This window comes from Enterobacter sp. RHBSTW-00175 (genome assembly GCF_013927005.1).
In the GTDB taxonomy this organism is placed as follows: Bacteria; Pseudomonadota; Gammaproteobacteria; order Enterobacterales; family Enterobacteriaceae; genus Enterobacter.
Map to the genome: position 1 here is coordinate 4023066 of NZ_CP055930.1, position 55933 is coordinate 4078998.

The window sequence follows — 55933 nt, forward strand, 5'->3', positions numbered from 1 at the left end:
CCGATGAGGGGTTATTCAGCAGCGGCAGCAACGCCTGAATCAAAAAGAACGGGCCTTTAAGGTTGATGCGCATCAGCCGGTCCCAGGCTTCTTCCTGCCACTCTTCCAGCAGGCCGTGGGTGACATCTCCGGCGTTGATAAACACCGCGTCCAGCTGTGGCCAGCGGGATGCGAGCGTCTCCGCCAGCGCTTTTTGTGCCGTGATATCACCGGCATCGGCAGGAATAACCCATGCGCTATCCCCGAGAATGCGTTGGGCTTCGGCCAGGGTTTCCGGGTTGCGCCCGGTGACGGCCACCTGCGCCCCTTCGGCAATAAATTCCTGTGCGGTAGCCAGCCCAATGCCGCTGGTTCCGCCTGTAATCAAGGTGTATTTACCTGCTAAACGTCCCATGAATGCCTCCTGAATTCGCTCTGGAGAAAGCACTATAGAAACGTTAGTATCGAAAGGAAACCAGGTACCATTTGGATACTAAAGAGGCAAGAGGTGTGCTATGGCGGAAATACTCACTGAACCCTGCGAAAAAAAATCTGCGGTCCACGCCTGCCCGATGACGCGGTTTGTGAATCTGATTGCGGGCAAATGGGCAATCCCGATCCTGTACCGGCTGATTGTGCTTAACACCCCGGTGCGCTTTGGTGATCTGCTGCGTGCCGTTGCGCCCATTACGCAAAAAGAGCTGACTAAACAGCTGCGTTTGTTCGAACAGCGCGGGCTGGTGTCACGCACCGTCTACCCGGAAATCCCGCCGCGCGTGGAGTATCAGATAACCGAACTGGGGCTGACGCTTCAGAATGCGCTTTCCCCGCTGGCCGCCTGGATGAACGAGTATGGCGACCAGCTGGAGCGCTAAATCAGTGGCTTAAATAGCGCGGGGCCGGTTCACCAGTACGCGCACTGGCAAACAGCTCCAGACGCGCGGCCTCGAAACGTTCCCATAACCGGGTATCGTGCATGGGCGGGATGGTGATCAGCTCGCCCTGATCCAGCCCGGCAAGTGCGGCATCCACCAGGTTGTCGGTGGTCATGACCGAGCCTTCAGGCAGGTCGGTAATGGAGACGCCGGACAGATCCCAAATCTCCGTTGCCGTGGCGGCAGGCAATACCGCCTGAATGCGCACGCCACTCTCTGCAAACTCTTCCTGCAACCCGCGGGTGAAATTGAACACCCAGGCTTTGGTGGCGCTGTAAAGTGCGCTACCGGCGCGGGCGTGAAGGGAAAGCACAGAGGCAATGTTGATCACCGTACCGCTGTTGTTCTGCGCCAGACGCGGAAGAATGGCGTAGGTTAAGCGCATCAGCGCGGTGGTATTCAGGGTGTTAATGGCCTGATGCTGGTCAACGTCGCCGGATAAAAAGGGGGCCATCTGCGCCGTTCCGGCATTGTTCACCAGCGTATCAATACGGGTGTCGTTTCTCAGCGTCTCTTCAACAGCGCGAATGCCGTTTTCATCGCTCAGATCGGCGGTCAGGATCTGCACATCGACCCCGTAGCGTCCAGAAAGGTCTGCCGCCAGCGCCTGAAGGCGGGCTTCACGACGGGCAACCAGTACCAGGTTGTAGCCGCGTGCGGCAAGACGATCGGCATAAACGGCACCGATCCCCGAAGAAGCTCCCGTGATTAAAGCGGTTGAATGTTGCGTGGTCATGGCGTGTTACCTCAAAGCAAAGTGGTTAATTGGTTTCATGTTGAAACTGAATTCACTGTGAGATATTTGGTTTTATAATGCAACCATTTTGCGCGGTATTTTTTATTCCTGCCGTCAGAAACGGGGCTAATCTGACTTTAATGAACTGAAATTACGGGAGTTTAAGCGCAATATCTTCGGGCGCTAATTCACGGCCATCGTTGGCAACCAGCGCCAGTTTACGCAGCGGCTGTTGGTTTTTGACATCGACCAACACGCTGCCCGGCTGGTTCTGGCTAAACAGGAATTCATTCCCCCATTGCGACAGCGCAACCAGCACCGTTTGCAGGGCGCGACCTTTGTCGGTGAGCACATATTCCTGCCAGGCGCTGCCGTCAGAGGCGGGCTGGAGTGTCAGAATGCCTTCCTCGACCAGCAGTTTAAGGCGCGTGGTCAGCATGTTTTTGGCGATGCCGAGGCTTTTCTGGAACTCGCCGAAGCGTTTCACGCCGCGCAGCGCATCACGAACAATCAGTAACGACCACCAGTCGCCGATGATGTCCAGCGAACGGGCGACAGGGCAGGTGCTCTCTTCAAGGCGGGTACGTTTCACAGCGGATCCTCCGGGTAGTATGGTTTTATTATAAAACTAATCTGCGGCGCGGTTAAGAGCGTTATTTATCAGTTTGAGAAATGCTTCCCGGAAAAATGTCATAAATCTGTCACACTTAAGCGACATTAAAACCGAGTGAGGAATTAGGGATGAGAAAAGCACTACTCGCTGTTGCAGTGGCAGGTTCCATATCAATGACGTTCGGCGCTCAGGCGCAGGACGCGCCGGAAGGATACCAGTTAGAGCAAGTTTTAATCATGAGCCGCCATAATCTGCGCGCGCCGCTGGCCAATAACGGCAGCGTGCTGGAACAATCCACGCCGAATAAGTGGCCGGAATGGGAAGTGCCCGGCGGACAGCTCACCACCAAAGGTGGCGTTCTTGAAGTGTATATGGGGCACTATATGCGCGAATGGCTGGCCGGGCAGGGGCTGGTCACTACCGGGGAATGCCCGCCTGCAAACACTGTTTATGCCTACGCCAATAGCCTGCAACGCACCGTGGCGACCGCGCAATTCTTTATCACCGGGGCTTTCCCGGGGTGTGACGTGCCGGTGCATCACCAGCCAGAAATGGGAACGATGGACCCTACCTTTAACCCGGTCATCACCAACAACTCACCGGAATTCCGCGATAAAGCGCTGAGCGCAATGGCGTCAGAGCGGCAGAAAATGCGGCTTGATGAAAGCTACAAACTGCTGGAACAGATGACGAACTACGCCGAATCCCCGTCCTGCAAAGAGAAAAAAGTCTGCTCGCTGACCGAGGCCAAAGACACCTTCAGTGCCGATTACGAAAAAGAGCCGGGCGTATCCGGGCCGCTGAAGGTGGGGAACTCCTTAGTGGATGCGTTCACCTTGCAGTATTACGAAGGTTTCCCCGCCGATCAGGTGGCGTGGGGCGAGATCAAAACCGATCAGCAGTGGCGGGTGCTGTCGAAGCTGAAAAATGGCTATCAGGATTCGTTATTCACCTCGGGTGAAGTGGCGCGCAATGTGGCGAAACCGCTGGTGAAATACATCGATAACGCCCTGGTGACTGAGCAGGGGAAAGCCGCAAAGATAACGCTGCTGGTGGGACACGATTCCAACATCGCCTCGCTGCTGACAGCGCTCGACTTCAAACCTTATCAGCTGCACGACCAGTACGAACGCACCCCGATTGGCGGCAAAATTGTCTTCCAGCGCTGGCATGACAAGAACGCGAACCGGGAGCTGATGAAAATCGAGTATGTCTATCAAAGCACTACGCAGTTGCGTAACGCTGAGGTCCTGTCGCTGAAATCACCCGCGCAGCGTGTCACGCTGGCGCTTTCAGGGTGTCCGGTGGATGAGAACGGTTTCTGCCCGGTAGAGAAGTTTAATACGGTGTTGAACAACGCGGCGAAATAAGAATAACCCCCCGCGATGGCGGGGGGAAACGTTCAGACGTTTTTACGTTCGATGGTTTGCTCACCCCAGAAGAGTGAGTCTTTGTCCGTTTTATCGAAGGCACGCATCAGTACCTCATCACTGCCTTCTTCCCAAATCTGCTCGGCCAGCTTTTCGTCATATTTCGCAACTTCAAAAATGGCTTCGGCGATTTCTGGCGAGGTATTACGTAAACTTGCCCATTCGCCCACGTGGTGAGCTTTGGATTCTTGAGTTGGCATGATTGTCCTCCTGTTGGGTTAGCCGTTCAGTTTTTTGGCAAGACCCGCGACATGTTCACCCTGGTAACGGGCGATGGTCAGCTCTTCATTCGTTGGCTGGCGTGATCCATCGCCACCGGCAATGGTGGTTGCGCCATAGGGTGTACCACCACGAACCTGAGACACATCAAACAACTCCTGAGCGCCATAACCGATTGGCACAATCACCATTCCGTGATGCGCAAGAGTGGTCCAGGTTGAGGTAATGGTCTGTTCCTGGCCGCCGCCTGTACCTGTAGAGCTGAATACGCTGGCGAGCTTGCCGTATAACGCACCAGATGCCCAAAGTCCCCCGGTCTGGTCGAGGAAGGTTCGCATCTGCCCTGACATATTGCCGAAACGGGTTGGGGTGCCAAAGATGATGGCATCGTAGTCAGCCAGTTCTTGCGGGGTGGCCTGCGGGGCATTTTGTGTTTTTCCCCCGGCTTTGGCGAAGGCCTCGGCGTGCATGGTTTCCGGTACGCGTTTCACCACAACCTCTACGCCATCCACTCGGTTTGCACCTTCTGCAACTGCGTGAGCCATGGTTTCAATATGTCCATACATGGAATAATAGAGCACCAGAACTTTAGCCATTTTGCATCACTCCTCGTTTGTTTTTTCTGGCAGCGGATCGCTGCGTTCATTTAAAGATAAGTCGTGCTGGCCAGACTGCAACTCTGAGCACCATTTCTTTGATTTATAACAAGTTATTTAACGTCTGGTGCTGTAGCAAAATGAAACACATTTACGAAAACAAAATTCCGGAATGATAAGAAAGGCTTATTGATAACCGCGCCGCCCGTCCTGGCGAATGCGGAGGATCATGTTGCAGAATATTACCGTTTAGGCTCGCGACAGAGGCTTTCCACTAAGCTTAGTGTCACGCGACGTAAAAAGTGGCACGGCCATTCGTCGTCAGGTGAAAGAATCCTCTTTTACTGAATGCAGTATGATGTTGAATGTTTCACACCCTGGAGGTTAGAGATGGCAAACCATCGTGGTGGTTCAGGTAATTTCGCTGAAGACCGTGAAAGAGCATCAGAAGCAGGTCGTAAAGGTGGCCAACACAGTGGGGGTAACTTTAAAAATGACCCTCAGCGTGCATCTGAAGCAGGTAAAAAAGGGGGTAAAAACAGCCACGGCAGCAGCAATAAGTAATACGCCGGGTTGATCCTCTGCCGCCGGGGCTCCCGGCGGTTTTTTTATTTCTTCAACATTGAACTGTAACCAAAGGCAACGCACACTACAGGATTGACCTTTATTGCTGGTGCACCATGTCGTCTTCTCGTTTCAAATTCTCCGTAAAACCGCAGGAAGCCATCCTCATTCTGATCACCATGTTCTGGGGCGGGACGTTTCTTGCCGTTCAGTATGCGGTCACCCTGAGCGATCCTTTCTTCTTTGTCGGCCTGCGTTTTGCCACCGCGGCGATTGCCGTGGCGCTGATTTCACTGAAAACCTTACGGGGGTTGACGCTTAAAGAGCTGAAGGCCGGTGTGGCGATAGGTATTGCCATTGCGATGGGCTACAGCCTGCAAACCTGGGGCTTGCAGTCTATCTCCAGCAGTAAGTCGGCGTTTATCACCGCGATGTACGTGCCGCTGGTGCCGCTGCTGCAATGGCTGTGTCTGGGCAGAATGCCGGGGCTGATGTCCTGTATTGGCATTGTGCTGGCGTTTATCGGCCTGATCCTGCTGGCTGGGCCCGGCGATAACCTGCTGGCGTTGGGGCCGGGCGAGATGATTACCCTGGTGGGCGCGGTGGCGATTGCTGCGGAAATTATTCTGATCAGCGCCTGGGCCGGGAAGGTGGACGTGAAGCGGGTGACTGTTGTGCAACTGGCGACCGCATCGCTGGTGGCGTTTGTCGCCATGGTACCGGCGGGGGAATCTGTGCCGCCGATGTCCACCGGGCTTGTGGTGGTTGCTCTGGGGCTTGGGATCTTCAGCGCCATTATTCAGGTGACGATGAACTGGGCGCAGCGCAGCGTTTCCCCGACGCGGGCAACGGTTATCTACACCGGTGAGCCGGTCTGGGCGGGCGTGTTCGGGCGCATTGCCGGGGAGCGTTTACCGCTGCTGGCGCTGGTGGGTGCGGCCTTTATTGTTGCCGGGGTACTGGTGAGTGAGTTAAAGCTAAAAAAACGACGTAAGGCAATAGCCGGGTTGGGCGCTGAACAAGGGGCAGATAGCTAACAACGCTCATGCTGCCCGTTTTGCCCGGCGGCGCTTCGCTTGCGCGGGCCTACATGCCCATTGTAGGCCGGGTAAGCGTAGCGTCACCCGGCAATAAAGCGGCACTTATTTCAGGTTGAGGGGGTGATGGCTTCCGCTTGCGCTTCATCCACTTTCCCGCGGCTTAGCAGGGCGTTTAACAAAATAGCGCCAAACGTCGCCGTACCAATCCCGCCAATGGTAAACCCGCCCAGCGTCAGGGCAAAATCACCCGCGCCGAGCACCAGCGTTACCGCCACCATAATCAGGTTGCTGTTCAGGCTAAGATCGACCCGGTGTTGTACCCAGATACGCGCCCCGGCTACGGCTATCAACCCAAACACCACAATGGATGCCCCGCCAATCACCGGTGCCGGAATGGTGTGGATCAGCGCGCCAAATTTCGGTGAAAAACCTAACAGCATGGCAATCACGGCCGCCGCGACAAAAACCAGCGTAGAGTAGACTTTGGTTACCGCCATCACGCCGATGTTTTCGGCATAGGTTGTGACACCGCTGCCGCCAACAGAGCCAGAGAGCATGGTCGCCAGCCCGTCACCGACAAACGCACGCCCCATGTACGGGTCCATATTGCGCCCGGTCATCCCGGCAACCGCTTTCAGGTGGCCTAAGTTTTCAGCCACCAGGATCACCGCCACGGGGGCGATCAGCATCATTGCCTGTCCACTGAACACCGGAGAGGTAACCTGCGGCAGGCCGAACCAGGCGGCGTTGTGGATCAGGGTAAAATCAACCGGTTTGCCAAAGCCGAACACGTTCGCCAGCAGGGCATAAACCAGACACGCCACAATCAGCCCGACCAGGATCAGCAGACGCTGGATCATGCCGCGCGTGAACACCGCCACCAGGCCGATGCACAGCACGGTGATCACCGCCATCCAGCTTTCAAACGGTGAACCAGAGACGCTTTTGACCGCAATCGGAGCGAGGTTCAGGCCGATGGCCATCACCACCGCGCCCGTCACTACCGGCGGCATCATTCGCTCAATCCAGCGCGTGCCGGTTTTCATCACCACCAGGCCAATCAGGGTATAAACCAGCCCACAGGCAATAATGCCGCCGAGGGCCACGCTCAGGTTCGGGTTGATCCCCTGGCCGTTAAACCCGGTGGTGGCAATCACCACGCCCACAAAAGCGGCGCTGGAGCCAAGATAGCTGGGCACGCGCCCGCCAGTGACAAAAAAGAACAGCAGGGTACCAATACCCGACATCAGAATGGACAGGTTGGGATCAAGCCCCATTAGCATGGGCATCAGCACCGTGGCGCCAAACATGGCCACCGCGTGCTGCACGCCCATCACCAGGGTTTGTGCTACAGGGAGTCTCTCATCCGGCGCGACCACGCCGCGTTCTGAAGAGGTCGATTTCAACTGCCAGTGGGGAAATCCGAACATTGCCATGAGCTGTCTCCTTAAGGAGGATTAACAGGCGGGTCGCAGGAGCGCGTGATAGCCGCGGTCAAACCACACCAACCCCTGCGGCGCGGGGTGGCGAACTATCGAAACAATGTCGCAAAACAGGATGTCGTGCGTACCCACGCTGACCACCTGGCTGATGCGACAGTCAAACGAGGCCAGCGCATCTTCAAGACGCGGGCAGCCTGTTTCACCGGTCTGCCAGCGGGCGGCGGCGAAGCGCTCTTCCATCGGCGTTTTGCCGCCGAACAGGTTAGAGAGCGGCTCTTGCCCGGCGCTGAGCGTGTTGACGCACAGGGTGCGATTCTCGCTAAACGTCGGCCAGACGGATGCCCCGCGATTCAGGCACACCAGCAGCGTGGGCGGTGAGTCGGTGACGCTGCACACGGCGCTGGCAGTGAACCCGGCCATGCCGGCAGGGCCATCGGTGGTGATGATATTGACCGCCGCACCCACGCAGGCCATCGCATCGCGAAAGGTTTGTTTATCCGGTGTGTTCATCCTCACTCCTTATGCCAGACCACAGGCATCTTCAAAGGCCAGACGCGGCAGGCGCCCGTACAGTTTGCTGCTGTCGCCATAGCCGATGTTGATCAGCAGATTGCTTTTCAGGGCGGTGCCGGTGAAAAAGGCATCGTCCACTTTTTGCCGGTCGAAGCCGGACATCGGCCCGGTATCCAGCCCCAGCGCACGACAGGCAAAAATCAGGTACGCCGCCTGCATGGCGCTATTGCGAAAGGCCGTCTCTTCGGCAAGGGCCGGGCTTGAGGTAAACCAGCTCCGGGCATCGCCGTGCGGGAACAGGGTGGGCAGGCGCTCGTAAAATTCTCCGTCCCAGGCCACGATGGCGGTGACCGGTGCGGTAAGGGTTTTCTCCAGATTGCCGCTGGAGAGCGCCGGGCGAAGCTTCTCTTTTCCTTCGGCGCTTCTGACAAACACAATCCGGGCTGGTGAACAGTTGGCGGAGGTGGGACCCCATTTCATCAGGTCGTACACTTCCCGCAGCAGCGCATCGCTGACCGGAAGATCCTGCCAGCCGTTATGGGTGCGCGCCCCGGTGAATAACGTATCCAGCGCAGTGGGGGTAATGGCTTCGCTCATTGTGGCTCCTTACAAAGCGGGTTCAGGGCTGTGCAACAGGCTGGCAAGCCCGTTCAGCAACAGGGTGTTAAAGGTGTCGGGTTCGGTCACGTTGCAGGCGTGCCCGCCCTGGCGCATCACCACCTTCTGGCTGCCGGGAAGTGCCGCCTGCAATTCTGATGAACAGACCGAGGGAACCAGCAGGTCGTCCGCAGAACAGATGATGTGCACCGGGCAGCGAATGCGCGCCGCGTGGCGGCTAAAGTTGGCCTGTTTCAGCGCGGTTAAGCGGCGCAGCAGGTTGTGTTTGCCCTGAAAATGGGCCAGCGCCAGAGACTCTTCGGCTTCCATGCGCGGCGCGCGGGCGGCCATCCAGTCTGCCGGATAGAGAAACAGCGGCTGCGCTTCCACCCACGCCTGCGCGCCCCCGGCGTGGAGCAGACGTTCGCGGATCTGAAAACAGCGACGGGTATGGGCATTCAGCGACAGCCAGCCGTTGACGCACACCAGGGCGGTGACGGCATCGGGGTTATCCAGCGCCAGTTGCAGGCCAATCAGCGCCCCCAGCGCGTGGCCCACCACGCAATAGCGTGAGATCCCCGCGCTGGCCAGCGCCTGTGCAAGCTCCTGCGCCATCTCGGCCATGCAATACCCTTCGGGCAGGGTGTCCGGGTTATTGCCCGTGCCCCGCTGGTCGTAGCACACCACCTGGTACTCCTGTTCCAGCCGCGCAAGCTGCGGCAGCCAGTAGCTACCGCCGCCGCCCAGCCCGGCTATCAGTACCACGGCGGGCGCGCCGTCATACGGGGGCGCTGATACAGAGAGTTTCATGGCAGCCTCACTTCGCAATGTGCGCGACAGTGGCGATTTCAACCAGCGCGTCGGGTTTCACCAGCCCGCACTGGATGCAGAACCGCGCCGGTTTATCACCCGGGAAGAACTCGGCGTAGATTTCGTTAATCGCGGCGTAGTTTTTCCAGTCGGTGATAAAGATGCTGTTGAAGGTCACGTCCTCCATCGTGCCACCTGCGGTTTCGATCACGCGTTTGATCGTTTCCAGCACGTGACGCGTTTGCGCCTTTGGGTCGTTGATAAACACCACGTTGTTGTCTTTATCAAACGGCAGCGTACCGGAGACATACACCACGCCATCGGCAAGCGTGCCGGGCACGAACGGGGCGATAGGGGTGCTGGTGCCCGGTGGAATAATCACGGATTTTGGCATTGTGGCGCTCCTCAGGCGATACGGGCTAATGACGGCGGATTAAGGGCATCGCAGAAATCGGCGACGTTACTCACCCAGCCAAAAAAGGTTTCGATATTGAACAGGGCCGCTTTCTGGGCGAATTCCGGCCCGGCCTGGTGGGTGGCGTCTTCCAGCACCACGCCGAAATATTCGAGGAAAAAGCCATCGCGCAACGTGGACTCCACGCAGACGTTAGTGGCAATACCGGTAAAGACCAGATGGCGGATGCCCCGGCTGCGCAGCAGGCTGTCGAGCGGGGTGTTGAAAAAGCCGCTGTAGCGCGGTTTAGGCAGCACGATATCGCCTGTCGCAGGAACCAGTTCATCGACCAGCTGATAATCCCAGCCGCCTTTCGCCAGCAGCTTGCCCTGTAATTCGGGCTGCTTGCGCATGGTTTTCAGGGCGTTGGATTTGTGGAAATTAGGTGAGCCGGGGCCGCCGGCTTCCACGTACTGATCGTCCCAGCCGTTCTGGAACCAGATAATCAACATGCCCGCCGCGCGTGCGGCAGCCACGGCGGTTTTAATGTTCTCAATCACCGGCTTTGTGGCGGAAACATCAAACCCGGCCAGATCCAGATAACCGCCCTGGCTTGCGTAAGCGTTTTGCATATCCACCACAATCAGCGCACTGCGCTGGGCGTCAAAGGTGATGGCTTCCGGGCGAGCGTCAAGCGTGGTCATTACGCAACCTCCTTCGTAATAGCGGGAATGTGGGCGCGGCACTGCATCAGCGGCTGAATACGTTCGCCGAAGGTTTCAACGCCCATCAGGAAATCGTCAAAGGTGAGCAGGACGCCTTCAGCGCCAGGCACCGCGGCCACTTCATCCAGCATTCTGGCGACATTTGCATACGAGCCAACCAGCGTGCCCATGTTGATGTTCACGGCGGAGGTCGGGTCAGCCATCTGGCGGACGTTGGTATCTGAGCCGGAGCGGGTATCTTTCTGGCTCTGTTCGGTGAGCCAGCTCAGCGCTTCTTCGTCGGCCCCGGCTTTATACAGTTCCCATTTGGCGCGTGCGGCGTCGTCGGTTTCATCGGCTATCACCATAAACAGCACGTAGGAGCCGACATCGCGCCCGGTTTTGTCGGCGGCTTCTTTCATGCGTGCCGCCGTGGGGGCAAAGGCCGCCGGGGTGTTAACCCCTTTGCCAAAGCAGAAGTTGAAATCAGCGTATTTCGCGGAGAACTCCATGCCCGCATCGCTTTGCCCGGCGCAGATCACTTTCATTGGCACGGACGGCTGCGGGCTGACGCGACAGTCGTTCATGGTGAAGTAGTCGCCTTTAAAATCGCTTTTACCGGTGCCCCACAGGTCGCGCAGCACCTGCACGTACTCGGTGAGGTACTCATAGCGGCGCGAGAAATATTCGTCGCCCGGCCAGATGCCCATCTGGTCGTATTCCGGTTTTTGCCAGCCGGTGACCAGGTTGACGCCAAAGCGACCACCGGAGATGGAATCGATGGTGGAGGCCATTCGCGCCACAATCGCCGGGGGCAGGGTGAGGGTGGCTGCGGTGGCGTAAATCTGGATGCGGGACGTGACTGCCGCCAGCCCGGCCATCAGGGTGAAGGACTCCAGGTTGTGATCCCAGAATTCCGTCTTACCGCCAAAACCACGCAGCTTGATCATCGAGAGCGCAAAATCGAAATGGTAGTGCTCCGCTTTTTGCACGATAGCCTTATTCAGCTCGAAGGTCGGCTTGTACTGCGGGGCGGTGGTCGAGATTAGCCAGCCGTTGTTACCGATAGGGACAAATACGCCAATTTTCATCACGAACCTCTCTTCATCTCTGTGTGGGGTGAAAGTCAGACGTGGCGCTGCATCCTGCATATCCTGTTCAGCCTCGTGAAAAGGGTTTAGCAAAGGGGATGCCAGTTTTTAAAATGGCTTTGTTATTAAGGTGTTAACGCTAGGTTGGCGAATTGAGTGCAAATAAAGTGGACTAAATGGTCAAAAGAAATGCACACAAAGCAGGCAACGGTGCGCGATGGCGGTGCAGGGGCGGGGAAGGAATGCAGCACGATCCCGGTGCGGGCCGGGATCGCAGGTTAGCGTTTATTGTGGCTTCACAGCCCCGTTCATGTGTTTCGGCTCCGGCAGATCGCCCGTATCATTCAGCGCCCCCGGGAACGTCGACAGCCACGCTTTCACCTTCTGTTTATTGGTATGCACTGCGCTTAACCCTTCTAAACATCCCCACAGCTCGCGGCTATTCTGCGGGGTGATCACAATACAATCCGGCATCACGCGGATTTTAACCGCGCGGCCATACGCAAACCCGGCGCGGGACAACCAGTCACCAGACAGCGGCAGATAGTTATGCTCCATGCGCGTATACAGCTCACCACATGATGCACCCACTTCATCCCGCGCATGAACACGCCCGGAATGGGTTGGCTCCCCGTGCAAGTCCCGCGGGTTCTTTTTGCGTACCTGCTCGCGAATTTCTTCACCATTTTCAAATACTGCATTTTCCGTTTGGGCAACAGCCCGCTCTGGCATAAAATTCTTTGCAGCCATATTCAACTCCCTAATAGTTGTTTGTGGTTAGCGGTATATAGATGTTCCACCATCTTTATACCGCGATCTTGTTTATTTACTTTTCTGTGTATTACTCACTGTTTGTGTTGGGTGACTTCACTGCGCTCATTATACTCTTATGGATAAAAACACAGGGGTAAAAATGTCGGGGAAATAGTGAAAATGCGAGGCGGCTCGAGGAAAGGTGGGGGGAGTAGGGGGATCCCTTGAAGGACAAGATGCCGTGAATTACTGAGAATTCTGTAAATGTAATGCTATTATTACTCTGGTTATTTATAAAGTTGGATGCCGGGGGAATAATCATCATTATTAATAAGCTAAAGGAATTCTAAGTGAACAGTAACGGTGTATTACGTTATATTAATATTACTTACACTATAGACTTCGTTGTTGCGCCAAATGAAAACATCGATAAGCTGTTCAAAACAGAGATGTATAATGGTAGTATAATATATAAAGTCGGGAAATGACTTTTTTTCATATTTTAGATCTCGTATGATTTAACGGTAAAGCATTGCTTAGAGGTGCAAGTATAAATCAGTGTCAAAATGGTCATAACTGTTGTTAAGGGATTTCAAATTATGTATAAATAATCAGCAATCATCAAAAAAGATGAATAGTCTAAGGCAAATTGATAAACATATACTGTACGGTTAAATCATGAAGAAGGAGTAACATTATGAAATTAGCTTACATATGGATAAGTGAGCATAAAGTACTTAAAAACATACAGTTAAGCATTGATTCATCTTGCTATTGTGATTTTAAAGATGGTAATCTCACAATTCGGAAAAATGAATCGGCAAAAAGCTATTATAATAATGTGTCAATAAGTGCGATCATCGGAAAAAATGGTACGGGTAAATCAACGGTTCTTGAATTTTTAGAAGATTCAGTTTCGGGTGGTAACTCTTCAGGGATTATTGTATGGTATGATGATTCGGGGAGTGTATTTGTATGCCCAGTAAATTTCTATATCAAAAGCACAGATGTCTTAACAACTGAAAATTTCAGTGTAATTGATGACTATCAGGATTTTTTGAGTGCAAATTATATCTCACTGATAAAGTCAAGTAATTTGACAGATGCGAACAGATTAGAAGTCATAAAAAAAAATAAATCAAAGTTAATTTATGACTTATCATTATCTGATTATCAGAAGCAAAGTTTAAGTTTTATTCGTGAAAGATTTTCACGTCTGATGTCTTATTTAAGACATTATTCAGTATCAAATGATTTACAGAAATCAACAATTAAGTATACGTTTAAATTCTCACCGTCATCAACAGCTTTCCTTAGATCAGTTTTAGATAAATTCATAGATAAAAATATTGGTTTCTTTGAAGAAAAAGATATGGAACTTCTGCACGCTCAATTTATGGAATATCATAATAACAATATTAGTATAGAGTCTCAGTTAATAAAATTTAATATCTCATTAATTTGTCAAGAGGCGTCAAGGAAAATAAAAAAAGAAAGATCTATTCAAGATTTTTTATATTTAATATTAATGATTAGCTATTGTCGAGATAATTATCACTTTAGCTCATCGTTCATCTCTGAATTATTGAATAAATATAGCCAAAGTATAAAAGAACAAAATGATTATGTTCTTGCACAAAAATATATATATGAGGAATATGATATTCAGAAGATAATTAGCTATATAGGAGATGAGATTGGATATATAATAAATTTTTCTCATGAAATCGACCGTCTAATTAATGGTGAGAAGGTGTTACTCACCTGGAATGAAAAGGTTGAAGGGTTTTATCTGGAGACCAGCGATGTCAATACTATATTTAACTTATCAGAGTTAATAGGTCATCTTTCAACCAATATAGCCAAAAATATACCTTATGGCTGGGAGGGATTTAGTACGGGGGAATTCGCCAAGTTAAATCTTTTCTCTGAATTATATTATTTTATCAATAATCCGAAAAGAAATACAAAAGAAAGTTATTTCATTTTTATGGATGAAGTTGATCTGTATTTACACCCTGATTGGCAACGTAATTTCTTAAGTGATCTGCTTCAATTCATATCAAAAGAATTTCCAATTAACCGGACACAGATATTAATGACATCTCATTCTCCTATCATTATAGGAGATTTTTTGCCGGAGAATATTATTACCTTAATTAAAAACGATAATGGAATCGTTAGTATTGGTGAGTCTCATGGTTTTGGAACACAAATAACAGATTTATATATTAATGGATTACATATAGAATCAACTTTTGGGGTGCACTCGAAAATGTATATCGAAGGAATATTACGCCGAAGAGACAACGGGAACTTAACAGAGTATGATCACTGGTTAATATCTAAGATTAAAAGCGAAAATATCAGAAAAATGCTCGGTGGTATGCAATGATATCGACATCTGCTATTTTTGATAATAAGTTTATTGGCATGTATAAGTCAATGATCATTGTACGTGAAGTAATTCCATCACTGGCACAACTACGTCGAAAAGTCAGTTCAAAATATGTAAGTGCTTTTGATCTCTGTTTTTCAGAAAAAAGAGTAATCAGTATAATTTTGTCTCCAGCTGATAAACTAGAAGAGCATATACAATTTATAGAAGATAATTTTTCGATATTGATCGAACGTTTTAATTCTAGCAGATATCTAAAAAATATACCGTTTGATGATAATGTCGATAATTTAATTGCCGTGCAAGATGGAAGGAAAATTAATGAAATAAAAAGAACATTGATAGTGGATTTAACTATTAATCAAAAGAACGATTATTTTTTAAAGAAAAACTTATTATCACAATTGCAAAAAGCTAAAACAACTAGGCAAACACTTAATGTATTGAAGGAAATAAGTAATATAATTAAAGGAAAATCAAAAAAACAGAAGAAATACTATACGGAAAACTATCCAGAGTGGTTAAACGAACTTCCAGATTCATTTAATTATAAATCTGTCAGTAATGTTTATGGTTTTGATATTGTCAGTAAGTTTGATTTGCGATTTTGCCCCTATTGTAATGATGAGCCTATTCCTACGATCTTTGGAGCTAAAAGAAATTATAGAACGGCTATAGATCATTTCTATCCAAAAGCAAGATACCCATTTCTCGCAGTATCATTATCCAATTTTATACCAGCAGGGACTCGATGCAACTCAGGTTTTAAGTCTGAGACTGATATGGTTGGATATTTCAATCCTAGCATCCATAAACTTAAGGATGAAGCTTTATTTGCTTTTATTTTTAGCCATGATAATAAAATTCAATATAATGCTTTGGCAGTTTCTTTAAATAGAAATGATGACTTTCTTAATAAAAATATTTCCTTATTTGAATTGGAAGGTGTTTATAATAATGATGAATGTAAGCTAGAGATTGAAAAAATACATGAAAGGATTTTACATCATCGCGCATTAGGTGATGAAAACATAGAGAGGATACTAGCTAGTGAACAATTAATTAGGCGGGAATTTAATGTGGATTTATCTATTCCAGCAAAGCGTGTACGCTGGCAAAAATATCTTGTAGATTTTTTAAATCAAATTTGCAACAAAAACTATACAATTAAAGTAATGTAATATCTTGATGAGTCAACACGAAGAGATCATCAGACGATATGTGAGACATCAGGAGATAACGGAACAAACATACGAACAGCAGATGGAATTGCCAGAGTGTAAACTGGAAAGTAAAAAAAACCTCACAAGTGGTTATTCTAGAGACCACCTTCTAAGAAGGTGGTCTTCTACTGTAAGGAAAATTCACAGTTAATGTAAAGAAAATAAGCAGTATCGTCAGAAAGGCATACTGAAATTCAACGGACTGGCGCTTGTAACTCTGTTTCGAAAATGGCATCAATGCTCTTAATTTCTTTATAGCATCTCAACGCTGCCCAACAGTGCATACCCGACACAAATAAAGATAGTGTTAAAAAAACAACTATAACTAAGTTGGAGCCATCATAATAGTCAAGCCCAATGTGGTTATCACCATCCATGAATCTGTTTTTGATTACTGGATAATATCCAATCAATGTTGCTGAAACGATTGAAATAAATGGCAACCACATGGAAAGTGCACGAATTTGCTTGGCGAATCTGTTTCCGCCGATCTCTGAGTAAGTTAGGAAAACAGTATTTAGCTGTGCAACTTTGATAACATTGATATCACTATGAAGGCGAAGCAATGAAAGAGCGGCATGAATACCACGAAGATTTAACCAGATGCCAATAACAATAAACATAGACAAAATCGCCATTATTATGACAAAGTCATTTGCCGGAATGTTCATGTTTAAAAGTGGTATCGTTCGCGTTGGTAACATTTCATTTTCAAGGGTGTGTTCATTAGATTGAATTTCATATTCCAGACTGGAGTATCTTTTAATAATATCCATTAACGAGCTTGATAACAATAGAGCACGTACTTTTCTTGATAGCACAAGGCAGTCAGGAGATGTGTTAATTACGTTGACTTTTCTCTTTTCACGATCTGACTCATTAATATCTGGGTATTTCACAAGTTCCAAAAATATTGTTCCTTGGCATTGCCTGTAATTTACTATTTGATGCACGAATCTATTATACATTATTCCTTTTAATTGTTGATCTTGAAGGCTAAAGTTTGCTAAGTAGATATGTACCATTATTAATGCCGATATAAGTACGGCACTATTAACAAGCCAACGCATTCGTGTGGTTGCTGCTTTAAAAAAAATCAACTCCTCAGATACTATATCTATAGCCATAATATACATCCGTCAAGTTATCGAGTTGTTTTATGTTTGCCTGCAAAACTTATGCACATAATATATAATTTATAGTGAAAAACAAAAATACATGTAAAACATTAGTTGTATTTTAGAAAAATAGAATAGTAATTTATGATGAGCGAATAATCTCGGAACTTTCAGTTCATTAGTTAACCCATAGTTACATTTGAAATGTTCGTTTCTGGCACGAAGCGAACTGTTGAAAGGACCGTGGAGCCCGTTATAACGAGTGCTAGTAACATTCGCTCCCGATCAGTCCCACAAAGCTCTTTCCCTTCTTTGCATCAGCACAACCCCCGCCCCCCAAAATGTCGAGACAACCCCCCGCATTTGCTATGCTATGGCAAACCAATAAGGAGAGCGCAGATGACACAAGGTGCAGTGAAAACACCAGGTAAACGTTCGCAGGCGGTGAGTGCGAAAAAGCAGGCCATTCTGGGCGCGGCGCTGGATACGTTTTCGCAGTTTGGCATCCACGGCACGCGGCTGGAGCAGGTGGCAGAGCGGGCAGGGGTGTCAAAAACCAATCTGCTGTACTACTACCCGTCAAAAGAGGTGCTCTACGTTGCGGTGCTGCAACAGATCCTCGATATCTGGCTGGCGCCGCTCAAGGCGTTTCGTGAAGAGTTCACCCCGCCGGTGGCGATTAAAGAGTACATCCGCCTCAAGCTTGAGGTATCCCGCGACTACCCGCAGGCATCACGCCTGTTCTGCCTTGAGATGTTGCAGGGCGCGCCGTTGCTGAAAACCGAGCTGACAGGGGATTTAAAACAGCTGGTGGACGATAAATCGGCGATCATTGCCGGGTGGGTGGCCAGCGGCAAGCTGGCACCGGTAGAGCCACATCATCTGATCTTTATGATTTGGGCCTCCACTCAGCACTATGCTGACTTTTCGGCCCAGGTCGAAGCGGTGACCGGCAAAACACTTCAGGATGAAACCTTCTTCCAGAACACGCTGGAAAACGTGCAGCGGATGATTATCGAAGGGATCCGCGTACGCTAGTTCCCCTCACCCTAACCCTCTCCCACAGGGCTGAGGGTTCCCCAGTAATTTTTGTCTTTATTCAGCGATGACATTACGCCATTGAAATAAAAGGCTTACAGCGGTGTCATGGTCCGGCTGAAAATCGCCGAAGCGTTTACGGAAGGCCGGGGCGACGCGCATGGATGCACGGCGAGGGCGGCTTTACAGGGACGTTTCATCCGCCCGTCCCCGATTAGCCTGGAGCAAACGCTGAGGACAAAATTGCCGGGAGCAATTTTGGACAGCGCTTGCGCTGGCCCCGAAGGGGTAAGCCCCAGGGATGGGGCGAACAATTCGCGAAGCGGCGATTTTCTTGCCGGGAGCCCGGGTCGCCAGGGTAGCGGCGGTGAGCTACCCTGGCACGTTCACCAGTATTGTGGCGACAGAGTAGCAAGGAACATAAAGTGAACGGAATGACCACCTGAGCTGTATGTTCCCCTCACCCCAGCCCTCTCCCAGGGGGAGAGGGAGTTGTCCGTGCTCGTATTTTTGTGGGGATCCCTCGCCCCTATTGGGAGAGGGCCGGGGGAAGAGGGCAGCTCAAATCGCCTTCTTCACACTGCATCATGGAAGCAAGATACGCTTCGCGCTCGACGGTTTTCTCCGTCATACACTGGTTGATGATCATGGGCTGCACGCTGCCGCCCTCAGTACCCGACCCGACAAAAGTACAATCCGCATCACGCAGGGCTATCCACGCCAGCTGTGCCTTCTTTAACAGATCGCGCTGTGGCGCTGCCGCACGTTTCATGGCGGCCTGGTAAGTCTGGTTGAGCTTCTTGTCTGCCGCCTGGTATTGCGATCCCGTGCAGGTGTTCAGCTCAAGCTGCGTGCTGGCGTTGCCGCACTCATCCGCCAGTGCGCTGGTGCTCAGCAGTAACGCGCCTGCGGCAATCAGTAATCGTTTCATCATTTGCTCCCTGTAAAAAAGCCGGATGCGCTGCGCTTATCCGGCCTGTGGTGACAGATGTCGCCCCGGTAAGCTTAGCGCCACCGGGGGATTTTACACGATTAACCGATGGTCATCAGGCTGGCGTTACCGCCTGCGGCCGCGGTATTGACGCTGAGTGAACGCTCAACGTACAGGCGCTCCAGCAGCAGGTTGGTTTCGCCACGGGCAAAGCCCTGCACCGACACAATCGGCCCACGACGCGCCGCCACCTGTTCGCACAGTTCGCGCAGCTGGTCGGAATCACCGTGGTAGATAACCGCTTCGAAGTCCTGGCTGAGCAGTTCATCGGCTTTCGCAAAGTGGATACGCGCAGACACCGCTTTCGGCAACTGCTTCGCCAGGTCGCGGTGCAGCCCATCTTCCGGCCACAGCACTTCACAACCCGTTGCCGCTGCGGCAGCCAACTGAACCAGTGCATCCTGCTCGTTATCCGCCACGCACAGCACACGCTCACGCGGCATCAGCGTCCAGGTGTTGCGCTCGCCGGTTGGCCCCGGCAGCAGACGCTGCGTACCCGCCTGCGCCAGCTCGCCGTACTGCTGAGCGATAGCACGCAGTTCAGGACGTTTTTCCGCCCAGGTAATCAGGGCTTCCAGCGGCTGGGTCAGCACGGCTTTCAGCTGTGCATCCACAGGGCGTTCCGCATCCTGACGCGCCAGCGTTACGCCCAGCGCATTTTCCGGGCGGTTGGCCAGCAGGCGATACAGGTACAGCGGGCCACCAGCTTTCGGACCGGTCCCGGATAACCCTTCGCCGCCGAACGGCTGCACGCCGACCACGGCACCTACCATGTTACGGTTCACGTACAGGTTGCCCACTTTGGCGCTGCCGGTTACCTGGGCAATGGTTTCGTCGATACGTGTATGCACGCCAAGGGTCAGGCCGTAGCCGGAGGCGTTGATCTGCTCGATCAGCTGATCCAGGTTGTTACGGTTGTAACGCACCACGTGCAGCACCGGGCCAAAGACCTCTTTTTTCAGTTCATCGAAGCTTGCCAGTTCAATCAGCGTTGGCGGAACGAAGGTACCGGTCTGCCACTCGCGCGCGTCTTCGCTGTTTTCACGCACAGCCTGAAACACCGGGCGGCCTTTGGCGCGCATCGTCTGAATGTGGTTTTCGATGTTGCCTTTGGCTTCTTCATCAATCACCGGGCCAATATCCGTGGTCAGGCGACCCGGGTTACCCATGCGGCATTCCGCCATGGCACCACGCAGCATTTTCAGCGTGTGGTCTGCCACGTCATCCTGCACACACAGCACACGCAGCGCGGAGCAACGCTGACCTGCGCTGTCGAAAGCAGAGGCCAGCACGTCAACCACCACCTGCTCGGTCAGGGCGGACGAATCAACAATCATGGCGTTCATCCCGCCGGTTTCCGCAACCAGCGGCGTCGGGCGACCCTGCGCATCCAGGCGTGTGGCGATATTACGTTGCAGCAACGTCGCCACTTCGGTAGAGCCGGTGAACATCACGCCGCGCACGCGGTTATCGGAGGTCAGTTGCGCACCCACCGTTTCACCACGGCCAGGCAGCAACTGCACCACGCCCGCCGGAACACCGGCTTCGAGCAGGATGTTGATCCCCTGGGCTGCAATCAGCGGGGTCTGTTCCGCCGGTTTAGCCAGCACGCTATTACCGGCGGCTAGTGCGGCCGCAATCTGGCCGGTGAAGATCGCCAGCGGGAAGTTCCACGGGCTGATACACACCACCGGGCCAAGCGGGCGGTGCGTTTCATTGTCAAAATCATCGCGAACCTGGCCCGCGTAATAATGCAGGAAGTCCACCGCTTCGCGCACTTCGGCAATGGCGTTACTGAAGGTTTTACCCGCTTCACGCACCAGAATACCGATAAGCTGCTGCATCTGATCTTCCATCAGCACGGCAGCGCGTTCGAGGATGGCGGCACGCTCCTGCGGCGGGGTGGCGAACCAGATTGGCGCGTTATTCACGGCACTGTCGATAGCCTGGGACACTTCCTGCTCGCTGGCTTCACGCACGTAACCGACCACATCTTTCGGCTCTGCCGGGTTAACCACGGGCTGCATTTCGCCATCAGCCACCGGCTGCTCAAGAATAGGTTTGGCCTGCCATTTATGCAGCGCGCTGTTGAGCAGGGCAGAAGAGAGCGACGCCAGACGGTGTTCGTTCGCCAGGTCCAGGCCCGACGAGTTCACGCGGCCCTGGCCATACAGCTCGCGCGGCAGGGCAATTTTCGGATGCGGCAGACCCAGCTGACCTTCCTGAGCGGCCATTTTCTCAACCGCCTGCACTGGATCGGCAACCAGCTCATCCAGCGGCAGCGTGGTGTCGGCAATACGGTTAACGAAGGAGGTGTTCGCGCCGTTTTCCAGCAGACGACGCACCAGGTACGCCAGCAGGGTTTCGTGCGTGCCCACCGGGGCATAAATACGGCACGGACGGTTCAGTTTGCCATCCGCCACTTTACCGGTGACCTGCTCGTACAGCGGTTCACCCATGCCGTGCAGGCACTGGAACTCGTACTGGCCCGGATAGTAGTTCTGCCCGGCCAGGCTGTAGATAGCCGCCAGAGTGTGGGCGTTGTGGGTGGCGAACTGCGGGTAAATCAGGTTTGGCACGCCAAGCAGTTTTTTGGCGCAGGCGAGGTAAGACACGTCGGTGTACACCTTGCGGGTATAGACCGGATACCCTTCCAGGCCATCCATCTGCGCGCGTTTAATTTCGCTGTCCCAGTACGCGCCTTTCACCAGACGGATCATCAGGCGACGACGGCTGCGGGTTGCGAGGTCAATCAGGTAATCAATGACGAACGGGCAGCGCTTCTGATAGGCCTGAATCACAAAGCCAATGCCGTTCCAGCCCGCCAGCTCCGGTTCGAAGCACAGTTTTTCCAGCAGATCGAGGGAGATCTCCAGGCGGTCGGCTTCTTCGGCGTCGATGTTGATACCAATGTCATACTGACGCGCCAGCAGGGTCAGGGACTTCAGGCGCGGGTAGAGTTCGTCCATCACGCGGTCGTACTGGGCGCGGCTGTAGCGCGGGTGCAGGGCAGACAGCTTAATAGAGATGCCCGGGCCTTCGTAAATTCCACGGCCATTGGAAGCTTTACCTATAGCGTGGATCGCCTGCTGGTAAGACACCATATACGCCTGTGCATCGGCGGCGGTCAGGGCCGCTTCGCCCAGCATGTCGTAAGAGTAGCGGAAACCTTTGTCTTCCAGCTTACGGGCATTCGCCAGCGCTTCGGCAATGGTTTCCCCGGTTACGAACTGTTCGCCCATCAGGCGCATCGCCATGTCCACACCTTTGCGGATCAGCGGTTCACCGCTCTTGCCGATGATGCGGTTCAGGGAAAGAGAGAGGTTGGCTTCGTTATGGGTAGACACCAGCTTGCCGGTAAACAGCAGGCCCCAGGTGGCGGCGTTAACGAACAGCGACGGGCTGCGGCCAATGTGCGACTGCCAGTTACCGTTGCTGATTTTGTCGCGGATCAGCGCATCGCGGGTGGCTTTATCCGGAATACGCAGCAGCGCTTCCGCCAGGCACATCAGCGCCACGCCTTCCTGTGAGGAGAGCGAAAACTCCTGGAGCAGGCTCTGTACCATACCGGCGCGGCCAGAGGCAGTTTTCTGGTTACGCAGCTTTTCAGCAAGCTGATACGCCAGCTTGTGCGCCTGGGTGGCGATGGGTTCTGGCAGGCGGGCCTGCTCCAGCAGCATAGGGACGGCGTCGGTTTCGGCGCGGCGGTAGGCTCCGGTGATCGCGGCGCGGCTCACGGACTGCGGCAGGATCTGCTCGGCAAATTCGAGGAACGGCTGGTGGTTCTCTTCGGCGGCGGCAGATTCTTCGCTTTCATTGGCCGCACCGCTCAGCAGGGCTGGCAGCTCTGGTAATCCGTCTTCGTTTTCCAGTCTTTCCAGATAATTAAAAATTGCCTGCTTAATTAACCAGTGCGGTGTGCGGTCAATGCGGGTTGCTGCGGTTTTAATCCGTTCGCGGGTTGCGTCATCCAGCTTAACCCCCATGGTGGTCATGCCCATGCCAAAACTCCTGTTGTTCTGTGTTCGTGTTCTGTTGATAGCGTGAAATATCCACCATGTTGCAACTTTGTGCAACCGTGTTAAATGTGACACGGTTTGCAAGCTTGGAAATGAATGGATTGTTAATGGATGGTTAGCTGGAAAAAATAGCTGGCTTATGGTGCGAAAGCCTGTTTTTATGCGGCACTTAACACTTTTGAAAGGTGCAACCCGTAAAAGCGTGAGCGAGTGCAACCTATACGAAAGACGTATAAAACCAGGGATGAATTTGATGTAAATGCAGTGTTAAATCGTTTGTGTGCGAGCACTGCTTCCGGCAGGATACGCGCGGCCAACAGAAATACACATCATCATCACCCCGTTCCGGTGATGTAATAAAAGACAGCCGGGAAGGTTGTCGATCAAATTATTGGAGTCTTTAAATGGCAATTAGCACACCGATGCTGGTGACATTTCTTATCTATATTTTTGGCATGATCCTGATAGGTTTTTTGGCCTGGCGATCAACGAAGAACTTTGACGACTATATTCTGGGCGGGCGCAGTTTAGGGCCGATGGTAACCGCACTCTCTGCGGGCGCATCGGACATGAGCGGCTGGCTGCTGATGGGCTTACCGGGTGCGATTTTCATCTCCGGTATTTCAGAAAGCTGGATCGCGATTGGCCTGACCCTGGGCGCATGGATTAACTGGAAGCTGGTGGCGGGCCGCCTGCGTGTGCATACCGAGGCGAACAACAATGCCCTGACCCTGCCGGATTACTTCTCCGGGCGCTTTGAAGATAACAGCCGCGTGCTGCGTATTATCTCGGCTCTGGTTATCCTGGTGTTCTTCACCATCTATTGTGCTTCCGGCATTGTGGCCGGTGCGCGTCTGTTCGAAAGCACCTTCGGCATGAGCTATGAAACGGCGCTGTGGGCCGGTGCGGCGGCGACGATCCTGTATACCTTCGTGGGCGGTTTCCTGGCAGTGAGCTGGACTGACACCGTACAGGCGAGCCTGATGATCTTCGCGCTTATCCTGACGCCAGTGATTGTGATTTTCACCGTCGGCGGCTTTGCGGACTCCCTGGAAGTTATTAAACAAAAGAGCATCGAAAACGTCGATATGCTGAAAGGACTGAACTTTGTCGCGATTGTATCGCTGATGGGTTGGGGCCTGGGCTACTTTGGTCAGCCGCATATTCTGGCGCGCTTTATGGCCGCTGATTCTCACCACACCATTGTTCATGCGCGTCGTATCAGTATGACCTGGATGATCCTCTGCCTGGCAGGGGCGTGTGCGGTAGGCTTCTTCGGTATCGCGTACTTCAACAATAACCCGGCGCAGGCGGGTGCGGTGAACCAGAACGCCGAGCGCGTGTTTATCGAGCTGGCGCAAATTCTGTTTAACCCGTGGATTGCCGGTATTCTGCTGTCGGCGATTCTGGCGGCGGTGATGTCGACCCTGAGCTGCCAGCTGCTGGTGTGCTCCAGTGCCATTACGGAAGACCTGTACAAAGCGTTCCTGCGTAAAGATGCGAGCCAGAAAGAGCTGGTGTGGGTAGGGCGCTTTATGGTGCTGGTAGTGGCATTGATTGCCATTGCGCTGGCGGCCAACCCGAGCAACCGCGTTCTGGGCCTGGTAAGCTATGCGTGGGCGGGCTTTGGTGCCGCGTTTGGCCCGGTAGTGCTGTTCTCGGTACTGTGGTCACGCATGACCCGTAACGGCGCGCTGGCTGGCATGATTATTGGTGCGGTGACGGTTATCGTCTGGAAACAGTTCGCGTGGCTGGGCCTGTACGAAATCATCCCTGGCTTTATCTTCGGCAGCGTCGGGATCGTGGTGTTCAGCCTGCTGGGTAAAGCACCGTCTGCGGCGATGCAAAAACGCTTTGCAGAAGCGGACGCGCATTACCACACGGCACCGCCATCAAAATTACAGCCTGAATAAGTAGTACCTCCCTCCTGTAGGCCGGGTAAGCGCAAGCGCCACCCGGCTTTTTTCTTGCTAAATTCCGCAATTTACGCTGATATCGCTGTGCTTATAACAATGAGGATAGCGAAGTATGACAATCAAAACAGGGCTTATGGTGGCGGCACTTTTCATGCTGGCAGGCTGTAACGCACCCGCGCACAACACCACAGACACCACCTGCAAAGTGGATAACCAGATGCAGCAAACCACGCTCTATTTCGGCCTGAGCCGCCCGGCAGGGAAAGACATTACCGGCCAGGAGTGGCAGCAGTTTGTTGACCAGGACGTAACCCCGCGCTTTCGCGATGGCCTGACGGTATTTGATGCCCGTGGGCAGTGGCTGGGTAATGACGGGAAAGTGGCGCGTGAGCAGAGCAAGGCGCTGATGCTAATCCACGGTAAGGATGCCGTGAGTGAGCAGAATATCGAAGCGTTACGTGGGCTCTACAAGTCACGCTTTGCGCAGGAATCGGTGATGCGTGTCGATCAGCCGGTGTGCGTACAGTTTTAATGAAAAACGGCGGGGAAACCCGCCGTTATTGTTTCGTAGGCCCGTGCAAGCGAAGCGCCGCCGGGCACAAACGGCTCAAAAATTACAACACTAATCCCGCAAAGCTCGCCGACAGCAAACTGACCAGTGTCGCACCGTACACCAGACGCAACCCGAAGCGGGACACGGTGTTCCCCTGCTGTTCATTCAGGCCCTTAATGGCGCCTGCAACAATGCCGATAGAAGCAAAGTTGGCGAAAGAGACCAGGAACACGGACAAGATACCCAGACCGCGCGGGGTCATCTGGTGCGCAATTTTTTGCAGCTCGATCATCGCCACAAATTCATTGGCAACCAGCTTCGTGGCCATAATACTGCCCGCATTTAAGGCATCACTCAGTGGAATACCAATCAGCCACGCCAGAGGATAAAACACATAACCCAGGATCTGCTGGAAGCTCATACCAAATACGCTGGAGAACAGGGCGTTGACCGCGCTAATAAGCGCGATAAAGCCAATCAGCATAGCCAGAATAATCATCGCCACTTTAAAACCGGCCAGAATATACTCACCCAGCATTTCAAAGAAGCTCTGGGATTCGTGCATTTTTTCCAGTTTGATATCCGGCTCCGCTTCCGGGCGTGCCGGGTTGATGACGGAGAGAATAATAAAGGTGCTGAGCATATTGAGAATGAGCGCCGCGACGACAAATTTTGCATCCAGCATGGTCATATACGCGCCGACAATCGATAACGACACGGTAGACATCGCGGTGGCGGCCATCGTAAACAGACGGCGGGAGGAGAGGTCGCCCAGGATCCCTTTGTAAGCAATGAAGTTTTCAGACTGCCCGAGGATCAGTGAACTGACGGCGTTAAAGGACTCCAGTTTCCCCATCCCGTTCACTTTCGACAGCAATGTCCCGATAATGCGAATAAACACAGGCAGAATTCGCCAGTGCTGGAGAATACCAATCAGCGCCGAAATAAAAATAATCGGGCAAAGAACGCCGAGGAAAATGAACGCCAGCCCTTTTTCACCCATTCCGCCAAAGACGAAATTCGTCCCTTCTGAGGCAAATTTAAGCAGCGATTCAAAGAAGCCAGAGACATATTTAATCAGGAAAAGACCGCTTTCGGCATGAAGGAAAAAGAATGCCAGGGCAATTTCAATAATAATAAGCTGTAAAACGAAGCGAATACGAATTTTTCGGCGGTCAAAACTCACCAGCCAGGCAAGCGCAAGAATAATCACCAGCGCCAGCAGGAAGTGGATAATATTATACATGGTTAGTTTTCAGTTGGTTTTCGAGTCACATATTTAGCCACAGCTGTGTTTAACCGTAAATGGGCATTTACGTTATAAGTTATAAACACAACGATAACGACGGAAACTATTAACAGGCGAGCGGTTTACATCTCTTCATCAAAACACAACACATTTCGCTTGTGTTTCTCTTCTCCGTAATGATAATCACTATCACAAGAATTTACCTTTCTTTGCATCAGTTGACTGCGATTAACAATTAAGGTGTCGGCATGTTTGTTCCATTTCTCATTATGTTACGTGAAGGCCTTGAAGCTGCCTTAATCGTGAGTCTTATCGCAAGCTACCTGAAGCGAACCCAGCGCGGACGCTGGATTGGCGTGATGTGGATTGGCGTTTTCCTCGCCGCAGCGCTCTGCCTTGGGCTTGGCATCCTCATCAACGAAACCACCGGTGAGTTCCCGCAGAAAGAGCAAGAGCTGTTCGAAGGCATCGTTGCCGTTATTGCGGTGGTGATCCTGACCTGGATGGTGTTCTGGATGCGCAAAGTGTCCCGTAACGTGAAAGTTCAGCTGGAGCAGGCGGTCGATAACGCCCTGCAAAAAAGCAACAACCACGGCTGGGCGCTGATCATGATGGTCTTTTTCGCCGTTGCGCGTGAAGGCCTGGAATCGGTCTTTTTCCTGCTGGCTGCGTTCCAGCAGGATGTGGGGATCTGGCCGCCGCTCGGTGCAATGCTGGGGCTGGCAACGGCGGTGGTGCTCGGTTTCCTGCTGTACTGGGGCGGTATTCGCCTGAACCTGGGCGTGTTCTTCAAGTGGACGAGCCTGTTTATTCTGCTGGTTGCCGCAGGGCTGGCCGCGGGCGCAATCCGCGCCTTCCACGAAGCGGGGCTGTGGAACCACTTCCAGGATGTCGCGTTTGACCTGAGCAATGTGCTCTCTACGCACTCCCTGACCGGAACCCTGCTCGAAGGGATCTTCGGGTATCAGGAGACACCGAGCGTCAGCGAAGTGGCGATGTACTTTATCTATCTGGTTCCGGCGCTGGTGCTGTTCGCGCTGCCGCCGCGTGCCCGCACCCAGGCGTCGCATACCGCGCCGTAATGGGTTTGGTGTAGTTACAACATACTTTTAAAAGGGAAGAGTCATGGCAATTCAGTTTCGTCGTAGTGCGTTACGCGCAGGCATTGCCGCGCTGTTCGCTTCTGCATTCTCCGCGCAGGCAGCCGATATTCCGCAGGTTAAAATCACTGTGAATGACAAACAGTGTGAGCCGATGAGCGTCACGGTGAACAGCGGTAAAACGCAGTTTATTATTCAGAACCACAGCCAGAAAGCGCTGGAATGGGAAATCCTCAAAGGCGTGATGGTCGTGGAAGAGCGTGAAAACATCGCCCCGGGCTTTAGCCAGAAAATGACGGCTAACCTGCAACCTGGCGAATACGACATGACCTGTGGCCTGCTGACCAACCCGAAAGGCAAGCTGATTGTTAAAGGTGAAGCCACGGCGGATGCTGCGAAAGGTGAAGCCCTGCTGAGCCTGGGCGACGCGATTACCGCCTATAAAGCCTATGTCACCAAAGAGACGGCGGACCTGGTTGCAGGCACCAAAGCCTTTACCGATGCGGTGAAAGCGGGCGATCTCGAAAAAGCGAAATCCCTGTATGCGCCAACCCGTCAGCACTACGAGCGTATTGAACCTATTGCTGAACTGTTCTCTGACCTGGATGGCAGCATCGATGCCCGTGAAGATGACTACGAGCAGAAAGCCGCCGATCCTAAGTTCACCGGTTTCCACCGTCTGGAAAAAGCGCTGTTTGGCGATAACTCCACCAAAGGGATGGAGAAGTACGCTGAGCAGCTGAACACCGACGTGCTGGAGCTGCAAAAACGTATTAGCGAGCTGGCTTTCCCGCCATCTAAAGTGGTGGGCGGCGCAGCGGGTCTGATTGAAGAAGTGGCGGCGAGCAAAATCAGCGGTGAAGAAGACCGTTACAGCCACACTGACCTGTGGGACTTCCAGGCCAATGTCGATGGCGCGCAGAAAATTGTCTCTCTGCTGCGTCCGCAGTTGCAGAAAGAGAACAGCGAGCTGCTGGCGAAAGTGGATGCCAACTTCAAGAAAGTCGACACCATTCTGGCGAAATATCGCACCAAAGACGGCTTCGAAACCTACGACAAACTGACCGATGCTGACCGTAATGCGCTGAAAGGCCCAATTACGACCCTGGCAGAAGATCTGTCTCAGCTGCGTGGCGTACTGGGTCTGGACTAAGCATGATGAACAAGCAAGACGAGTTCGACGTAGCTGAACCTTCGCGACGTCGTTTACTGAAAGGGGTAGGGGCGCTGGGTGGCGCACTTGCCCTGGCAGGTGGATGCCCGGTGGCCCATGCGGCTAAACCGCAAAGTGCTCCCGGCACGGTATCCCCCAATGCCCGAATGGAAACGCAGCCTTTCTATGGCGCGCACCAGTCGGGCATTCTGACGCCGCAGCAGGCCTCCATGATGCTGGTGGCGTTTGATTCGCTGGCCAGTGATAAAGCCGACCTGGAGCGCCTGTTTCGCCTGCTGACAACGCGTATCGCGTTTCTCACCGCAGGCGGCCCGGCACCGCAAACGCCTAACCCGCGTCTTCCGCCGATGGACTCCGGTATTCTGGGGCCGTTTATCGCCCCGGATAACCTGACCATTACCGTGTCGCTGGGTGAGTCGCTGTTCGATGAACGCTATGGCCTGACGAAGCACAAACCGAAATCACTGCAAAAAATGACGCGATTCCCGAATGATTCGCTTGATGCGGCGCTGTGCCACGGCGATCTGCTTCTTCAGATTTGTGCGAACACGCAGGATACGGTGATCCACGCCCTGCGCGATATCATCAAGCACACGCCGGATCTGCTGAGTGTGCGCTGGAAGCGGGAAGGATTTATCTCTGACCACGCTGCGCGCAGCAAAGGGAAGGAGACACCGGTCAACCTGCTTGGCTTTAAGGATGGCACTGCCAACCCGGACAGCAGCAATGCTGCATTGATGAAAGATGTGGTCTGGGTGACGGCCGATCAGGGCGAGCCTGCGTGGGCCGTTGGCGGCAGCTATCAGGCGGTGCGTATTATTCAGTTCCACGTGGAGTTCTGGGATCGCACGCCGCTCAAAGAGCAGCAGACCATTTTTGGCCGTGACAAGCAAAGCGGTGCGCCGCTGGGCATGAAAAACGAGCACGATGTGCATGATTACAGCGCCGACCCGAACGGTGACACCATCGCGCTGGACAGCCATATTCGCCTGGCGAACCCGCGTACCAAAGAGACGCAGTCCAGCCTGATGATGCGCCGTGGTTACAGCTATTCGCTGGGGGTGACCAACTCTGGTCAGCTGGATATGGGGCTGCTGTTTGTCTGTTATCAGCATGACCTGGAGAAGGGCTTCTTAACCGTGCAGAAGCGGTTAAATGGTGAAGCGCTGGAAGAGTACATTAAGCCTGTCGGCGGCGGCTATTTCTTTGCCCTGCCTGGGCCGCGCGACCAAAACGCGTATCTCGCTCAAGGGCTTATTGAAGCCTGATAATTGTCCCTGCGATAGTTCGCGGGGACATTATTTTTTCATATGACTATCCATCTGTTATATTTCTGTAATATTCCTGTATGAGACTGATTTCACCTGTAGGGACAGTCTTAAAGTTGCATCAAAGTAAAATAAATGTTGCATTTATGATAAACCTTGATGTACTTAATATAAGACAGCGGTAGTTCCCGGCAGTGATGCTGAATCACTATGGAGATCGCGAATGGTTGCGTCCTATACTGGACATGGTAAACATAACAACCGCAGCACCCGGCGCGGAGGCTCAGACTCCGGCAGCGATTTCCTCACCACTAAATTCTCCTCATCTTCTCCAGAATCTCCTTCGACCGACGTGCAAAATGGTGCGCGTAGCCGTTCTGTATCGTCATCCGATAAAGCAAGCAATGGCTTACAAGGAAGCCAACCCTCTGATGTTCGTGCGCATAATCGTGCTGAAACTGGCGCGTGTGATGAATACCAACAACTCAAGGTGCTATCCATGGGAAGACAAAAAGCAGTGATCAAAGCTCGTCGCGAAGCAAAACGTGTGCTGAGACGGGATTCACGTAGCCATAAACAACGTGAAGAAGAATCGGTCACCTCGCTTGTGCAGATGAGTGGCGTTGAAGCAATTGGCATGGCGCGGGACAGCCGTGATACTTCTCCAATTGTGGCGCGCAATGAAGCTCAGGCGCACTACCTGAATGCTATCGAGAGTAAACAGCTCATCTTTGCAACCGGTGAAGCCGGATGCGGGAAAACCTGGATTAGTGCAGCCAAAGCGGCGGAGGCTCTGATCCATAAGGACGTGGACAGGATTATTGTCACCCGTCCGGTACTGCAAGCTGATGAAGATCTCGGCTTCTTGCCCGGAGACATTTCGGAAAAGTTTGCCCCGTACTTCAGGCCCGTCTACGACGTGCTGGTGAAACGACTGGGTGCATCCTTTATGCAGTACTGCCTGCGACCAGAGATTGGCAAGGTGGAAATCGCGCCGTTCGCCTATATGCGCGGACGTACATTTGAAAATGCGGTCGTGATTCTTGACGAGGCTCAGAACGTGACTGCTGCGCAAATGAAGATGTTCTTAACGCGCCTCGGGGAAAATGTGACGGTTATCGTCAACGGCGATATTACCCAATGCGATCTGCCATCCGGTGTGAAATCTGGCCTGAGCGATGCGATGTCACGTTTTGAGGAAGATGAGATGATTGGGGTGGTTCGCTTTACCAAAGATGACTGCGTGCGGTCGGCCCTTTGCCAGCGCACGCTGAACGCGTACTACTGAGTTAGCTGTTGTGTTCAAGGCCCGGGAGACCGGGCTTTGTTTTTTTGTGCAGCCTTCACGCCTGGTGGCGCTGCGCTTACCAGGCCTACAGGTAAGGTTTCAATATCGTAGGTCGGGTAAGCATAGCGACACCCGACATAAACACCGCAGAAGTCCTAAAGGTTCGAATCCCCCTGGCGGAGATCCAAAAGAAAAAAGCCCGTACTTTCGTACGAGCTCTCATCTCAAATATGGCGGTGAGGGGGGGATTCGAACCCCCGATACGTTGCCGTATACACACTTTCCAGGCGTGCTCCTTCAGCCACTCGGACACCTCACCATATTGTATTGTTGCCTGACCGCTTGGGGGGCAACGGGGCGCTACTATAGGGAGTTGCGCTAAAACGGTCAAGCAGATTTTCTGCTTTAGTGCTTGTTCGGTTAAGCAATAATCAGCTCCACGGTGTTTATGCCGTGGAGCGAGTCATTACCGCTGTGAATCGAGCACTTCGCTGTGCTTCACCACGTCCTGCGCTTTGCTGTAACTCTCAATCAGCAACTGATAAGCAGGGAAGATGTGTGTGTACACCTCAGCCCACTCGGCGGCATCTTCACGGTTCCATGTGCGCTGAATTTCAGATGCGACAGCCGCCGTATCCATCGGCACAACACCCGCCTGTACCACACGGGCCAGAGTTATCTCCTGGGCCATTTTGCTGTAGGTGCCTGACGCATCAATAACCGCAAACACTTTATAGCCGTCGGCCACCGCGCTGATTGACGGAAACGCCATGCAAACACTGGTGATGGTGCCCGCAATGATCAGTGTCTTGCGTCCGGTCGCCTTAACGGCAGCGACAAACTCCGGGTTGTCCCAGGCGTTGATTTCGCCTTTACGTGCCACATATTGCGCATGAGGCGCATTAGCGTGGATCTCCGGGATCAGCGGGCCGTTCGGCCCCTGTGGAACGGACGCGGTGGTAATCACCGGGATCTTCGCCAGGGTCGCGATTTTTGCCAGCGCTGCCGCACGGGCACGCAGTTCCGGCATCGGCATATCACCAACGGTCTGGAATAGCCCGCTCTGATGATCAATAAGCAACATGACCGCATCGTTCACATCAATGACCGGGCGTGCTCCATTAAAATTCGCAGGTGTAGACATTTTCTTCTCCTTTATTACGATCAGATCTGGCCGAAGCGGCCTGAGTTAAAATCGCTAATGGCTTCAGCGATTTCGGCTTTACTGTTCATCACAAATGGGCCATAGCCCACAATCGGCTCATTCAGCGGTTCCCCGGCCATCAGCAGCACTTTGGCATCACGGCTAGCTTCCAGATGCAGCTTCTCTCCTTGCTGACTCAGGACGACAAGCTGAGCTTCTCCCGCCTGCGCAGTGCCGTTTACCGTGACGTTGCCTTCAAGCACAACCAGTGCGGTGCTCCAGCCTTCGGGCAGATTGAGCGTAAGGTGGCTTCCCTGACGCAGCGTGATGTCCCATACATTCAGTGGTGAGAACGTATGTGCAGGGCCAGTGACGTCACCGTATCGCCCGGCGATAACGCGCAGGTCGCCGCCGTTATCAGGTAATGCCACCACTGGGATCGTGTCGCGGGTGATGCTCTGATACCCCGGTGCCGCCATTTTGTCTTTAGCGGGCAGGTTGACCCACAGCTGCATCATCTTGAGCTCGCCCCCTTTCTGCGCAAAACCACTGGAGTGGAACTCCTCATGCAGAATGCCGGAGCCGGCAGTCATCCACTGCACATCACCGGGGCCAATTACGCCGCCTTTACCGGTTGAATCGCGATGCTCTACTTCGCCGGAATAAACGATAGTGACCGTTTCAAACCCGCGATGAGGGTGTTCCCCCACGCCACGTTTTTCGCCATCCGCCGGGAAGGTATGCGGGCCAGCGTAATCCAGCAGCAGGAATGGGCTGAGCGGCTCGCCGTGAGTCTGGTAAGAGAACATTGAACGAACCGGAAACCCATCACCAACCCAGTGCTGACGCGGTGCGGTATAAACGCCTGTAACATTTTTCATGGCTATCTCCTGATGTTCTGTTGATGTTTATTAGCTTATATTCAGGTTTAATATCCCGGTAGACAGTGAAAATGACATTCACTGTTCTTTAAATGGAACGATGAGGTTTTATGCAGGATCTCAATGACTTCGTGTGGTTTGTGAAGGTGGTCGACTACGGCGGTTTCGCGGCTGCCGGGCGGGCGCTCGATCAGCCAAAATCAAAACTGAGCCGCCGCATCGCCCAGCTTGAAGAGCGGCTCGGGGTGCGGTTAATCCAGCGCACCACGCGCCAGTTTACCGTTACCGAAGTGGGCCAGACCTTTTATCAACACTGTAAAGCGATGCTGGTGGAAGCCGAGGCGGCGGAAGAGGCGGTCGCTGCATTGCAGGCTGAGCCGCGCGGTATTGTCAGGATCACCTGCCCGGTGACATTGCTGCACGTACACGTGGGGCCGATGCTGGCGCGCTTTATGGCAAAATATCCGGGAATTAACCTCCAGCTTGAAGCCACCAATCGTCGCGTGGATCTGGTGGGCGAGGGGATCGATATCGCAATCCGCGTGCGTCCGCGTCCGTTTGATGACAGCGACCTGGTTTTACGGGTGCTTGCCGACAGGGGGCACTGTCTGGTGGCCGGGCCTGATTTGATTCAGCGTCTGGGGAAACCGGTTATGCCGTCAGAGCTGAGCCAATGGCCGGGGTTGAGTATGGGGGAGGGGAGGCAGGTTCATAAATGGGATTTGACCGGCCCGCAGGGGGCAAAAGCAGAGATTCACTATGCCCCGCGTTTTATCACGACTGATATGCTGGCCCTGCGGGAAGCGGCAATGGCTGGTGTGGGCGTGGTGCAGCTTCCTATTTTGATGGTGAAAGACCAGCTTGCAACAGGGGAGCTGGTTCGTGTGCTGGATGAATGGGAGCCGCGCCGGGAAGTCATTCATGCGGTGTATCCGTCAAGGCGCGGGCTATTGCCATCGGTGAGGACGCTGGTGGATTTTCTGACGGATGAGTATGCGCGGATGGTGGAGGAGTAGTAGTTCCCCAGTAATTTTTGTCTTTATGAAGCGATGATATTACGCCATGGAAATAAAAGACTTACCGCGGCTCCATGGTCCGGCTGAAAATCGCTGAGGCGTTTCCTGCAGGCCGGGGCGAGGCGCATGGATGCGCCGAGAGGGCGCGACTTGCATGGACGCTGCATCGCGCCCGACCCGAAAGCCGAAGGAATAAGCTGAGGGTATCGCGTAGCGACGATTTTCTTGCCGGGAGCCCGGGTCGCCAGGGTGGTGGCGATTGAGCCACCCTGGCACGTTCACCAGTAATGTGGTGACAGAGTAGCAAGGAACATAAAGTGAACGGAATGACTACCTTAGCTGTATGTTCCCCATCTCCCCAAGAGAAGAGGGAGTCATTCGTGCACGCATTTTTCGTGGGGCTCAGACCGCACCGGGTCGCATATAGCACCGGGGGGGATTGACTCGCTTCGCTCGCCCTTCGGGCAGATTCCTCGCAGGCTCGTCATCTGTCCAACTGGCTGCGCCAGTTGTCGAACCCCGGTCGGGGATTCTCATCCCCCCCTTTCGGAGAATATAAAAGAAAAAAGCCCGTACTTTCGTACGAGCTCTCATCTCGAATATGGCGGTGAGGGGGGGATTGACTCGCTTCGCTCGCCCTTCGGGCAGCCTGTTCGCTGCGCTCTCAGTCTGTCCAACTGGCTGCGCCAGTTGTCGAACCCCGGTCGGGGATTCTCATCCCCCCCTTTCGGAGAATATAAAAGAAAAAAGCCCGTACTTTCGTACGAGCTCTCATCTCAAATATGGCGGTGAGGGGGGGATTCGAACCCCCGATACGTTGCCGTATACACACTTTCCAGGCGTGCTCCTTCAGCCACTCGGACACCTCACCATATTGTCATCCCGTTGTTGCCGGGACGGGCGCTAATGTAAGGAAAACCCGAACTGCCGTCAATCAACTTTTTCAGTTAATTAGCGTGTTTAGACAAACTTCAAACAACCTGATTCCGAAATGTGCGGAAAGCGGTTTTTTTATCAACAACGCAAATGCCAGTAAATTTGGTATGCTGGCAATCCAGTTGAAAACGAAAACAAAATCGCGCAATAAAAGGCAGAAATCGCTATGGATATTATCTTTTATCACCCAACTTTTGATACGGCTTACTGGATTGATGCACTGTCGGCAGCATTGCCGGGCGCGCGCGTTCGCGAGTGGAAACGGGGTGATCATGAACATGCCGACTACGCGCTGGTGTGGCATCCGCCAGTAGAGATGCTCCAGGGCCGAGAACTGAAAGCCGTCTTCGCACTTGGGGCGGGCGTGGATTCGATCCTGAGTAAGCTGAAAGCGCATCCAGAGATGTTGCCTGAACATATCCCGCTGTTCCGACTGGAAGATACCGGAATGGGCCAGCAAATGCAGGAATATGCCGTGAGCCAGGTTCTGCACTGGTTCCGCCGTTTTGATGATTACCAGGCCTTCAAACAGCAATCCCACTGGGAGCCGTTGCCAGATTATCACCGCGAAGATTTTACCATCGGTATTCTGGGGGCTGGCGTGCTTGGCTCAAAAGTGGCAGAAGCACTTGCCCCGTGGGGTTTCCCTCTGCGTTGCTGGAGCCGCAGCCGTAAAGATTATCCTGGAGTGGAAAGCTTTGCCGGAACAGACGAACTCCCGGCCTTCCTGAAAGGCACCCGCGTGCTGATTAACCTGCTGCCTAATACTGCGGAAACGGTGGGGATCATCAACAAAGCGCTTCTGAACCAACTAGCGGATCAGAGCTATTTAATGAATCTGGCACGCGGTGTTCACCTGGTCGAGTCTGATCTGCTGGCGGCGCTGGACAGCGGCAAACTCAAAGGCGCGATGCTGGATGTCTATAGCCGCGAACCGCTGCCAACGGAAAGCCCGCTTTGGGCGCATCCTCGCGTAGCCATGACGCCGCACGTTGCCGCAGTCACGCGTCCGGCGGAGGCAGTAGCCTATATATCCCATACCATCAGTGAGATGGAGCAGGGCAACACCGTTACCGGGCAGGTCGACAGACAGCGCGGTTACTAAGAGAAACCCGGCGTTCGCCGGGTTTTTGCTAATATTCGCCGCTGATAACTGCTATCCTTGGGAAAACAGCAGAGGAGAGAAAGATGTATCCCGTTGACCTGCACATGCACACCGTCGCCAGTACCCACGCCTATAGCACCCTCCATGACTACATCGCGCAAGCAAAGCTAAAAGGCATCAAGCTTTTTGCGATAACCGATCACGGTCCTGATATGGCTGATGCTCCGCACTACTGGCATTTTGTGAATATGCGCATCTGGCCACGGCTGGTTGAAGGTGTCGGGATCCTTCGCGGCATCGAAGCGAACATTAAGAACACTGACGGTGAAATCGACTGCACCGGCCCGATGCTGACCTCGCTGGATCTGATTATTGCGGGCTTCCATGAGCCTGTTTTCGCTCCGCAGGATAAAGAAACAAATACAAAGGCGATGATCGCCGCTATTGCCAGCGGCAACGTGCATATCATCAGCCACCCAGGGAACCCTAAGTACCCGATTGATATTCAGGCTGTTGCTCAGGCGGCAGCAAAACACCGCGTAGCACTGGAAATTAATAACTCCTCATTTGTTCACTCGCGCAAAGGCAGCGAGGCCAACTGCCGCGAAGTGGCTGCTGCGGTTCGTGATGCAGGAGGTATGGTCGCGCTCGGGTCTGACTCGCACACTGCCTTTACGCTCGGCGATTTCGGCGAGTGCCTGAAAGTGCTTAATGACGTTGGTTTCCCGGAAGGGCAGATCCTGAACGTGACGCCACGCCGGATGCTCGACTTCCTGGAATCGCGCGGGATGCCGCGTATTGATGAATTTGCCGATCTTTAATTGTGTAATGGAATAAAAAAATGAATGAGTTCTCTATCCTTTGCCGCGTGCTGGGTACCCTGTTCTACCGTCAGCCGCAAGACCCGCTGCTGGCTCCGCTGTATACGATGATCCAGGAAGGAAAGCTGGCGCAAAACTGGCCGCTGGAACAGGATGAGCTGCTGGTGCGTCTGCAAAAAAGCTGCGACATGCAGCAGGTTTCTGCCGATTACAACGCGTTGTTCGTGGGTGAAGAGTGCCGCGTGGCCCCGTATCGTTCAGCGTGGGAAGAAGGGGCAACTGAAGCGGAAGTCCGCGCGTTTCTGACTGAGCGCGGGATGCCGCTGGCGGATACTCCGGCTGACCACATTGGTACGCTGCTTCTTGCGGCGTCCTGGATTGAAGATCAGTCTGGCGATGATGAAAGTGAAGCTATCGAAACACTGTTCGAAGAGTTCCTGCTGCCGTGGTGCGGAACGTTCCTCGGCAAAGTGGAAGCGCACGCCACATCACCGTTCTGGAGAACTCTGGCTCCGCTGACCCGCGATGCTATTGCGGCCATGTGGGACGATCTTCAGGAAGAGAATGAAGAGTGATTTAGATCACACAATTCCTGCAACGATACATTTCAACTTGCACATAATGTGCTTCTGATCGCATTTCTATGGTGCGTATCTGCTAAGATGCGCGCCATGAACATATTACTCTGCATTGCAATGACAACGGGCATTCTCTCCGGCTTATGGGGATGGGTGGCGGTTTCTCTCGGGCTATTAAGCTGGGCCGGGTTCCTCGGCTGTACGGCTTACTTTGCCTGCCCTCAGGGCGGTGTTAAAGGGCTGTTTATCTCTGCCTGCACGTTGCTGAGCGGTGTTATCTGGGCGCTGGTTATAATGAAAGGCAGCGCGCTGGCACCGCATGTCGAGATTGTAGGCTACGTGATGACGGGCGTTGTGGCATTTCTGATGTGCATTCAGGCAAAGCAAATGCTGTTGTCGTTTGTGCCGGGCACCTTTATTGGTGCCTGTGCGACATTTGCCGGGCAGGGCGACTGGAGGCTGGTGGTGCCGTCGCTGGTAGTGGGTTTACTGTTTGGCTATGCCATGAAGAACAGCGGTCTATGGCTTGCAGCCCGACGCGAAAAAGCGCAAAACATCACGGCCGTGAGTGAATAAAAAAAGGCGAGATAATCATCTCGCCTTTTTTATGCGCTTCCTGTCAGGATTCCGGAGGAACCGACATATCGCGGTATTTCACCAGTACCGGGTTTTGTGCATCGGCTTTGTTTTGCAGATCCCACAGACCACGGTCGATACCGTCATTAATCAGGAAGATAACGCCAGTTTCGATGGCTGACATCAGACACATCATAACCGGCTCGTTGGAGGTGTAACCAATTTCACCTTCCAGTAAACGCTGGTAGTCAATAAAGCGGAACACCCCAGCCTGCACTTCATACGAGAGAATGGTCTTGCTGGTGTTCACGGATGACAACACTTCACCGGTGCTGACGTTCACCACGCGCAGGTTAACGGCTATCTGATCGAGTTGATATTGCGTATCTGCCCCGATACCGAAGTAACGTGCGCCCACGCCGCCTGATTTAACGTTACTTTCGTAACCGATAATCGAACCTTCAACCATAACGTTGGCTGCGGCGAGTGATTGCAAAGGCATCCGGTTGTTACTCGCAACGGTACCATTTTCCTGAGCGGCACGAATGATTTTGCGTTCATTCAACAGGTTCTGAAGCCCCTGACGTTCCAGCGGGATGAACCAGTGAGAATCCTTGAGCGCGGTGACCAGCATTGCGGTGGCACTCTGCGGTACGGCAGTCGAGAAGTTACTGGCAGGGTACGGTTTAAATTGTCCAGTTTCATCCTGGATGTTGTAAACCGAGACAAATATTTTGCCGGTTGGTGCTGGCAAATGGGTTAAATCACGATAACTCTGAGCCCGAGGCATTAATGTAGGTTTTGCAGCTTCTTTTGGTGGAGCAGTTAAACAACCGCTCAATAAGCACACTGCAACAAATATCAGGAAGCGCTGCATGATCGTTGTCCTTATTTTGATGTTTTTCAGAAGTCTGTCGAGTTACTTTGTAGGCCAGAAACCTGGATGGTCGATGTTTTTCCAGTTTTCCGGTCTGTCACATTTAACTGAAGCTGCCCATCCTTGTTGGCAATATCGACAATAAAGTCGTTAGTCACCATTCGGCCAGGCTTGCCGGTGTTGATATTGGTTAACAAACCGCCCAGGATCTGGGACTGAATAGCCTGCGTGAAGTTATCCAGCGCTGACGGCGTGTCAACGGTATAGTCTTTATAACTCGGGTCTTTATAGGAGTTTTGGGCCTGCGCCTCATTCAACATGAATGCCCCGTTGTTGGGGTTGCCTCCAAAGTTCGGGTTACGGAACTGGAACGTCATATTTCCGGCCCAGCTTAACGGTGTAATTAGCATTAACGAAATAACTGCATGTGCAATACGCATGACAGCCTCCGGATATAGGGTCGCTAGAACTCGTCTTTTGCTAAATCGCGTGTGCTTAATAGCGCTTTGTCTATTTGCAGGCGATTTATAGCCTCTTCAGTTTGTGCCAGAGCTAAGGCTACGTTTTTATCGAAGTCTATTTTCGTTGGGAATAAAAACGTTTGATAAATAACGTCCTGATTAGCCGTTATCGTTATCCAACTTCCCCATCGTGCACTGGGCCGTTCGTTGATTGTTATGTTACCAGGGTAAGTACTTTCCCACTTGTCACTAAAGGCACGATAAAAATTGTGGCCAACAGATGACACCGTATGGTCAGTTAACAATCCGGGAATCTCCACTTCAACGGCCTGAAGGTTCCCGGCAGCAAGCAGAAGGCCTGCTGCGGCAATCCAACTCAACGTGCGTTTCATGGTGTTAACGCCTGAGGTTATCGTTTGCCCATGACACCGCCTGAGTTCGGTTTTTAACAGCTATCTTCTTGAAAAGATTATAAAGGTGCGTCTTAACCGTGTTTTCGCTGATAAATAACGAACGGGCGATCTCAATATTTGAAGCACCAATGCGCAACTTGTTCAGGATCTCTTTCTCGCGATGCGTCAGCAGTGCGGACTCTGAACTGTTATAGCGGTAATTACCAGAATGCGTGATGAGGTAGCTAGCAAGTTTTTGCGAGAAATAACATTCACCTCGCAATATGCCCTGCAACCCTTCTACCACGCGATCTTCTTCTTCAGTGACGTAGAAAACGCCATTGATATGCGGCCAGCTTTCAATGTCTCTGAAAGGATACTCATCAGGAGTGTTCAATAATAGCAAACGGATATTATTGTTTTTCCTGCTTAAATTATCTTGCCAGTAATGAATAAGCTTTTTATCAGCTTCCATCATATCGAGAAGAATGATGCTGCCAGGTGCAATATCATCAAAAGAACGTTGAATATTATGCAATTTCCCGTTCAGTGATAAAGATTGCTTTAAATGTTGTAATAAAGCTGTCGCTTGCAAAGAAGGTTTTGTGATCAACAGTAATGTATGACCATGTAAACTATGGACTTCATTATACATGATGAAACCCCACTTTTTTATGACACCTGGCAGCTGTCCCTTAATTGGATTAACGGACACCAGAAGTACTGACAGATGCTGCACTGCTGTGTGTAGAATCAGACCATAACCTCCAGCGGGAGAGCGGGAGGTAAATATAAAACAAATTTCGTACATCTGATTTCAATCTAGCTTTTACAAACTTTAAAGCAAGTGTTAAATGTGTAACAAGATGTAAAAATCAATATTAATTTGTGAAAAACACACATTTCAATTGTTCAGTTTTGATAGGAAAGTTGTACATAGTAATAACCCTGCACACATTTTAAAAATCATACAAATATTTATATCGATATGATTTTAAATAATATTATTTATTAAATAAACGCAGCGGTAAGGTATGAGCTCTGGAAAAATCCTAAGCCTTCGAATGAGAGAGTTGTGTCCTTAAGAAAACATGCCTCGTGTCACGCACTGTGTAAATTATGATCCCGCCAGCGGGTGAGACGTGCGGGCTGGAGAGGGTGGACAGGCCGTTGCCGCTTTGTACAACCTCTACCCTGGAAATATTTTTACAAAAACTAAGCTGCACTGATTACAGCGTTTTTTTGCATTAATTAATACTTTGAGGTGAAACGAAGAATAAAAATAAGACTCGCGGGTGAGATATTTAAAATGTTTCGGCAGACATACTCTTCACCGTAACGACGCGTTAACAAAATACAAGTCAGGTTAACACGAAGTCACATTACGATTTGTGTATAGCCAGGTCCAGGGTGACAACATGAAAAACATATCGTTATTTGTGATGTTTACATTTCTGGGTGTGCCTGGATTTGTAGCTGCGGCAGGTTCAGATTTAGCAAATACTGAATATAACTTCGCAGTTAATGAATTAAGTCGTTCCTCATTAAATCAGGCAGCCATTATTGGTCAGCAGGGTGCATATAATGATGCACAGGTTCGCCAGGGCGGTTCTAAATTACTGTCCGTTGTTTCTCAGGATGGAGTCGGCAACAGAGCGAGAGTTGATCAATCAGGGACTTATAATTATGCATATATCGCTCAGAGCGGCTACGCGAATGATGCTGATATTTCGCAGGGCGGATACGGTAATACGGCAAAGATTATCCAGCAAGGGTCGGGTAACAGGGCGAGTATTACGCAGTACGGTACGCAGAAAACCGCAGTTGTAGTGCAGAAACAGTCGCAAATGGCCATTCGCGTTATTCAACGCTAGTTATTTAGCGGCGACTTTAATCAATCCGATGGGGGTTTTACCATGAAATTTTTCAAAGTGGCAGCACTTGCAGCAATCGTAGTTTCTGGTAGTGCTATGGCGGGTCTTATTGATCAAGGTGGTTGGGGTCATGGTGGTCATGGTGGTTATGGTGGTCCAAATTCAACCATGAATATTTACCAGAGCGGTGGCGGTAACTCAGCTGTTGCCTTGCAGTCGGATGCAAGAAATTCAACTCTGTCTATTAGCCAGACCGGCGGCGGTAATGGCGCAGATGTTGGACAGGGCTCTGACGACAGTACTATTTCCCTGACTCAGAATGGTTTTGGCAACAGTGCAACACTTGATCAGTGGAACAGCAAAGACTCCACTATGACTGTTAGCCAGTACGGTGGTCTTAACGGTGCACTGGTTGACCAGACTGCCTCTAACTCTTCTGTAAGCGTTACTCAGGTTGGTATTGGTAACCACGTGTCAGCTCATCAGTACTAATACTGAAATCTGTGCTACAAAAAAACAGGGCATATGCCCTGTTTTTTTTCGGGAGTTCATCATGCAAACCTTAATTCTCCTCGCGGCGCTCTCCAGTCAAATTACGTTTAAAACCTCCCAGCAAGGCAATATGACGACCATTATCCCGCAGGTTATTCTGACAGAGCCGTGTGAATGCCAGGTCCAGGTGCTTTCTATGCGACAAGGGCAGGGCGGTCAAAGTACTTCACAACAACAAAATACCGTCTCTATACCCGCTAATCAGACGATTGATTTAACGCGCCTGAGTTTAAATATTGATGCAGGGGACACAGTGAAGATCACTGTGACCGTTTCTGACGGGAAATCGCTCCATTTATCCCAGCAGTGGTCGCCGCCGGGCAGTGTGCTCTAATCATTCAATAAATCAATGAATTGAAATGGCTGGCGGCAACGGATTCTTGTCACTATGCTGTTATAAAATGTGAGTCAATGTTGCAAATATGTTTCATTGCGCATTGTTAGCCATCATGGAGTGCTTTTACCCCTCAAGGACGACTTTCATTGAGGAGTATTATCGTGACCAGATTTACATTTCAATTCATCACAGGGCTTGGCCTGGCGATGTCTGCCACGCTGAACCCTGCATTTTCAGAAACTCTCGTTAACGGTGGAGTCATCCATTTTCACGGCGCAATTGTTTCCAACCCCTGCGAAATCACTGCCAGACCTCAACAACTTTCCATGTCATGCCCGGAGAATAACCGGATGCAGACGCGTGCGCTGAGCTATGCTGATGCCCTGAATGGCCAGAGTGCTTACCCTGATCTGGCTTCTGTCAGCATGAAGTACATTAATCCTGAAAAATCGCTGGCAATTGTGGAGGTTGATTACCGCTGATTTCTCGCTCTCCTGCCATCTGGCGGGAGAGGTTTTCCCGCAATAGTTTTTTCTCCCCAACCTCTGTGCGGTACACTTAATAAAAAGGCGGGTCGCAGAGGGTGTTTATGAAACCGCAAATAGAGGTTATCCACGGTGATATCACGACATTGCATGTTGACGTGATAGTCAATGCTGCTAATCCATCACTCATGGGCGGGGGCGGTGTGGACGGTGCTATCCACCGTGCTGCGGGCCCACAATTACTTGAGGCGTGCAAAGTAGTGCGCCAGCAGCAAGGAGAGTGCCCTCCTGGCCACGCCGTCATCACGCTGGCGGGGAATCTGCCTGCCAAAGCGGTGATTCATACCGTAGGGCCGGTATGGCATGGGGGGGAACATCATGAGGCGCGGATCCTGGAAGATGCGTATCGCAACTGCCTGCGCCTGGCGGCCGATAATGGCTATAAGACCATAGCTTTCCCGGCAATCAGTACAGGGGTGTATGGCTATCCCAAAGCCGCGGCGGCGGCGATTGCGGTGGATACGGTCTATCGCTACCTTTCCCTGAAACCGATGCCCGAACAGGTGTTCTTTGTCTGTTTTGATGAAGACACGGCCCACCTGTACCAGCGGCTTCTGACCCAGCGCGGGCAGGAGTTTGATGTCTGAATACAGCAGCGGCGCCCTGAAGGCGCCGCTAATTATTTATGCTTTAGTTTGCGGTTTACCCGAGAACAGGAAGCGCAGCAGTGGGATCCGCAGATGAATTTCGTACATCACCAGTGCCAGCCCAATCACAAACACCAGCCCGGTGAAGAAGCCCAGGGTATTTGAGGCAATGTGCGGGGTGATGTATGCCCCGAAGAACAGCGTCAACGGATGATGCACCAGGTAAATGAATAATGAGGCGTTGACGAAATAGGTCACCCGGGTGGATTTGAAATTCAGCAGACGGTGGCCTAAGGCAAACACCACATTGACCATCCACAGGCCCAGCAGCATGGTGATCACGCTTTCCGTTTCATACATCCACGCATCACCACTGCCGTAACGCTGGTTCAGCAGATAGGCGATAAAAGCCACTGCCGCGCCAATAGCGCACCACGGGGAAGGGGTGGTAAAGAGGGCTTTCAGCTTTGGGTAAACAAACGCCAGCGCCCCAATCATAAAGAAGGGAATATAGAACAGGCTTTGCATGACCACAAAGTTGAACAGGCCGTCGCTGAGAATAGGCGGATAGACAATAAAGAGGGTACGCCTTACCGCGGCATACGCGATGCCCAGAAATAAAAAGAGCAGCGACAGTTTGCCGAGCGTAATGCTGGCGAAGAACGTGCCGGCTTTATTGCTCAGGCGGTGACGCAAACGGCTAAAAATCAGCACGCTGATTGTCGTCAGCACGACCAGAACCAGCAGGAACCAGAGATGGGATACCAGTTCCCACACCAGGGTGTTGTACTTTTCATACAGCGACAGATTTTGCCAGCCATCTGCCTTACCTTTGACATACTGCAACATGATGAACTGCGGTAGCGTCAGCAGTGGAATTGCCGTGAGCATTGGAATACCCACGCGCTCGACACGCACCTTCCACCAGCGTTTAATCGGATAACGCAAAAACAGCATGTAGGAAAAATAACCGGAAATGACAAAAAACACCTGCATCCGAAAGGCGTGGATAAAGTCATTAAACAGGGTGAGCCACCAGGAGGGCTCCAGACTGTTAACGTGCCAGGTGTGGCTTGAGTAAATCAATGAAATGTGAAAGGGGATCCCCAATAGCATCAGCCATGCCCGGATCGAGTCGAGGAAATATTCACGTTGTACAGGTATAGTAGTGCTCATATAACTTTGTGCATTCTCAGACTTTTCGCCTTATCCCTAAGACTCATAATGGTAACATTCGAGGCCAACCCTACACCAAGACCGACACCCTGTCTCCAGGATAAGCACGCAAAGTGAAATGTAGGTTCTTCCACTTGCTTAATCCCTGAGCCAGCGAGCTGAACAAAGCGGTGATTATGTTGTCGGATTGCCTAAGTTTCCATTAAAATGGATCGGATCGATATAAGCACACAAAGGGGGGTAATGACTCCAACTTATTGATAGTGTTTTATGTTCAGATAATGCCCGATGACTTTGTCATGCAGCTCCACCGATTTTGAGAACGACAGCGACTTCCGTCCCAGCCGTGCCAGGTGCTGCCTCAGATTCAGGTTATGCCGCTCAATTCGCTGCGTATATCGCTTGCTGATTACGTGCAGCTTTCCCTTCAGGCGGGATTCATACAGCGGCCAGCCATCCGTCATCCATATCACCACGTCAAAGGGTGACAGCAGGCTCATAAGACGCCCCAGCGTCGCCATAGTGCGTTCACCGAATACGTGCGCAACAACCGTCTTCCGGAGCCTGTCATACGCGTAAAACAGCCAGCGCTGGCGCGATTTAGCCCCGACGTATCCCCACTGTTCGTCCATTTCCGCGCAGACGATGACGTCACTGCCCGGCTGTATGCGCGAGGTTACCGACTGCGGCCTGAGTTTTTTAAATGGCGGAAAATCGTGTTGAGGCCAACGCCCATAATGCGGGCGGTTGCCCGGCATCCAACGCCATTCATGGCCATATCAATGATTTTCTGGTGCGTACCGGGTTGAGAAGCGGTGTAAGTGAACTGCAGTTGCCATGTTTTACGGCAGTGAGAGCAGAGATAGCGCTGATGTCCGGCGGTGCTTTTGCCGTTACGCACCACCCCGTCAGTAGCTGAACAGGAGGGACAGCTGATAGAAACAGAAGCCACTGGAGCACCTCAAAAACACCATCATACACTAAATCAGTAAGTTGGCAGCATCACCGTTTTTCCTGCTTAAATTATCTTGCCAGTAATGAATAAGCTTTTTATCAGCTTCCATCATATCGAGAAGAATGATGCTGCCAGGTGCAATATCATCAAAAGAACGTTGAATATTATGCAATTTCCCGTTCAGTGATAAAGATTGCTTTAAATGTTGTAATAAAGCTGTCGCTTGCAAAGAAGGTTTTGTGATCAACAGTAATGTATGACCATGTAAACTATGGACTTCATTATACATGATGAAACCCCACTTTTTTATGACACCTGGCAGCTGTCCCTTAATTGGATTAACGGACACCAGAAGTACTGACAGATGCTGCACTGCTGTGTGTAGAATCAGACCATAACCTCCAGCGGGAGAGCGGGAGGTAAATATAAAACAAATTTCGTACATCTGATTTCAATCTAGCTTTTACAAACTTTAAAGCAAGTGTTAAATGTGTAACAAGATGTAAAAATCAATATTAATTTGTGAAAAACACACATTTCAATTGTTCAGTTTTGATAGGAAAGTTGTACATAGTAATAACCCTGCACACATTTTAAAAATCATACAAATATTTATATCGATATGATTTTAAATAATATTATTTATTAAATAAACGCAGCGGTAAGGTATGAGCTCTGGAAAAATCCTAAGCCTTCGAATGAGAGAGTTGTGTCCTTAAGAAAACATGCCTCGTGTCACGCACTGTGTAAATTATGATCCCGCCAGCGGGTGAGACGTGCGGGCTGGAGAGGGTGGACAGGCCGTTGCCGCTTTGTACAACCTCTACCCTGGAAATATTTTTACAAAAACTAAGCTGCACTGATTACAGCGTTTTTTTGCATTAATTAATACTTTGAGGTGAAACGAAGAATAAAAATAAGACTCGCGGGTGAGATATTTAAAATGTTTCGGCAGACATACTCTTCACCGTAACGACGCGTTAACAAAATACAAGTCAGGTTAACACGAAGTCACATTACGATTTGTGTATAGCCAGGTCCAGGGTGACAACATGAAAAACATATCGTTATTTGTGATGTTTACATTTCTGGGTGTGCCTGGATTTGTAGCTGCGGCAGGTTCAGATTTAGCAAATACTGAATATAACTTCGCAGTTAATGAATTAAGTCGTTCCTCATTAAATCAGGCAGCCATTATTGGTCAGCAGGGTGCATATAATGATGCACAGGTTCGCCAGGGCGGTTCTAAATTACTGTCCGTTGTTTCTCAGGATGGAGTCGGCAACAGAGCGAGAGTTGATCAATCAGGGACTTATAATTATGCATATATCGCTCAGAGCGGCTACGCGAATGATGCTGATATTTCGCAGGGCGGATACGGTAATACGGCAAAGATTATCCAGCAAGGGTCGGGTAACAGGGCGAGTATTACGCAGTACGGTACGCAGAAAACCGCAGTTGTAGTGCAGAAACAGTCGCAAATGGCCATTCGCGTTATTCAACGCTAGTTATTTAGCGGCGACTTTAATCAATCCGATGGGGGTTTTACCATGAAATTTTTCAAAGTGGCAGCACTTGCAGCAATCGTAGTTTCTGGTAGTGCTATGGCGGGTCTTATTGATCAAGGTGGTTGGGGTCATGGTGGTCATGGTGGTTATGGTGGTCCAAATTCAACCATGAATATTTACCAGAGCGGTGGCGGTAACTCAGCTGTTGCCTTGCAGTCGGATGCAAGAAATTCAACTCTGTCTATTAGCCAGACCGGCGGCGGTAATGGCGCAGATGTTGGACAGGGCTCTGACGACAGTACTATTTCCCTGACTCAGAATGGTTTTGGCAACAGTGCAACACTTGATCAGTGGAACAGCAAAGACTCCACTATGACTGTTAGCCAGTACGGTGGTCTTAACGGTGCACTGGTTGACCAGACTGCCTCTAACTCTTCTGTAAGCGTTACTCAGGTTGGTATTGGTAACCACGTGTCAGCTCATCAGTACTAATACTGAAATCTGTGCTACAAAAAAACAGGGCATATGCCCTGTTTTTTTTCGGGAGTTCATCATGCAAACCTTAATTCTCCTCGCGGCGCTCTCCAGTCAAATTACGTTTAAAACCTCCCAGCAAGGCAATATGACGACCATTATCCCGCAGGTTATTCTGACAGAGCCGTGTGAATGCCAGGTCCAGGTGCTTTCTATGCGACAAGGGCAGGGCGGTCAAAGTACTTCACAACAACAAAATACCGTCTCTATACCCGCTAATCAGACGATTGATTTAACGCGCCTGAGTTTAAATATTGATGCAGGGGACACAGTGAAGATCACTGTGACCGTTTCTGACGGGAAATCGCTCCATTTATCCCAGCAGTGGTCGCCGCCGGGCAGTGTGCTCTAATCATTCAATAAATCAATGAATTGAAATGGCTGGCGGCAACGGATTCTTGTCACTATGCTGTTATAAAATGTGAGTCAATGTTGCAAATATGTTTCATTGCGCATTGTTAGCCATCATGGAGTGCTTTTACCCCTCAAGGACGACTTTCATTGAGGAGTATTATCGTGACCAGATTTACATTTCAATTCATCACAGGGCTTGGCCTGGCGATGTCTGCCACGCTGAACCCTGCATTTTCAGAAACTCTCGTTAACGGTGGAGTCATCCATTTTCACGGCGCAATTGTTTCCAACCCCTGCGAAATCACTGCCAGACCTCAACAACTTTCCATGTCATGCCCGGAGAATAACCGGATGCAGACGCGTGCGCTGAGCTATGCTGATGCCCTGAATGGCCAGAGTGCTTACCCTGATCTGGCTTCTGTCAGCATGAAGTACATTAATCCTGAAAAATCGCTGGCAATTGTGGAGGTTGATTACCGCTGATTTCTCGCTCTCCTGCCATCTGGCGGGAGAGGTTTTCCCGCAATAGTTTTTTCTCCCCAACCTCTGTGCGGTACACTTAATAAAAAGGCGGGTCGCAGAGGGTGTTTATGAAACCGCAAATAGAGGTTATCCACGGTGATATCACGACATTGCATGTTGACGTGATAGTCAATGCTGCTAATCCATCACTCATGGGCGGGGGCGGTGTGGACGGTGCTATCCACCGTGCTGCGGGCCCACAATTACTTGAGGCGTGCAAAGTAGTGCGCCAGCAGCAAGGAGAGTGCCCTCCTGGCCACGCCGTCATCACGCTGGCGGGGAATCTGCCTGCCAAAGCGGTGATTCATACCGTAGGGCCGGTATGGCATGGGGGGGAACATCATGAGGCGCGGATCCTGGAAGATGCGTATCGCAACTGCCTGCGCCTGGCGGCCGATAATGGCTATAAGACCATAGCTTTCCCGGCAATCAGTACAGGGGTGTATGGCTATCCCAAAGCCGCGGCGGCGGCGATTGCGGTGGATACGGTCTATCGCTACCTTTCCCTGAAACCGATGCCCGAACAGGTGTTCTTTGTCTGTTTTGATGAAGACACGGCCCACCTGTACCAGCGGCTTCTGACCCAGCGCGGGCAGGAGTTTGATGTCTGAATACAGCAGCGGCGCCCTGAAGGCGCCGCTAATTATTTATGCTTTAGTTTGCGGTTTACCCGAGAACAGGAAGCGCAGCAGTGGGATCCGCAGATGAATTTCGTACATCACCAGTGCCAGCCCAATCACAAACACCAGCCCGGTGAAGAAGCCCAGGGTATTTGAGGCAATGTGCGGGGTGATGTATGCCCCGAAGAACAGCGTCAACGGATGATGCACCAGGTAAATGAATAATGAGGCGTTGACGAAATAGGTCACCCGGGTGGATTTGAAATTCAGCAGACGGTGGCCTAAGGCAAACACCACATTGACCATCCACAGGCCCAGCAGCATGGTGATCACGCTTTCCGTTTCATACATCCACGCATCACCACTGCCGTAACGCTGGTTCAGCAGATAGGCGATAAAAGCCACTGCCGCGCCAATAGCGCACCACGGGGAAGGGGTGGTAAAGAGGGCTTTCAGCTTTGGGTAAACAAACGCCAGCGCCCCAATCATAAAGAAGGGAATATAGAACAGGCTTTGCATGACCACAAAGTTGAACAGGCCGTCGCTGAGAATAGGCGGATAGACAATAAAGAGGGTACGCCTTACCGCGGCATACGCGATGCCCAGAAATAAAAAGAGCAGCGACAGTTTGCCGAGCGTAATGCTGGCGAAGAACGTGCCGGCTTTATTGCTCAGGCGGTGACGCAAACGGCTAAAAATCAGCACGCTGATTGTCGTCAGCACGACCAGAACCAGCAGGAACCAGAGATGGGATACCAGTTCCCACACCAGGGTGTTGTACTTTTCATACAGCGACAGATTTTGCCAGCCATCTGCCTTACCTTTGACATACTGCAACATGATGAACTGCGGTAGCGTCAGCAGTGGAATTGCCGTGAGCATTGGAATACCCACGCGCTCGACACGCACCTTCCACCAGCGTTTAATCGGATAACGCAAAAACAGCATGTAGGAAAAATAACCGGAAATGACAAAAAACACCTGCATCCGAAAGGCGTGGATAAAGTCATTAAACAGGGTGAGCCACCAGGAGGGCTCCAGACTGTTAACGTGCCAGGTGTGGCTTGAGTAAATCAATGAAATGTGAAAGGGGATCCCCAATAGCATCAGCCATGCCCGGATCGAGTCGAGGAAATATTCACGTTGTACAGGTATAGTAGTGCTCATATAACTTTGTGCATTCTCAGACTTTTCGCCTTATCCCTAAGACTCATAATGGTAACATTCGAGGCCAACCCTACACCAAGACCGACACCCTGTCTCCAGGATAAGCACGCAAAGTGAAATGTAGGTTCTTCCACTTGCTTAATCCCTGAGCCAGCGAGCTGAACAAAGCGGTGATTATGTTGTCGGATTGCCTAAGTTTCCATTAAAATGGATCGGATCGATATAAGCACACAAAGGGGGAAGTGCTTACTTATTATGAAACATAAACCACAAATGATGAAAATGCGTTGGTTAGGTGCAGCAGTATTGTTGTCCCTGTATACCTCATCGGCCTGGTCCTTTAACATCGATGATGTCGCAAAACAGGCAAAATCGATGGCTGGCAAGAGCTACGAAGCGCCGAAAAGTAACCTGCCCTCCGTTTTCCGCGATATGAAATATGCGGACTATCAGCAGATCCAGTTCAATCACGACAAAGCGTACTGGAGCAATATTAAGACCCCGTTCAAGCTTGAGTTTTACCACCAGGGCATGTACTTCGATACGCCTGTTGCCATCAACGAAGTGACGGCAAGCTCGGTGCGTAAAATCAAGTACAACCCGGATTACTTCAATTTTGGTGATGTGCAGCACGACAAAGACACGGTTAAAGACCTTGGCTTTGCCGGCTTCAAAGTGCTTTACCCAATCAACAGCAAAGATAAAAACGACGAAATCGTCAGTATGCTTGGCGCCAGCTATTTCCGCGTCATTGGTGCGGGCCAGGTGTACGGGCTATCTGCTCGTGGTCTGGCGATCGATACCGCGCTGCCATCAGGTGAAGAGTTCCCACGCTTCCGCGAATTCTGGATTGAACGTCCGAAACCTGCGGATAAGCGTCTGACCATCTATGCACTGCTGGATTCCCCACGTGCGACAGGCGCATATCGTTTTGTGATTATGCCAGGGCGTGACACGGTTGTTGACGTGCAGTCTAAGGTCTATCTGCGCGATAAAGTGGGCAAACTGGGCGTTGCACCATTAACCAGCATGTTCCTGTTTGGGCCGAACCAGCCGTCTCCTGCGACCAACTTCCGCCCGGAACTGCACGACTCCAACGGTCTTTCTATTCATGCCGGTAACGGTGAGTGGATCTGGCGTCCGCTGAACAACCCGAAACATCTGGCGGTCAGTAGCTTCGCTATGGAAAACCCGCAGGGCTTTGGTCTGTTGCAGCGTGGTCGTCAGTTCTCACGCTTTGAAGACCTGGACGATCGTTACGATCAGCGTCCTAGTGCGTGGGTAACGCCGAAAGGTGACTGGGGTAAAGGGAAGGTTGAGCTGGTTGAGATTCCAACCAACGATGAAACCAACGACAACATCGTCGCTTACTGGACGCCGGATCAACTCCCGGAATCCGGTAAAGAGATGAACTTCAAGTACACCATTACCTTCAGCCGTGATGAAGACAAACTGCATGCACCGGATAACGCTTATGTCATGCAGACACGTCGCTCTACTGGTGATGTGAAGCAGTCTAACCTTATCCGTCAGCCTGACGGCACGCTCGCGTTTGTTGTCGACTTTGCCGGCCAGGATATGAAGAAACTGTCCCCTGACACGGCAGTGACTGCACAGGCAAGCATTGGTGATAACGGTGAAATTGTCGAAAACACCGTACGTTACAACCCAGTAACGAAAGGGTGGCGTTTAACCCTGCGCGTGAAAGTGAAAGATCCGAAACAGACGACTGAAATGCGCGCTGCGCTGGTCAGTGACGATCAGCCGCTGAGCGAAACCTGGAGCTATCAGCTACCTGCTAATGAATAATATAACTGAATATATTGATGCCATGCCGCTGAGCGATATTGAAAAAGCGGCACTGCCTAAGAGCGACATCCGCGCGGTGCAAACCGCGCTGGATGGTGAACATCATCAGTTTACCCGTGATGATGATACGCCGCTGGGGTCAGTGAAGGCGCGTCTGGAGCAAGCATGGCCGGACTCGCTGGCAGAAGGGCAGCTGGTTAAAGACGATGAAGGCCGCGATCAGCTTCAGGCAATGCCGAAAGCAACGCGTTCCTCTATGTTCCCGGACCCGTGGCGCACCAACCCGGTGGGCCGCTTCTGGGATCGTCTGCGTGGGCGTGAAGTTGCGCCACGCTATCTCTCTCGTCTGACGAAAGAGCAGCAAGCAGCCGAGCAAAAATGGCGTACTGTCGGGACAATTCGTCGTTACATTCTGCTGGTGCTGACGCTGGCACAGACGGTTGTGGCCACCTGGTACATGAAGACCATCCTGCCTTATCAGGGTTGGGCGCTGATCAACCCTGCGGATATGACAGGGCAGGATCTGTGGGTCTCCTTTATGCAGCTGCTGCCGTATATCCTGCAAAGTGGCATCCTTCTTCTGTTTGCCGTGCTGTTCTGTTGGGTGTCCGCCGGTTTCTGGACGGCGCTGATGGGCTTCCTGCAACTGCTGATGGGACGGGACAAATACAGCATTTCTGCGTCGACGGTCGGGGATGAACCCCTAAATCCTGAGCACCGTACAGCGCTTATTATGCCTATCTGTAACGAAGACGTTGATCGCGTATTCGCGGGTCTGCGCGCCACCTGGGAGTCCGTAAAGGCGACCGGTAACGCAGAGCATTTCGACGTGTATATCCTGAGCGACAGCTACAACCCGGATATCTGCGTGGCAGAACAAAAAGCCTGGATGGAGCTGATTGCAGAAGTGCAGGGCGAAGGTCAGATTTTCTATCGTCGCCGCCGCCGTCGCGTGAAGCGTAAAAGCGGTAACATCGATGACTTCTGCCGCCGCTGGGGTAATCAGTACAGCTACATGGTGGTACTGGATGCTGACTCCGTGATGACGGGTGAGTGTCTGACCGGCCTGGTGCGTCTGATGGAAGCCAACCCGAACGCCGGTATTATTCAGTCTTCGCCAAAAGCATCCGGTATGGATACGCTTTATGCGCGCTGTCAGCAGTTCGCAACGCGTGTTTACGGGCCGCTGTTCACGGCGGGTCTGCACTTCTGGCAGTTGGGTGAATCCCACTACTGGGGGCATAACGCGATTATCCGCGTGAAACCGTTCATTGAGCACTGTGCGCTTGCGCCGCTGCCGGGTGAAGGGTCGTTCGCGGGATCTATCCTGTCGCATGACTTCGTGGAAGCCGCGCTGATGCGTCGTGCAGGATGGGGCGTGTGGATTGCCTACGATCTGCCGGGCTCATACGAAGAACTGCCGCCGAACCTGCTGGATGAACTCAAGCGTGACCGTCGCTGGTGCCACGGTAACCTGATGAACTTCCGCCTGTTCCTGGTCAAAGGGATGCACCCGGTTCACCGTGCGGTATTCCTGACCGGCGTCATGTCCTATCTGTCAGCTCCGCTGTGGTTTATGTTCCTGGCGCTTTCTACTGCTTTGCAGGTAGTGCACGCTCTGACAGAACCGCAATACTTCCTGCAGCCGCGCCAGCTGTTCCCGGTGTGGCCGCAGTGGCGTCCTGAGCTGGCGATTATGCTGTTCGCCTCAACCATGGTTCTGCTGTTCCTGCCGAAGTTGCTCAGCATCATTCTGATCTGGTGCAAAGGGTCGAAAGAGTATGGCGGTTTCTTCCGCGTGACGGTTTCGTTGCTGCTCGAAGTGCTGTTCTCTGTGCTGCTGGCACCGGTTCGTATGCTGTTCCATACCGTGTTTGTGGTCAGCGCGTTCCTGGGCTGGGAAGTGGTCTGGAACTCTCCACAGCGTGACGATGACTCAACTCCGTGGAGTGAAGCCTTTATGCGTCATGGTTCACAGCTGCTGTTAGGGTTGGTGTGGGCAGTGGGTATGGCATGGCTGGATCTGCGTTTCCTGTTCTGGCTGGCACCGATTGTCTTCTCGCTGATCCTGTCACCATTTGTGTCTGTGGTGTCTAGCCGTTCAACGGTGGGTTTGCGTACCAAACGCTGGAAACTGTTCCTGATCCCGGAAGAGTATTCACCGCCGCAGGTGCTGGTGGACACTGACCGTTTCCTGGAGATGAACCGTAAACGCTCGCTGGATGATGGCTTTATGCACGCGGTGTTTAACCCGTCATTCAACGCCCTGGCAACCGCAATGGCAACTGCCCGTCACCGTGCAAGTCAGGTGCTGGAAATTGCCCGCGATCGCCACGTTGAGCAGGCGCTGAACGAGACACCGGAAAAACTGAACCGCGACCGCCGTCTGGTCCTGTTGAGCGATCCGGTCACCATGTCCCGGCTTCACTATCGTGTGTGGTCTGCCCCGGAGAAATATTCTTCCTGGGTCAGTTACTACAACACGCTGAAGCTTAATCCGCTGGCGCTGAAGGCGAAGTAAGTTTTAAACCAGACCGGGATCGCTGTGCGCTACCCGGCAAATAAAATACCGGCTGAGAGGCCGGTATTTTTTTATGAGGTAATGAATGAAAATAGTCATTGTGGCCATGATGGCGATGCTGCTTAGCGGCTGCGGCAGTATTATCAGCCGCACCATTCCAGGGCAAGGCCACGGGAATCAGTATTACCCGGGAGTGAAATGGGATGTTCGCGATTCAGCCTGGCGCTATCTGACCGTGCTCGATTTACCGTTCTCTCTGGTGTTTGATACGTTGCTGTTACCGATTGACGCGCACCACGGCCCTTACGAATAAAACGACGCTTAACGCTCGTCC

At 51.9% G+C, this 55933-nt stretch carries 58 protein-coding genes, 2 tRNA genes, 2 other RNA genes and 1 pseudogene (2 of these 63 only partly in view); 31 read left to right on the top strand and 32 right to left on the bottom strand.

The genetic code is table 11. The annotated features are described in order from the left end of the window. Positions 1 to 394: the 5' portion of an SDR family oxidoreductase gene (locus tag HV107_RS19145; protein WP_182060389.1), read on the bottom strand. It extends 356 nt beyond the left edge of the window; only the first 394 of its 750 coding nucleotides appear in the window; it begins with the start codon at positions 392 to 394; the stop codon falls past the left edge of the window. A 100-nt stretch (positions 395 to 494) separates the two neighbouring features. Between HV107_RS19145 and HV107_RS19150 the strand changes: the two genes are divergently transcribed. Continuing rightward, the gene (locus HV107_RS19150; RefSeq protein ID WP_182060390.1) at positions 495 to 854 is read left to right on the top strand and encodes a helix-turn-helix domain-containing protein; all 360 of its coding nucleotides are present in this window, start codon (positions 495 to 497) and stop codon (positions 852 to 854) included. Position 855: 1 nt separating this feature from the next. Here HV107_RS19150 and HV107_RS19155 read toward each other — a convergent pair whose 3' ends face one another. Together HV107_RS19155 and HV107_RS19160 are read right to left on the bottom strand one after the other, a co-directional pair. Further along, positions 856 to 1650 carry an SDR family oxidoreductase gene (locus HV107_RS19155; RefSeq protein ID WP_182060391.1) on the bottom strand — a complete coding sequence of 265 codons (795 nt, stop codon included), beginning with the start codon at positions 1648 to 1650 and terminating at the stop codon, positions 856 to 858. Between the two features lie 151 nt (positions 1651 to 1801). After that, positions 1802 to 2242 (bottom strand): helix-turn-helix domain-containing protein, encoded by a 441-nt coding sequence (locus HV107_RS19160; RefSeq protein ID WP_182060392.1) that lies wholly within the window; start codon positions 2240 to 2242, stop codon positions 1802 to 1804. Positions 2243 to 2391: 149 nt separating this feature from the next. Here HV107_RS19160 and agp point away from each other — a divergent pair, with 149 nt between their 5' ends. Further along, positions 2392 to 3633, top strand: a complete 1242-nt coding sequence (gene agp, locus HV107_RS19165) for a bifunctional glucose-1-phosphatase/inositol phosphatase (RefSeq protein WP_182060393.1) — start codon at positions 2392 to 2394, stop codon at positions 3631 to 3633. A 32-nt stretch (positions 3634 to 3665) separates the two neighbouring features. Here the strand turns inward: agp and HV107_RS19170 are convergent, their stop codons facing one another. Both HV107_RS19170 and wrbA read right to left on the bottom strand, forming a co-directional pair. After that, positions 3666 to 3893 carry a YccJ family protein gene (locus HV107_RS19170; RefSeq protein ID WP_182060394.1) on the bottom strand — a complete coding sequence of 76 codons (228 nt, stop codon included), beginning with the start codon at positions 3891 to 3893 and terminating at the stop codon, positions 3666 to 3668. 18 nt (positions 3894 to 3911) lie between these two features. After that, entirely contained in the window at positions 3912 to 4508 is a 597-nt protein-coding gene (gene wrbA / locus HV107_RS19175) for an NAD(P)H:quinone oxidoreductase (RefSeq protein WP_182060395.1), read from the bottom strand. A 390-nt stretch (positions 4509 to 4898) separates the two neighbouring features. Between wrbA and HV107_RS19180 the strand changes: the two genes are divergently transcribed. Both HV107_RS19180 and HV107_RS19185 read left to right on the top strand, forming a co-directional pair. Beyond that, a complete protein-coding gene (locus tag HV107_RS19180; RefSeq protein WP_014069705.1) occupies positions 4899 to 5072 on the top strand; it encodes a general stress protein in 174 nt (57 codons plus the stop codon). A 116-nt stretch (positions 5073 to 5188) separates the two neighbouring features. Next, complete coding sequence (locus HV107_RS19185; protein ID WP_182060396.1) at positions 5189 to 6109, top strand: DMT family transporter; 921 nt, start codon at positions 5189 to 5191, stop codon at positions 6107 to 6109. 110 nt (positions 6110 to 6219) lie between these two features. Here the strand turns inward: HV107_RS19185 and rutG are convergent, their stop codons facing one another. The 8 genes from rutG to HV107_RS19225 all read right to left on the bottom strand — a co-directional run bounded on the left by rutG (position 6220) and on the right by HV107_RS19225 (position 12413). Further along, complete coding sequence (gene rutG / locus HV107_RS19190; protein WP_182060397.1) at positions 6220 to 7548, bottom strand: pyrimidine utilization transport protein G; 1329 nt, start codon at positions 7546 to 7548, stop codon at positions 6220 to 6222. A 21-nt stretch (positions 7549 to 7569) separates the two neighbouring features. Then, entirely contained in the window at positions 7570 to 8064 is a 495-nt protein-coding gene (gene rutF, locus HV107_RS19195; protein WP_182060398.1) for an NADH-dependent FMN reductase RutF, read from the bottom strand. A 9-nt stretch (positions 8065 to 8073) separates the two neighbouring features. Beyond that, on the bottom strand, positions 8074 to 8664 hold the full coding sequence (locus HV107_RS19200) for a malonic semialdehyde reductase (RefSeq protein ID WP_182060399.1): 591 nt from the start codon (positions 8662 to 8664) through the stop codon (positions 8074 to 8076). Positions 8665 to 8673: 9 nt separating this feature from the next. After that, entirely contained in the window at positions 8674 to 9474 is an 801-nt protein-coding gene (gene rutD / locus HV107_RS19205) for a pyrimidine utilization protein D (RefSeq protein WP_182060400.1), read from the bottom strand. A 7-nt stretch (positions 9475 to 9481) separates the two neighbouring features. Next, positions 9482 to 9868, bottom strand: coding sequence for a pyrimidine utilization protein C (rutC, locus tag HV107_RS19210; protein WP_182060401.1), 387 nt, complete (start codon positions 9866 to 9868; stop codon positions 9482 to 9484). Positions 9869 to 9879: 11 nt separating this feature from the next. Then, the gene (gene rutB / locus HV107_RS19215; RefSeq protein ID WP_182060402.1) at positions 9880 to 10572 is read right to left on the bottom strand and encodes a pyrimidine utilization protein B; all 693 of its coding nucleotides are present in this window, start codon (positions 10570 to 10572) and stop codon (positions 9880 to 9882) included. Beyond that, a complete protein-coding gene (rutA, locus tag HV107_RS19220) occupies positions 10572 to 11663 on the bottom strand; it encodes a pyrimidine utilization protein A (RefSeq protein ID WP_182060403.1) in 1092 nt (363 codons plus the stop codon). Before rutA ends, rutB begins: the two co-directional genes overlap by 1 nt. Positions 11664 to 11948: 285 nt before the next feature. Continuing rightward, positions 11949 to 12413 carry a SymE family type I addiction module toxin gene (locus HV107_RS19225; RefSeq protein ID WP_182060404.1) on the bottom strand — a complete coding sequence of 155 codons (465 nt, stop codon included), beginning with the start codon at positions 12411 to 12413 and terminating at the stop codon, positions 11949 to 11951. 700 nt (positions 12414 to 13113) lie between these two features. Here HV107_RS19225 and HV107_RS19230 point away from each other — a divergent pair. Next, positions 13114 to 14811: an AAA family ATPase gene (locus HV107_RS19230; RefSeq protein ID WP_182060405.1), complete on the top strand. Its 1698-nt coding sequence runs from the start codon at positions 13114 to 13116 to the stop codon at positions 14809 to 14811. A gap of 50 nt (positions 14812 to 14861) precedes the next feature. Further along, complete coding sequence (locus HV107_RS19235) at positions 14862 to 15995, top strand: hypothetical protein (RefSeq protein WP_182060406.1); 1134 nt, start codon at positions 14862 to 14864, stop codon at positions 15993 to 15995. 236 nt (positions 15996 to 16231) lie between these two features. Here the strand turns inward: HV107_RS19235 and HV107_RS19240 are convergent, their stop codons facing one another. Beyond that, on the bottom strand, positions 16232 to 17164 hold the full coding sequence (locus HV107_RS19240; protein WP_182060407.1) for a hypothetical protein: 933 nt from the start codon (positions 17162 to 17164) through the stop codon (positions 16232 to 16234). Positions 17165 to 17554: 390 nt separating this feature from the next. Between HV107_RS19240 and rutR the strand changes: the two genes are divergently transcribed. Beyond that, complete coding sequence (gene rutR / locus HV107_RS19245) at positions 17555 to 18193, top strand: HTH-type transcriptional regulator RutR (protein WP_182060408.1); 639 nt, start codon at positions 17555 to 17557, stop codon at positions 18191 to 18193. 529 nt (positions 18194 to 18722) lie between these two features. Here rutR and HV107_RS19250 read toward each other — a convergent pair. Both HV107_RS19250 and putA read right to left on the bottom strand, forming a co-directional pair. Next, the gene (locus HV107_RS19250) at positions 18723 to 19124 is read right to left on the bottom strand and encodes a lysozyme inhibitor LprI family protein (RefSeq protein WP_182063549.1); all 402 of its coding nucleotides are present in this window, start codon (positions 19122 to 19124) and stop codon (positions 18723 to 18725) included. A gap of 101 nt (positions 19125 to 19225) precedes the next feature. Continuing rightward, entirely contained in the window at positions 19226 to 23185 is a 3960-nt protein-coding gene (gene putA / locus HV107_RS19255) for a trifunctional transcriptional regulator/proline dehydrogenase/L-glutamate gamma-semialdehyde dehydrogenase (protein ID WP_182060409.1), read from the bottom strand. Positions 23186 to 23607: 422 nt separating this feature from the next. Here putA and putP point away from each other — a divergent pair, with 422 nt between their 5' ends. Both putP and HV107_RS19265 read left to right on the top strand, forming a co-directional pair. Continuing rightward, positions 23608 to 25116: a sodium/proline symporter PutP gene (putP, locus tag HV107_RS19260; RefSeq protein WP_182060410.1), complete on the top strand. Its 1509-nt coding sequence runs from the start codon at positions 23608 to 23610 to the stop codon at positions 25114 to 25116. Positions 25117 to 25231: 115 nt separating this feature from the next. Next, positions 25232 to 25651 (top strand): DUF3574 domain-containing protein, encoded by a 420-nt coding sequence (locus tag HV107_RS19265; protein WP_182060411.1) that lies wholly within the window; start codon positions 25232 to 25234, stop codon positions 25649 to 25651. An 82-nt stretch (positions 25652 to 25733) separates the two neighbouring features. Here the strand turns inward: HV107_RS19265 and HV107_RS19270 are convergent, their stop codons facing one another. After that, a complete protein-coding gene (locus tag HV107_RS19270) occupies positions 25734 to 26918 on the bottom strand; it encodes a NupC/NupG family nucleoside CNT transporter (RefSeq protein ID WP_182060412.1) in 1185 nt (394 codons plus the stop codon). Between the two features lie 251 nt (positions 26919 to 27169). Here HV107_RS19270 and efeU point away from each other — a divergent pair, with 251 nt between their 5' ends. The 4 genes from efeU to phoH all read left to right on the top strand — a co-directional run bounded on the left by efeU (position 27170) and on the right by phoH (position 31751). Then, positions 27170 to 28003, top strand: coding sequence for an iron uptake transporter permease EfeU (gene efeU, locus HV107_RS19275; protein WP_182060413.1), 834 nt, complete (start codon positions 27170 to 27172; stop codon positions 28001 to 28003). Between the two features lie 43 nt (positions 28004 to 28046). Beyond that, positions 28047 to 29174 carry an iron uptake system protein EfeO gene (gene efeO / locus HV107_RS19280; protein ID WP_182060414.1) on the top strand — a complete coding sequence of 376 codons (1128 nt, stop codon included), beginning with the start codon at positions 28047 to 28049 and terminating at the stop codon, positions 29172 to 29174. Positions 29175 to 29179: 5 nt separating this feature from the next. Continuing rightward, positions 29180 to 30463, top strand: a complete 1284-nt coding sequence (gene efeB, locus HV107_RS19285; RefSeq protein WP_182063550.1) for an iron uptake transporter deferrochelatase/peroxidase subunit — start codon at positions 29180 to 29182, stop codon at positions 30461 to 30463. Positions 30464 to 30962: 499 nt separating this feature from the next. After that, positions 30963 to 31751, top strand: coding sequence for a phosphate starvation-inducible protein PhoH (phoH, locus tag HV107_RS19290; RefSeq protein WP_182063551.1), 789 nt, complete (start codon positions 30963 to 30965; stop codon positions 31749 to 31751). Positions 31752 to 31982: 231 nt separating this feature from the next. Here phoH and HV107_RS19295 read toward each other — a convergent pair. The 3 genes from HV107_RS19295 to HV107_RS19305 form a co-directional block, all read right to left on the bottom strand. Further along, positions 31983 to 32070: transfer RNA gene (locus HV107_RS19295), tRNA-Ser, on the bottom strand. Between the two features lie 147 nt (positions 32071 to 32217). Beyond that, a complete protein-coding gene (locus HV107_RS19300) occupies positions 32218 to 32895 on the bottom strand; it encodes an isochorismatase family protein (protein ID WP_014069728.1) in 678 nt (225 codons plus the stop codon). Between the two features lie 20 nt (positions 32896 to 32915). After that, complete coding sequence (locus HV107_RS19305) at positions 32916 to 33776, bottom strand: pirin family protein (protein WP_182060415.1); 861 nt, start codon at positions 33774 to 33776, stop codon at positions 32916 to 32918. A gap of 110 nt (positions 33777 to 33886) precedes the next feature. Between HV107_RS19305 and HV107_RS19310 the strand changes: the two genes are divergently transcribed. Then, entirely contained in the window at positions 33887 to 34792 is a 906-nt protein-coding gene (locus tag HV107_RS19310; RefSeq protein WP_182060416.1) for a LysR family transcriptional regulator, read from the top strand. Positions 34793 to 35214: 422 nt separating this feature from the next. On the opposite strand, the gene HV107_RS19315 is transcribed toward HV107_RS19310, so the two are convergent. The 3 genes from HV107_RS19315 to HV107_RS19325 all read right to left on the bottom strand — a co-directional run bounded on the left by HV107_RS19315 (position 35215) and on the right by HV107_RS19325 (position 35663). After that, positions 35215 to 35350, bottom strand: a non-coding RNA gene (locus HV107_RS19315) — RtT sRNA. Between the two features lie 44 nt (positions 35351 to 35394). Continuing rightward, positions 35395 to 35531, bottom strand: a non-coding RNA gene (locus HV107_RS19320) — RtT sRNA. A 44-nt stretch (positions 35532 to 35575) separates the two neighbouring features. After that, a tRNA-Ser gene (locus tag HV107_RS19325) sits at positions 35576 to 35663 on the bottom strand. Positions 35664 to 35894: 231 nt separating this feature from the next. Here HV107_RS19325 and ghrA point away from each other — a divergent pair. From ghrA to HV107_RS19345, 4 genes are all read left to right on the top strand, one after another. Beyond that, on the top strand, positions 35895 to 36833 hold the full coding sequence (gene ghrA / locus HV107_RS19330) for a glyoxylate/hydroxypyruvate reductase GhrA (protein ID WP_182060417.1): 939 nt from the start codon (positions 35895 to 35897) through the stop codon (positions 36831 to 36833). Between the two features lie 83 nt (positions 36834 to 36916). Further along, a complete protein-coding gene (locus HV107_RS19335; protein ID WP_182060418.1) occupies positions 36917 to 37654 on the top strand; it encodes a phosphatase in 738 nt (245 codons plus the stop codon). A 20-nt stretch (positions 37655 to 37674) separates the two neighbouring features. Continuing rightward, a complete protein-coding gene (locus HV107_RS19340) occupies positions 37675 to 38229 on the top strand; it encodes a molecular chaperone (RefSeq protein WP_182060419.1) in 555 nt (184 codons plus the stop codon). 96 nt (positions 38230 to 38325) lie between these two features. Then, on the top strand, positions 38326 to 38808 hold the full coding sequence (locus tag HV107_RS19345) for a DUF1097 domain-containing protein (RefSeq protein WP_182060420.1): 483 nt from the start codon (positions 38326 to 38328) through the stop codon (positions 38806 to 38808). 43 nt (positions 38809 to 38851) lie between these two features. Here the strand turns inward: HV107_RS19345 and csgG are convergent, their stop codons facing one another. Genes csgG through csgD form a run of 4 tightly spaced genes read right to left on the bottom strand, consistent with a single transcriptional unit; the run spans position 38852 to position 41193 of the window. Beyond that, on the bottom strand, positions 38852 to 39685 hold the full coding sequence (csgG, locus tag HV107_RS19350) for a curli production assembly/transport protein CsgG (RefSeq protein ID WP_182060421.1): 834 nt from the start codon (positions 39683 to 39685) through the stop codon (positions 38852 to 38854). 26 nt (positions 39686 to 39711) lie between these two features. After that, positions 39712 to 40125 (bottom strand): curli production assembly/transport protein CsgF, encoded by a 414-nt coding sequence (gene csgF, locus HV107_RS19355; protein ID WP_014069736.1) that lies wholly within the window; start codon positions 40123 to 40125, stop codon positions 39712 to 39714. A 23-nt stretch (positions 40126 to 40148) separates the two neighbouring features. Further along, the gene (gene csgE / locus HV107_RS19360) at positions 40149 to 40538 is read right to left on the bottom strand and encodes a curli production assembly/transport protein CsgE (RefSeq protein ID WP_182060422.1); all 390 of its coding nucleotides are present in this window, start codon (positions 40536 to 40538) and stop codon (positions 40149 to 40151) included. Positions 40539 to 40542: 4 nt separating this feature from the next. Next, positions 40543 to 41193, bottom strand: coding sequence for a biofilm master transcriptional regulator CsgD (csgD, locus tag HV107_RS19365; protein ID WP_166716974.1), 651 nt, complete (start codon positions 41191 to 41193; stop codon positions 40543 to 40545). 763 nt (positions 41194 to 41956) lie between these two features. On the opposite strand from csgD, the gene csgB (HV107_RS19370) reads away from it, so the two are divergent. The 5 genes from csgB (HV107_RS19370) (at position 41957) to ymdB (HV107_RS19390) (ending at position 44433) form a co-directional block, all read left to right on the top strand. Next, positions 41957 to 42412, top strand: coding sequence for a curli minor subunit CsgB (gene csgB, locus HV107_RS19370; RefSeq protein WP_182060423.1), 456 nt, complete (start codon positions 41957 to 41959; stop codon positions 42410 to 42412). A gap of 42 nt (positions 42413 to 42454) precedes the next feature. Next, on the top strand, positions 42455 to 42904 hold the full coding sequence (gene csgA, locus HV107_RS19375; protein WP_182060424.1) for a curli major subunit CsgA: 450 nt from the start codon (positions 42455 to 42457) through the stop codon (positions 42902 to 42904). 61 nt (positions 42905 to 42965) lie between these two features. Continuing rightward, complete coding sequence (csgC, locus tag HV107_RS19380) at positions 42966 to 43298, top strand: curli assembly chaperone CsgC (RefSeq protein ID WP_166716973.1); 333 nt, start codon at positions 42966 to 42968, stop codon at positions 43296 to 43298. A 164-nt stretch (positions 43299 to 43462) separates the two neighbouring features. Beyond that, positions 43463 to 43783, top strand: coding sequence for a type 1 fimbrial protein (locus tag HV107_RS19385; protein WP_182060425.1), 321 nt, complete (start codon positions 43463 to 43465; stop codon positions 43781 to 43783). A 107-nt stretch (positions 43784 to 43890) separates the two neighbouring features. Beyond that, the gene (gene ymdB, locus HV107_RS19390) at positions 43891 to 44433 is read left to right on the top strand and encodes an O-acetyl-ADP-ribose deacetylase (RefSeq protein ID WP_182060426.1); all 543 of its coding nucleotides are present in this window, start codon (positions 43891 to 43893) and stop codon (positions 44431 to 44433) included. Between the two features lie 36 nt (positions 44434 to 44469). On the opposite strand, the gene mdoC (HV107_RS19395) is transcribed toward ymdB (HV107_RS19390), so the two are convergent. From mdoC (HV107_RS19395) to HV107_RS19405, 3 genes and pseudogenes are all read right to left on the bottom strand, one after another. Further along, entirely contained in the window at positions 44470 to 45609 is a 1140-nt protein-coding gene (gene mdoC / locus HV107_RS19395) for a glucans biosynthesis protein MdoC (RefSeq protein ID WP_182060427.1), read from the bottom strand. A gap of 254 nt (positions 45610 to 45863) precedes the next feature. Next, positions 45864 to 46561, bottom strand: a protein-coding gene (locus HV107_RS19400; RefSeq protein ID WP_095033700.1) for an IS1-like element IS1B family transposase whose coding sequence is annotated in 2 segments (ribosomal slippage) — positions 45864 to 46312 and positions 46312 to 46561 — 699 coding nt in all. Because the reading frame shifts where the segments join, the coding sequence is not laid out codon by codon here. A 31-nt stretch (positions 46562 to 46592) separates the two neighbouring features. Beyond that, a pseudogene (locus HV107_RS19405) lies at positions 46593 to 46853 on the bottom strand (transcriptional regulator CsgD); the annotation flags it as partial. 763 nt (positions 46854 to 47616) lie between these two features. Between HV107_RS19405 and csgB (HV107_RS19410) the strand changes: the two are divergent. The 5 genes from csgB (HV107_RS19410) to ymdB (HV107_RS19430) all read left to right on the top strand — a co-directional run bounded on the left by csgB (HV107_RS19410) (position 47617) and on the right by ymdB (HV107_RS19430) (position 50093). Continuing rightward, positions 47617 to 48072: a curli minor subunit CsgB gene (csgB, locus tag HV107_RS19410; protein WP_182060423.1), complete on the top strand. Its 456-nt coding sequence runs from the start codon at positions 47617 to 47619 to the stop codon at positions 48070 to 48072. 42 nt (positions 48073 to 48114) lie between these two features. Then, positions 48115 to 48564 carry a curli major subunit CsgA gene (gene csgA, locus HV107_RS19415; RefSeq protein WP_182060424.1) on the top strand — a complete coding sequence of 150 codons (450 nt, stop codon included), beginning with the start codon at positions 48115 to 48117 and terminating at the stop codon, positions 48562 to 48564. Positions 48565 to 48625: 61 nt separating this feature from the next. Further along, the gene (gene csgC / locus HV107_RS19420) at positions 48626 to 48958 is read left to right on the top strand and encodes a curli assembly chaperone CsgC (RefSeq protein ID WP_166716973.1); all 333 of its coding nucleotides are present in this window, start codon (positions 48626 to 48628) and stop codon (positions 48956 to 48958) included. A gap of 164 nt (positions 48959 to 49122) precedes the next feature. Continuing rightward, positions 49123 to 49443, top strand: a complete 321-nt coding sequence (locus HV107_RS19425) for a type 1 fimbrial protein (RefSeq protein ID WP_182060425.1) — start codon at positions 49123 to 49125, stop codon at positions 49441 to 49443. Between the two features lie 107 nt (positions 49444 to 49550). Then, the gene (gene ymdB / locus HV107_RS19430; RefSeq protein WP_182060426.1) at positions 49551 to 50093 is read left to right on the top strand and encodes an O-acetyl-ADP-ribose deacetylase; all 543 of its coding nucleotides are present in this window, start codon (positions 49551 to 49553) and stop codon (positions 50091 to 50093) included. Positions 50094 to 50129: 36 nt separating this feature from the next. Here ymdB (HV107_RS19430) and mdoC (HV107_RS19435) read toward each other — a convergent pair whose 3' ends face one another. Beyond that, entirely contained in the window at positions 50130 to 51269 is a 1140-nt protein-coding gene (mdoC, locus tag HV107_RS19435; protein WP_182060427.1) for a glucans biosynthesis protein MdoC, read from the bottom strand. Between the two features lie 255 nt (positions 51270 to 51524). Between mdoC (HV107_RS19435) and mdoG the strand changes: the two genes are divergently transcribed. From mdoG to HV107_RS19450, 3 genes are all read left to right on the top strand, one after another. After that, the gene (mdoG, locus tag HV107_RS19440; protein WP_182060428.1) at positions 51525 to 53078 is read left to right on the top strand and encodes a glucans biosynthesis protein MdoG; all 1554 of its coding nucleotides are present in this window, start codon (positions 51525 to 51527) and stop codon (positions 53076 to 53078) included. Further along, positions 53071 to 55599: a glucans biosynthesis glucosyltransferase MdoH gene (gene mdoH / locus HV107_RS19445; protein WP_182060429.1), complete on the top strand. Its 2529-nt coding sequence runs from the start codon at positions 53071 to 53073 to the stop codon at positions 55597 to 55599. Before mdoG ends, mdoH begins: the two co-directional genes overlap by 8 nt. Before the next feature lie 85 nt (positions 55600 to 55684). Continuing rightward, the gene (locus tag HV107_RS19450) at positions 55685 to 55912 is read left to right on the top strand and encodes a YceK/YidQ family lipoprotein (protein WP_182060430.1); all 228 of its coding nucleotides are present in this window, start codon (positions 55685 to 55687) and stop codon (positions 55910 to 55912) included. Between the two features lie 8 nt (positions 55913 to 55920). Here the strand turns inward: HV107_RS19450 and HV107_RS19455 are convergent, their stop codons facing one another. After that, positions 55921 to 55933, bottom strand: the end of a protein-coding gene (locus tag HV107_RS19455; RefSeq protein ID WP_182060431.1) for a MysB family protein. It continues 362 nt past the right edge of the window; only the last 13 of its 375 coding nucleotides appear in the window; its start codon lies beyond the right edge, outside the window; the stop codon is at positions 55921 to 55923.

Coding starts and splice junctions, on each gene's coding strand:
- HV107_RS19150 (WP_182060390.1), top strand. CDS start 495: ATGGCGGAAATACTCACTGAACCCTGCGAAAAAAAATCTGCGGTCCAC.
- HV107_RS19155 (WP_182060391.1), bottom strand. CDS start 1,650: ATGACCACGCAACATTCAACCGCTTTAATCACGGGAGCTTCTTCGGGG.
- agp (WP_182060393.1), top strand. CDS start 2,392: ATGAGAAAAGCACTACTCGCTGTTGCAGTGGCAGGTTCCATATCAATG.
- HV107_RS19170 (WP_182060394.1), bottom strand. CDS start 3,893: ATGCCAACTCAAGAATCCAAAGCTCACCACGTGGGCGAATGGGCAAGT.
- wrbA (WP_182060395.1), bottom strand. CDS start 4,508: ATGGCTAAAGTTCTGGTGCTCTATTATTCCATGTATGGACATATTGAA.
- HV107_RS19180 (WP_014069705.1), top strand. CDS start 4,899: ATGGCAAACCATCGTGGTGGTTCAGGTAATTTCGCTGAAGACCGTGAA.
- HV107_RS19185 (WP_182060396.1), top strand. CDS start 5,189: ATGTCGTCTTCTCGTTTCAAATTCTCCGTAAAACCGCAGGAAGCCATC.
- rutG (WP_182060397.1), bottom strand. CDS start 7,548: ATGGCAATGTTCGGATTTCCCCACTGGCAGTTGAAATCGACCTCTTCA.
- rutF (WP_182060398.1), bottom strand. CDS start 8,064: ATGAACACACCGGATAAACAAACCTTTCGCGATGCGATGGCCTGCGTG.
- HV107_RS19200 (WP_182060399.1), bottom strand. CDS start 8,664: ATGAGCGAAGCCATTACCCCCACTGCGCTGGATACGTTATTCACCGGG.
- rutD (WP_182060400.1), bottom strand. CDS start 9,474: ATGAAACTCTCTGTATCAGCGCCCCCGTATGACGGCGCGCCCGCCGTG.
- rutC (WP_182060401.1), bottom strand. CDS start 9,868: ATGCCAAAATCCGTGATTATTCCACCGGGCACCAGCACCCCTATCGCC.
- rutB (WP_182060402.1), bottom strand. CDS start 10,572: ATGACCACGCTTGACGCTCGCCCGGAAGCCATCACCTTTGACGCCCAG.
- rutA (WP_182060403.1), bottom strand. CDS start 11,663: ATGAAAATTGGCGTATTTGTCCCTATCGGTAACAACGGCTGGCTAATC.
- HV107_RS19225 (WP_182060404.1), bottom strand. CDS start 12,413: ATGGCTGCAAAGAATTTTATGCCAGAGCGGGCTGTTGCCCAAACGGAA.
- HV107_RS19230 (WP_182060405.1), top strand. CDS start 13,114: ATGAAATTAGCTTACATATGGATAAGTGAGCATAAAGTACTTAAAAAC.
- HV107_RS19235 (WP_182060406.1), top strand. CDS start 14,862: ATGATCATTGTACGTGAAGTAATTCCATCACTGGCACAACTACGTCGA.
- HV107_RS19240 (WP_182060407.1), bottom strand. CDS start 17,164: ATGGCTATAGATATAGTATCTGAGGAGTTGATTTTTTTTAAAGCAGCA.
- rutR (WP_182060408.1), top strand. CDS start 17,555: ATGACACAAGGTGCAGTGAAAACACCAGGTAAACGTTCGCAGGCGGTG.
- HV107_RS19250 (WP_182063549.1), bottom strand. CDS start 19,124: ATGAAACGATTACTGATTGCCGCAGGCGCGTTACTGCTGAGCACCAGC.
- putA (WP_182060409.1), bottom strand. CDS start 23,185: ATGGGCATGACCACCATGGGGGTTAAGCTGGATGACGCAACCCGCGAA.
- putP (WP_182060410.1), top strand. CDS start 23,608: ATGGCAATTAGCACACCGATGCTGGTGACATTTCTTATCTATATTTTT.
- HV107_RS19265 (WP_182060411.1), top strand. CDS start 25,232: ATGACAATCAAAACAGGGCTTATGGTGGCGGCACTTTTCATGCTGGCA.
- HV107_RS19270 (WP_182060412.1), bottom strand. CDS start 26,918: ATGTATAATATTATCCACTTCCTGCTGGCGCTGGTGATTATTCTTGCG.
- efeU (WP_182060413.1), top strand. CDS start 27,170: ATGTTTGTTCCATTTCTCATTATGTTACGTGAAGGCCTTGAAGCTGCC.
- efeO (WP_182060414.1), top strand. CDS start 28,047: ATGGCAATTCAGTTTCGTCGTAGTGCGTTACGCGCAGGCATTGCCGCG.
- efeB (WP_182063550.1), top strand. CDS start 29,180: ATGAACAAGCAAGACGAGTTCGACGTAGCTGAACCTTCGCGACGTCGT.
- phoH (WP_182063551.1), top strand. CDS start 30,963: ATGGGAAGACAAAAAGCAGTGATCAAAGCTCGTCGCGAAGCAAAACGT.
- HV107_RS19300 (WP_014069728.1), bottom strand. CDS start 32,895: ATGTCTACACCTGCGAATTTTAATGGAGCACGCCCGGTCATTGATGTG.
- HV107_RS19305 (WP_182060415.1), bottom strand. CDS start 33,776: ATGAAAAATGTTACAGGCGTTTATACCGCACCGCGTCAGCACTGGGTT.
- HV107_RS19310 (WP_182060416.1), top strand. CDS start 33,887: ATGCAGGATCTCAATGACTTCGTGTGGTTTGTGAAGGTGGTCGACTAC.
- ghrA (WP_182060417.1), top strand. CDS start 35,895: ATGGATATTATCTTTTATCACCCAACTTTTGATACGGCTTACTGGATT.
- HV107_RS19335 (WP_182060418.1), top strand. CDS start 36,917: ATGTATCCCGTTGACCTGCACATGCACACCGTCGCCAGTACCCACGCC.
- HV107_RS19340 (WP_182060419.1), top strand. CDS start 37,675: ATGAATGAGTTCTCTATCCTTTGCCGCGTGCTGGGTACCCTGTTCTAC.
- HV107_RS19345 (WP_182060420.1), top strand. CDS start 38,326: ATGAACATATTACTCTGCATTGCAATGACAACGGGCATTCTCTCCGGC.
- csgG (WP_182060421.1), bottom strand. CDS start 39,685: ATGCAGCGCTTCCTGATATTTGTTGCAGTGTGCTTATTGAGCGGTTGT.
- csgF (WP_014069736.1), bottom strand. CDS start 40,125: ATGCGTATTGCACATGCAGTTATTTCGTTAATGCTAATTACACCGTTA.
- csgE (WP_182060422.1), bottom strand. CDS start 40,538: ATGAAACGCACGTTGAGTTGGATTGCCGCAGCAGGCCTTCTGCTTGCT.
- csgD (WP_166716974.1), bottom strand. CDS start 41,193: ATGTATAATGAAGTCCATAGTTTACATGGTCATACATTACTGTTGATC.
- csgB (WP_182060423.1), top strand. CDS start 41,957: ATGAAAAACATATCGTTATTTGTGATGTTTACATTTCTGGGTGTGCCT.
- csgA (WP_182060424.1), top strand. CDS start 42,455: ATGAAATTTTTCAAAGTGGCAGCACTTGCAGCAATCGTAGTTTCTGGT.
- csgC (WP_166716973.1), top strand. CDS start 42,966: ATGCAAACCTTAATTCTCCTCGCGGCGCTCTCCAGTCAAATTACGTTT.
- ymdB (WP_182060426.1), top strand. CDS start 43,891: ATGAAACCGCAAATAGAGGTTATCCACGGTGATATCACGACATTGCAT.
- mdoC (WP_182060427.1), bottom strand. CDS start 45,609: ATGAGCACTACTATACCTGTACAACGTGAATATTTCCTCGACTCGATC.
- csgB (WP_182060423.1), top strand. CDS start 47,617: ATGAAAAACATATCGTTATTTGTGATGTTTACATTTCTGGGTGTGCCT.
- csgA (WP_182060424.1), top strand. CDS start 48,115: ATGAAATTTTTCAAAGTGGCAGCACTTGCAGCAATCGTAGTTTCTGGT.
- csgC (WP_166716973.1), top strand. CDS start 48,626: ATGCAAACCTTAATTCTCCTCGCGGCGCTCTCCAGTCAAATTACGTTT.
- ymdB (WP_182060426.1), top strand. CDS start 49,551: ATGAAACCGCAAATAGAGGTTATCCACGGTGATATCACGACATTGCAT.
- mdoC (WP_182060427.1), bottom strand. CDS start 51,269: ATGAGCACTACTATACCTGTACAACGTGAATATTTCCTCGACTCGATC.
- mdoG (WP_182060428.1), top strand. CDS start 51,525: ATGAAACATAAACCACAAATGATGAAAATGCGTTGGTTAGGTGCAGCA.
- mdoH (WP_182060429.1), top strand. CDS start 53,071: ATGAATAATATAACTGAATATATTGATGCCATGCCGCTGAGCGATATT.
- HV107_RS19450 (WP_182060430.1), top strand. CDS start 55,685: ATGAAAATAGTCATTGTGGCCATGATGGCGATGCTGCTTAGCGGCTGC.